This window comes from Streptomyces sp. NPDC059695 (assembly GCF_042733785.1).
Classification (GTDB): Bacteria; Actinomycetota; Actinomycetes; order Streptomycetales; family Streptomycetaceae; genus Streptomyces.
This window is the reverse complement of sequence record NZ_JBHWFF010000040.1, coordinates 1-46310: the sequence shown is the minus strand read 5'-3', so window position 1 is coordinate 46310 and position 46310 is coordinate 1. Positions and strand designations below refer to the sequence as shown.

The window sequence follows — 46310 nt, the reverse complement described above, 5'->3', positions numbered from 1 at the left end:
CGCCCCCCGCGCGTCGCCCCCCACAACATACTCATGGCCGGCCCCCGGGGGGGGGGGGCGGGCCCCCCCCCCGCCGGGGGGGGGGGGGGGGGGCCCCCCCCCCCCCCCCCCCCCCCCACGACCGCGTCGTCAGAACCGCATCGCCTGCGGCGTCTCGCGCCGGTCCGCGTCCGGGCCCGGGTACTCGCGGATGATCTCGTACCGCGTGTTCCGCTCCACCGGCCGGAAGCCCGCGTCACGGATCAGTTCGAGCAGGTCCTCGCGGCCCAGCTTGTTCGGCGTGCCGTAGTTGTCGGCGTCGTGCGTGATCTTGTACTCGACGACCGAGCCGTCCATGTCGTCGGCGCCGTGCTGGAGCGCCAGCTGCGCCGTCTGGACGCCGTGCATGACCCAGAAGACCTTGACGTGCGGCACGTTGTCGAAGAGGAGCCGGGAGACCGCGAAGGTCTTCAGGGCCTCGGCGCCGGTCGCCATCGTGGTGCGCGCCTGGAGCCTGTTGCGGATCTTGCCGTCCTGCATGTCCACGAAGTCGTGCTGGTAGCGCAGCGGGATGAAGACCTGGAAGCCGCCGGTCTCGTCCTGGAGCTCACGCAGCCGCAGCACGTGGTCCACGCGGTGGCGCGGCTCCTCGATGTGGCCGTAGAGCATGGTCGAGGGGGTCTTGAGCCCCTTCTCGTGGGCGAGCCGGTGGATCCGGGACCAGTCCTCCCAGTGGGTGCGGTGGTCCACGATGTGCTGCCGGACCTCCCAGTCGAAGATCTCGGCGCCGCCGCCGGTCAGCGACTCCAGGCCGGCCTCGATCAGCTCGTCGAGGATCTCGGAGGCGGAGAGACCGGAGATCGTCTCGAAGTGGTGGATCTCGGTGGCCGTGAACGCCTTGAGGGAGACGTTCGGCAGGGCCTTCTTGAGCTCGGAGAGGGAGCGCGGGTAGTAGCGCCAGGGCAGGTTGGGGTGCAGCCCGTTGACGATGTGGAGCTCGGTGAGGTTCTCGTTCTCCATCGCCTTCGCGAGGCGCACGGCCTCCTCGATGCGCATGGTGTACGCGTCCTTCTCGCCCGGCTTGCGCTGGAACGAGCAGTAGGCGCAGGAGGCGGTGCAGACGTTGGTCATGTTCAGATGCCGGTTGACATTGAAGTGGACCACGTCGCCGTTCTTGCGGGTCCGGACCTCGTGGGCCAGACCGCCGAGCCAGGCGAGGTCGTCGGACTCGTACAGGGCGATGCCGTCCTCACGGCTCAGCCGCTCACCGTCCCGGACCTTCTGCTCAAGTTCGCGCTTGAGTCCCGCGTCCATGTACGGCCGCCTCCCTTATCTCCGATTTCACGCTCCGCCCACCGTACTCTCAGCCCTCTTCCGGCAGCTCCCCGACCCGGTTCTCCCACTTGGTGGAGAGCACGATCGTCGTACGGGTGCGGGAGACGCCCTTGGTGCCGGAGAGCCGGCGGATCGTCTTCTCCAGGCCGTCGACGTCGCTGGCGCGCACCTTGAGCATGAAGGAGTCGTCGCCGGCGATGAACCAGCAGTCCTCGATCTCGGCGAGGTCCTTGAGCCGGCGGGCCACGTCCTCGTGGTCGGCGGCGTCGGAGAGCGAGATGCCGATGAGGGCGGTGACGCCGAGGCCGAGCGAGGCGGCGTCGACCGTGGCGCGGTAGCCGGTGATGACCCCGGCGGCCTCAAGACGGTTGATGCGGTCGGTGACGGAGGGGCCGGAGAGCCCGACGAGCCGGCCGAGCTCGGCGTACGAGGCACGGCCGTTCTCGCGCAGAGCCTGGATGAGCTGCCTGTCCACGGCGTCCATAGGTATGAAGCCTTCCATTGTCCAGCGATACCGCGAGTTTAGGTATAGAATCTAAGGTACACAGGGAAGACGCCCTGTGAATCTTTCAGCAGATCAAAGACGATCTTTCAGGAGTGGTGTTCACCGTGTACACGATCGAGATGGCCTACGCACGCATGCGCGAGCTGCAGGACCTGGCCAACCGCTCGCGTGCCCACCAGCCGACCGCCGCCTCGAAGCGCGCCGCGAAGAAGCACGCCAAGAAGCGCTAATCAGCCCGGAGAGCCGCACCCAGCTCTCCTTCCCACCGGCGGTACAGCTGGTGCGGCACTCCCGCCGCGTCCAGCACCCGCCCGGCGACGAAGTCCACCAGATCCTGGATGTGCGTCGCCCCCGCGTAGAACGCCGGAGAGGCGGGCAGCACCACGGCGCCCGCCTCGTCCAGCGCCACCATGTGCTTGAGGGTCTGTCCGTTCAGCGGGGTCTCCCGCACCGCGACCACCAGCGGACGCCGCTCCTTCAGCGTCACGCTCGCGACCCGCTGCAGCAGGTCCTTCGAGAGCCCGAGTGCCACTCCCGCCACCGCCGCGGTCGAGGCCGGCACCACCAGCATCCCCTTCGCCGGGTACGAGCCGGAGGACGGTCCCGCCCCCAGGTCCCCGGCGGCCCAGTACCGCACGTCCCCCAGGTCCGCGGTGAACGTGTCCGGCTTCCCGTCCGCCCCCCGCGCCAGCCAGGCCGCCAGGTCCTCGCGCCAGTGCGCGTCCCGGAACGAGATGCCCGTCTCGTCGAGGAGCGTCAGCCGCGAGGCCCGCGAGACGACGAGGTCGACACTCTCCCCCGCGTCGAGCAGCCCCCTGAGGACGGCGGCGGCGTACGGCGTACCCGACGCCCCGGAAACCCCCACGATCCAGGGGGTGCGCTTGCCGTCGTTCATGCCGTCGAGCCTATCCGTCCTCGCACCGGGGCTACGGGGTGAGCCCGCGGACCAGCAGGTCGAGCAGCGCGCACACGAACAGGCTGATCCCGATGAACCCGTTCGTCGTGAAGAACGCCCTGTTCAGACGGGACAGGTCGTGCGGCTTCACGATCGTGTGCTCGTAGCAGAAGGCCACGACCACGACCACCAGGCCGGCCCAGAAGAACAGGCCCGCGTCCGTCAGCAGCGCGTACCAGACGAGAAGCCCCGTCGTCACGACCGCCGAGGCGCGGGCGCCCCACAGCGCGGCCGGCACGCCGAAGCGGGCCGGGACCGACATGACGCCGTGCGCCCGGTCCGCCTGCACGTCCTGGCAGGCGAAGATCAGGTCGAAGCCACCGATCCAGACGCCCACCGCGAGGCCCAGGACGACCGCGTCCCAGGACCACTCCCCGGTCACCGCGAGCCAGGCGCCGATCGGTCCGATCGACTGGGCGAGGCCCAGGATGGCGTGCGGGAAGTTGGTGAACCGCTTGCCGTACGGATAGACGACCATCGGGATGACGGCGAGCGGCGCGAGCGCCAGGCACAGCGGGTTCAGCAGGGCGGCCGCGCCGAGGAAGACGACCACGGCGATCCCGGCCCCGGTCCACGCCGAGCGCACGGACACCGCGCCGGTCACCAGCTCCCGCCCGGCCGTCCGCGGATTGCGCGCGTCGATCTCGCGGTCGATGATCCGGTTGCAGGCCATGGCGAAGGTCCGCAGACCCACCATGCAGACGGTGACCAGGAACAGCGTCCACCAGTGGATGTTCCGGTCGAGCTGGAACATCGCGGTGAGCGAGGCGATGTAGGCGAAGGGCAGCGCGAAGACCGAGTGCTCGATCATCACGAGCCGCAGGAAGGCCTTGGTGCGCCCCGGCTCGGCGCCGGGCACGGCCGCGGTGGTCACAGCCCGTACTCCTTCCAGCGGCGGTCCACCAGGGCCGCCGTCGCCGGGTCCGACTCCACCATGTCCGGCCAGCCGCCGTCCCGGGTGTAGCCCTCCTCGGGCAGCTTCTTCGTGGCGTCGATACCCGCCTTGCCTCCCCAGAACTGCTGGTAGGAGGCGTGGTCGAGGTGGTCGACCGGTCCTTCGACGACCGTCAGGTCACGGGCGTAGTCCGTGTTCCCGAGCGCCCGCCAGGACACCTCGTGCAGGTCGTGCACGTCGCAGTCCTTGTCGACCACGATGATCAGCTTGGTCAGCGACATCATGTGCGCGCCCCAGATGGCGTGCATGACCTTCTGCGCGTGCTTCGGGTACTTCTTGTCGATCGAGACGATCGCGCAGTTGTGGAAGCCGCCCGACTCCGGCAGGTGGTAGTCGACGATGTCCGGCACGATGATCTTGAGGAGCGGCAGGAAGAAGCGCTCCGTCGCCCGCCCGAGCGGCCCGTCCTCCGTCGGCGGCCGGCCGACGACGATCGACTGCAGCAGCGGACGCTTCCGCATGGTGATGCAGTCGATCTTCAGGGCGGGGAAGGGCTCCTGCGGCGTGTAGAAGCCGGTGTGGTCGCCGAAGGGACCCTCCGGCAGCATCTCGCCCGGCTCCAGCCAGCCCTCGACGACGACCTCGGCGTTGGCCGGGACCTGGAGCGGGACGGTCTTGCAGTCGACCATCTCGATCCGCTTGCCCTGCACGAAGCCGGCGAAGAGGTACTCGTCGATGTCGCCGGGCAGCGGCGCCGTCGAGGCGTACGTGACGGCCGGCGGGCAGCCGAAGGCGATCGCGACCGGCAGCCGCTCGCCCTTCGCCGCCGCGACGGCGTAGTGGTTCCGGCTGTCCTTGTGGATCTGCCAGTGCATGCCGATGGTGCGCTTGTCGTGCCGCTGGAGCCGGTAGAGCCCCAGGTTCCGCACCCCGGTCTCGGGGTGCTTGGTGTGGGTCAGGCCCAGGTTGAAGAAGGAGCCGCCGTCCTTCGGCCAGGTGAACAGCGCCGGGAGGAGGTCGAGGTCGACGTCGTCGCCGGTGAGCACGACCTCCTGCACGGGGGCGTCCCCGGCCTTCACCTTCTTCGGCGGCACGTGGATCATCGAGCCCAGCTTCCCGAAGGCCTCGCGGACCCCGACGAAACCGTGCGGCAGCTCCGGCTTGAGGAGCCCGCCGATCTTCTCGCTGATCTCGCCGTACGACTTCAGGCCGAGGGCCTTGAGCAGGCGGCGGTCCGTGCCGAAGACGTTCATCGCGAGGGGCATCGAGGAGCCCTTGACGTTCTCGAAGAGAAGCGCCGGCCCTCCCGCCTTGTTCACCCGGTCGACGATCTCCCCGACCTCCAGGTACGGGTCGACTTCGGCCTTGATGCGCTTGAGGTCGCCTTCACGCTCCAGGGCCCTGAGCAGCGAGCGGAGATCGTCGTAAGCCATAGGGGCCAGTATCGGTCACGGGCTAGGCTTGGCTCGTCACCGGGGCCGCCCCAAGGAGCCCCGCCGCTGCTTCCAGGGGGCCGTCCCACATGCTCAGGGCACTGATGTTCATCCTGCCGCTGGCGCTGACGATCTATGCCTTCATCGACTGCCTGAACACCCCCGAGGACGAGGCCAAGCACCTCCCGAAGGTGGTCTGGGTCATCATCATCCTGCTGTTCTGGATCGTGGGCCCGATCGTCTGGTTCGCCGCGGGCAAGATGCGGCACGCGCCCGCCGGAGGCCGTACGCCTTCCGAGTGGCACCGCAACCACCGCAACCAGTGGGTCGCCCCCGACGACAACCCCGAGTTCCTGAAGTCCCTGCGGGACGAGAACAACAGGGACGAGTCGCTCCTCAAGGACTGGGAGGCGGACCTGCGCCGCCGCGAGGAGGAGCTGAAGCGGCGCGAGCAGGGCGAGGACAAGGACCAGGCCTGATGGAGCTGCGGCTCCTCACCACCTTCGAGAAGGTCGCCGACGTCCTCTCCTTCACCCGGGCCGCGGCCGAGCTGGGCTACGCCCAGTCGAGCGTGACCAGCCAGATCCGCGCCCTGGAGTCCTCCCTCGGCGTCGACCTCTTCGAGCGCCTCGGCTCCCGCATCCGTCTGACGGAGGCCGGTGAGCGGCTCCTCCCGTACGCCCGCCGGATGGCGGAGCTGGCGGAGGAGGCCCGTACCGCCGTCGCGGCCACCGCGGAACCCTCGGGCCCGATCGCCATCGGCACCATGGAGTCCCTCACCTCCTACCGGCTGCCGCCGCTCCTGGAGTACTTCCACCACCGCTACCCGAAGGTGCGGCTGACGCTGCGGCCCACGCTCGGCGACGAGACCCGGCAGGCGCTGCGGCAGGGCACGTACGACGTCGGTTTCCTGATGGAGGCGGAGACCGAGCACGAGGGCCTGGAGTCGGAGGTCCTCGCGCCCGAGCCGCTGGTCCTGGTGGCCGCCCCGGGCCACCCGCTCGCGGGCGGTACGGAACTGAGCACGGCCGATCTGGCGGGCACCCCGCTGGTGGGCACCGAACCGGGGTGCGCCTACCGCGACCTGTTCGAGGCCGCGCTGCGGGCACCGCGGTTCCTGGAGTTCGGCACCATCGAGGCCAGCAAGCGGGCGGTGGCCTCCGGGCTCGGGATCGCGCTGCTCCCCCGCGTCGCGGTCGCGGAGGAGCTGGCGGGCGGGACCCTGGTCCCGCTGCCCTGGGAGGCCCCCTTCACCCTCTTCACGCAGCTCGCGTGGCGGCGGGGGAAGCGGCTTCCGGAGCACGTGCGGCTGTTCGTGGAGCAGGCGCGGCGGCTGGTGTCCGAGCAGCGAGCGTGACCTTCAGGCTGGCGAGCACGATCAGCGGGACGCCGAGCGCCTGGACCAGGCCGATGTGGTGCCCGTACACGGCCCAGTCCACGCCCATGGCGACGGCCGGGTAGGTGAAGGCGAGGACGGCGATCTTCGCGGTGGGCAGCTTGGCGTACGCGGCGTACATGAGGACGTACATGAGCCCGGTGTGGATCAGCCCGAGGCCCACGAGCCACGCCCATCCGGTGCCGGGGCCGCCCGCCGTCCCGAAGTCGACGAAGGGCAGCAGCAGCGGAAGTCCGACGAGGACCTGGACGAGCGCGATCAGATGGGGCCGCACGCCGGTGATCCGCTTGGTGACGAAGGTCGCGAGGGCGTAGAGGACGGCGGCGGCGAGCGCGAAGCCGAGCCCGGCGAGGGAGGCGGTGTCGCCGGGCCGGACGCCGGACACGAGGACGAGCCCGGCGAACGCGAGGGCGAGCCATCCCAGCTTGGCTCCGGAGATCCGCTCCCGCAGGAACACCGCCCCGAGCAGGACGAGGAAGAACGGCTGCGTGTGGTAGACGACGGTGGCCAGGGAGATCGAGGTCGCCGCGTACGCCTCGAAGAGAAACACCCAGTTGAAGACGATGAAGGCCCCGCCGAGCGCGGCGAGTCCCAGCTTCCGGGCCGTGAACCCGTGCCCGGTGAGGAACCCGCGCAGCAGGCTGTAGGAGCCGAGCGCGACGGCGCCGAAGAGGCACCGGAAGAACACGACCTCGAAGGGTGACGCTCCGGACTCGACGACGAAGACGCCGAGCGTGCCGGAGAGCACCATGGCGAGGGTGAGTTCGACGGTTCCCCTGGTCTCGTTTCTCATGCCGACGACGCTACGGAGCGGGCGGCGGGCCGGTCCACGGGCCAGTGGGGCGTCCTGCCGATGGGGGCGATCGGTGGGGCCGATGGGGGTGGAATACCGTCGGGGGGAGGGTGAGTTGGCACCGGATACCCGACCAGACCGGAGCAGCAGCATGACCCTCGACGCCGCGCACGGCACGGACCGTGCGGACCGTTCGTTCCTCTTCGTCCTCGGCAGTTCGCGCGCCGGCGGCAACTCCGAGATCCTGGCGCGCGAGGCCGCCGCGCACCTGCCCGCGGGCTTCTCGCAGCGCTGGGTGGACCTGAACGGGCTGGATCTGCCGGACTTCCGGGACGGGCGGCACGAGGAGGCCGGCCGGACGGCGGACGGGGCCGAGGAGCTGCTGCTGCGGGCCACGGTGGAGGCCACCGACGTCGTGATCGTCTCGCCGCTGTACTGGTACAGCCTCTCCGCGCAGGCCAAGCGCTACCTGGACTACTGGTCGGGCTGGCTGAACGTGCCCGGTTCGGACTTCAAGGAGCGCATGGCGGGCGGCACGCTGTGGGGCGTGACGGCCATGGGGCACGACGAGCACGAGGTCGCGGACGGCCTGGTGACGGGCCTGAGCCATTCGGCGGCGTACCTGAGGATGCGGTTCGGCGGGGTCCTGACGGGCACGGCCTCGCGCCCGGGCCGGGTCCGCGCCGACGAGGCCGCGATGGCCCGGGCCAGGAGCTTCTTCCAGGGCGCCGCCCCCCTCGCACGCTTCCCGTACGAGGAGGGGGCCGACGCCGTCGCGTAGGACGGGCCCGGGGGGACGTCAGTTGTCGGAGCCGACGGTGTTGTCGTGGCCGGCGTTGAAGACGTCGTCCTTCGCGAACTGGAGCCAGTCGCCGAAGACGATCGTGTGCGAGGCCTCCGGCTCGATCTCGACGGTGACGTCGGCGCTCGCGACTCCGGCGGAGCCGAGGACGACGGCACCGACGGCGAGGGCGGTCAGCAGGGAACGCATGGCGGGAACCTCTCGGTAGAACGGCAGGTCACTGGGCAAGTTAGGACCTGGCGGCGCCCGCCTCCCGCTCACCCGGCCGGTGCGGTTCCGCGCCTCAGCCGATCGGCGGCAGTCCCGGGTGTGAGGCCGGCGCCCCGCCGGGGAAGGCTCCCCCCATGGATCTGGAACTGGCGGGCCGGTGGCTCCGGACCGCCCTGGCCGAGGCCCGGGCCGGGCTCGCCGAGGGCGGGATCCCGGTCGGCGCCGCGTTGTACGGGGCCGACGGGGTGCTGCTGGGGCGCGGGCACAACCGGCGCGTGCAGGACGGGGACCCGTCCACGCATGCCGAGACCGCCGCCTTCCGGGCCGCCGGCCGGCAGCGCTCGTACCGGGGGACGACGATGGTCACGACCCTGTCGCCCTGCTGGTACTGCTCGGGTCTCGTGCGGCAGTTCGGGATCTCTCGGGTGGTCGTCGGGGAGGCGGAGACCTTCCGCGGCGGGCACGACTGGCTCGCGGAGCACGGGGTCGAGGTCGTCGTGCTCGACGACCCCGAGTGCGTCGCCCTGATGCGGGGGTTCGTCGCGGACCGTCCGGACCTGTGGAACGAGGACATCGGCGATGAGTGAGGCGGACCTTCCGACGATCGACCTCGCCCGCGATCCCGGCCCGCAGCTGCCGGCCGTCGACCGGGCCCTGCGCGAGGCCGGGTTCCTGCTGGTCACGGGGCACGGCGTCGACCCGGGGCTGCGGGCGGGGATCCGGGCCGCGGCGCGGCGGTTCTTCCACCTGCCCGCCGCCGTCAAGGAGCCTTACGCGGTGCGGGTCGGCGGGCGGGGGTGGCTGGGGCCGGGCGCGGAGGCGAACGGGTACGCGGAGGGCACGGCGACCCCGCCCGACCTGAAGGAGTCGCTCTCCTTCGCGGCCCAGGACCCGACCGGGGACCCGGCGGTGGACGCCGAGTGGTTCCTGCCGAACACCTGGCCGGCCGAGGTGCCGGAGCTCAGGGCGCCGGTGGAGGCGTACCTGGCCGGGATGAAGGAGCTCGCGGACCGGGTCCTGGACCTGCTGGGCACGGCGCTCGGCGAGGAGCGGGACTTCTTCACCCGGCACACCGGGCACCCCACGTTCGGCTTCAACGTCAACTGGTACCCGGGGCGGGAGCGGACGGGCGATCCGGAGCCGGGGCAGTTCCGCATCGGCCCGCACACGGACTTCGGCACGGTCACCGTCCTGGACCGCGAGCCCGGCAGGGGCGGGCTCCAGGTCTTCACCGACGCCGGCGGGTGGCAGGACGCCCCGTACGATCCGGCCGCGTTCACCGTCAACATCGGCGACCTGATGGCGGGCTGGACCGGCGGGCGCTGGCGCTCGGGCCGGCACCGGGTGCTCCCGCCGCCCGCCGACGCGCCCGCGGAGGAGCTGATGTCGCTGGTGTACTTCTACGAGTGCACCCCCGGGACCACGATCCACGGCATCGAGTCGCACGCCTACCTGCGGGCACAGCTCGACGCGATCGCGACGGACTGAATCCGTTCGGAAAGAGAGTCGAAAAGGCCACCGCTTTCCCAACACACCGTCGATATCCTTGAGTTGACTGTGACGGGGGTGGCAGGGGCGTGGACAGAGAGCTGTACGGCCGCGAAGCGGTCCTGGACGACGGGGGGCTCGTCGCCCGGCTCGCCGGGCTCACCGGGCAGGGGGCCGCGCGCGTCGCCTACGAGCACGGCGACGACCCGCCGGTGACGGTCTTCACCGGCGGGCGCGGCATGGGCAAGACCGCGCTGCTCAAGGAGGTCCGCAACCGCTACCGGGGCTACACCCCGCTCGCCCTCCTCGACTGCGCCCACGTCGAGCCGCCCGCCGACCACGGCCCCGGCTGGACCCCGGTCACCGGCGCGCTCTCCGAGCTGGCCGTGCAGCTGTCGCCGAAGGTGCTCGGGGCCCGGCCCGTGCGGTTCCCCCGGCTCTCGCTGGGCCTGGTCGCGGTCGCCTCGCTCGCCTGGTCCCAGGAGGACGACGAGCGGGCCCGGCGCGACCTCCAGCGGCTCGGGCCGCTGCTCGCGACCGTCGACGCAACCCGCGGCGCCGCCGGCAACTGGGTCGGCAAGGTCCTCACCAAGCTCGCCGCCACCTTCGCCGACGCCGCCGCCCCGCTCGCCGGGCTGCTCGCCGAGGCGACCGTGGAGACCGTCCTCGAAGAGGTCTTCGGCCGCCTCCAGCGCTCCTCCGAGAGCTGGTACGGCAGCTACCGCAACGCCGGCGGGCGCGGCAAGGCCGGGCTCCAGCAGCTCGCCGTCGACTTCGAGCACGACGGCCGCCGCCGCCGCGAGGCCGAGGACTTCCTCGTCGGCGCCCTCACCGAGGACCTGCTGACCGCCTACACCGGGCTGCGCCGCGGCAGCCGCGTCGGCCGCCCCCTGCTCCTCCTCGACAACGCCCACGAACCGCTCGGCCGGCAGCTCGTCGAACCGATCCTGCGCGCCCGCGCCGCCGAGGGCCGCCGCGACCGGGTCGTGGTCCTCGCCACCTCCCGGGTCCGCGACCACGAGGGCCTGCGCCACGCCACCCGCACCCGGCTCCCGGAGACCGGACACCGGGCTCCGTGCCCGCGCGGGGCGAGCGTCGGCTCCGGGATCCTCGCGGTCGAGCTGACGCCGCTCTCCCCCGCCCAGACCCGGTCCGCCTTCGACCGTCACGACCCGGCGGGCCGCACCCCCGCCGAACTCTCCCGCGCCGTCCACCGGCTGACCGGCGGCCGGCCCCTCGGCGTGGCCCTCCTCGGCCGGGCCGCCGGCGAGGCCCCCGCCGCGCTGCGCGCCGACCTCACGCCGGGCGGGCTCCTCGACCTCACCGTGGAACTGCGCGAGGACGCCCCGCCGGTGCCCGTCGCCCCCACGCTCCTCGCCGAACTCCTGCCGGTGCGCAGGCCGGGGCCGTACGCCGTGCTGGCCGCGACCCACGACGAGGAGTCCGCGCGGATGCTCGCCCACGCCCGGCTCCAGGCGGAGTCCCTGGACGGGGACGTGGCGCTGCGGGTCCGCGACCAGCTCCGCGCCGAGGACTGGGGCGAGGGCCCCGCGCACTTCGTCGCCGACCCGCTGCTGCGCGCCCTGCTCCTGCACCGGCTCCGCTTCGAGGACGGCGACCATCCTCGGTACGCCGCCTGGCACGCGGTCCACGAGACGCTCTACCGGTACTACGGGCCGCGCCCCGGCCCGTACCGCCTCCACCACGCCCTGGCCCTCGGCCGCGCCGAGGAGGCCGTCACCCACCTGCGGGAGACCTTCCCCGAGCAGGACGTCCTCGACTGGCTCGGCCGGCTCCGGTTCATCGCCGCCGCCCCGTACCCCCGGGAGCGGAACCGGACGGGCCCCGACCCCCGGCGGGCGGTCGCCCTCGGCCAGGAACCGTCCGGCGCCCTCCCCGTCGGCCTCGACCCCGACACGACCGAACTCCACCTGTCCGTACGGCGGCTGCTGCACTCCGTGTGGCTGCTCACCGATCCGCTCGCACTGCCCGACGACGAGGTCGCCGACCGGCTCGCGCACGAGCTGCGCCGGCTCTCCGGCCGCCATCTGTCGGGCAGCGGTTCACTCTGGGACGCGGCGGGCCAGTGGCCGCGCGACATCCGTGCCTGGCGGGAGCCGTCGCTGCCGCCGGGCCGTGAGAACGGAGTCTGACGCCATGCCCGACCGCCTCACCGCCCGGCTGCGCCGGCGCGTCCGCACGCCCCGCCAGAAGCTCGTCGCCTCGGTCGTCACGGCCGCCGTCGTCCTCGGCCTGGGCGGTTACGGCTTCGCCCGGCTCACCACTCCGGAAGACCGCTCCTGCGCCGAGGGCGTGGCCCGCCCCGCCGGCAGCGACGAATGCGTCGGCGTCAACGGCTCCGGCCACGACTTCGGCGCCGCCGACCTCAAGGACGTCGCCGAGGCCATCCGCGCCGAGAACGCCGGACTCAAGGCCGGCGAGTACGTCACCGTCGCCGTCCTCCTGCCCCTGACCGCCACCGACGCCGGCATGCGCACCAAGGTCCTGCACGAGGTGCAGGGCGCGTACGCCTCCCAGCGCCGGGCCAACCAGGAGTCCAACGGGCAGCGGCCCACCATCCGTCTCGTCCTCGCCAACACCGGCCAGGGCAACGCCCACTGGCGCACCACCGTCGACCAGCTCATCTCCCTCGCCGACGGCCCCGAGCGGCTGCGGGCCGTCTCCGGCATCGCCACCTCCTCCACCGAGATGCGCGAGGCCGTGACCGCCCTCACCGGCGCCAGGGTCGCGGTCGTCGGCACCACCATCACCGCCGACGACATCGCCAACGGCCCCGGCGGCAAGCCCTACCCCGGCCTCGCCCGCGTCTCCCCCACCAACAGCGACGAGGCCAGGGCGCTCGCGCACTTCGGCCGCGTCGACGCGGCCAGGGCGCTCCTCGTCCAGGACACCCGCAGCGGCGACCACTACGTCGACACCCTGAAGGCCGCGTTCGCCGCGTCGCTCAAGAACGCGCCCCTGGAGCCGCAGGAGTTCACCTCCGCCCCCGACTCCACCCAGGAGGGCACCACCGCCAACACCTTCCGCAACATCACGCACCTCATCTGCGACACCAGCGCCGAGACCGTCTTCTTCGCGGGCCGTCACACCCAGCTGCGCCAGTTCATCAACGCGCTCGGCGACCGGGGCTGCATCAGCCGCTCCTTCACCATCCTGACCGGCGACGAGGGCTCCTACCTGGGCGCGGACAAGAAGCTCGACCGGAAGGCCCTCAAGGCCCGGCTGACCGTGCGGTACGCGGCGCTCGCCCACCCCGACGCCTGGAAGCCGGCGCCCGGGCGGGCCGTCCCCCGGACCGGCGGCTCCCCGCAGGCGTACGCGAACTTCGTGGCGGACATCGCCAAGGCGGCCCCCAAGGACCGGCCGGTGGCACTCGCGGACGGCCAGGCGATCATCGCGTACGACGCGATGGCCACGGCCGTCCACGCCATCCGCCAGGCCACCCCGGAGGGCGCCGCCTACCCGTCGAAGGAGGACGTCGGGACACAGTGGCCGCAGGTGAAGGGCTCCCTTCGGGTCGAGGGGGCGAGCGGCTGGATCTGCCTGGACAACTACGGCAACCCGTACAACAAGGCCGTGCCGATCGTGGAGCTCGCCCAGGACGGCACCCAGCGGTTCGTCCAGATGGCCTGGCCGGAGGGACGGCCCCCGACGGACACCTGCCTCCCGCCGAAGAAGGGATGAGCCCTACGGCTCCCACCGGGGCCAGGGCGCCTCGTCGCGCGCGTACAGCTCCCGCAGGTGCCGCCACCGCTCGGGCGACCAGTCGCGCCAGTCCGTGGGGTGACCGTCCAGCGCCGCGGCGAGCCGCTCGAAGTGGTCGTGCCACCCGGCGAGGCAGTCCAGCCGGTACTCCGCCGAACCCCGCACCTCGTTCGTGAAACGCAGCACGGTCGACCCGTCGCCGCCGGGCCCCGGTTCCAGATGGAACCGGATCCGGCCGTGCGTCGGGCCGACCGTGTACTCGGCCACGCAGTCGGGGTCCCAGGCGGTCACCCGCCCCGAGACCTCGGTGTCGCCGTTCAGCCAGCGGAGGGTGACCGCGCCGTCGAGCCGCGGCTCCAGCGGGTCCGCCTCGCAGAGCCAGCCCGGCAGGCCCTCGGGCGAGGCGACCGCCGCCCAGACCACCGGCACCGGATGCGGAAGGTCCACCACGAACCGCAGCAGGTGCGCGTCACCGTCGTGGGTCTCGCTCCTGCCCCGGGGGATCTCGCTCATACCTCCAGCGTCACCCCGGGACAGGCTCCGTGCCAGCTCAGACGCCGGCGTAGGAGTGCTTGCTGCTCACGAAGATGTTGACGCCGTAGTAGTTGAACAGGAAGCAGCCGAAGGCGATGAGCGCGATGTACGCGGCCTTGCGCCCCTTCCAGCCGGCCGTCGCGCGCGCGTGCAGGTACGCGGCGTAACCGACCCACGTGATGAAGGACCAGACCTCCTTGGCGTCCCAGCCCCAGTAGCGGCCCCACGCGTCACCGGCCCAGATCGCGCCGGCGATGATCGTGAAGGTCCACAGCGGGAAGACGGCCGCGTTGACCCGGTAGGCGAACTTGTCGAGCGTGGCCGCGGCGGGCAGCCGCTCCAGGACGGAGCGGGCGAAGGAGCCGGGGTTCCCGCCGGTCGCGAGCTTGTTCTCGTACGAGTCGCGGAAGAGGTAGAGCAGGGTCGCGACCGCGCCGATGTAGAAGACCGCGCCGCAGAAGATCGCGGTGGAGACGTGGATCCACAGCCAGTACGAGTCGAGCGCCGGGACCAGCTGGTCGCTGGGGGTCTTCAGCCAGGTCGTGGCCATGCCCAGGTCGAGCAGGACGGTGGTGACCAGGGGGAGGCCGATCCAGCGGACGTTCTTCTTCGCGACGAGGAAGCCGAGGTACGCGCCGACCGCCACCGTCGAGAAGGTGGTGGAGAACTCGTACATGTTGCCCCAGGGAGCCCGCTGCACGGAGAGCGCGCGGGCGACCACGCCCGAGGCCTCGACCAGGAAGGCGAGGACGGTCAGCGAGACGGCGATGCGGCCGTACAGGTCGCCCTTGACCGTGCCGCCGGCCGCGCCGGGGCCGTCCGGCACGTCCCGGGTGCCGGCCGCCGAGCGCGTGACGACCTTCGGCTTGTCGAGGACCGCGGTCCCGCCGGCCTGCTTGACCTGGACGGTCACGGGGGCGGACGCGGCGGGGGCCGGCTGTGTCAGGGCGGCGGCGGTGCGGCCGACCTTGCTGCGGCTGCCGAACACCCACTCGGCGATGTGGGCGAAGAAGGCCAGGGTGTAGACGGCCATCGAGGAGTAGATGAGCAGGTCGCTCATCCGCGCCAGGCTCTCGTTGGTCGTGGCGGCGAGGATCACTTGTCGGCCTCTCCAGAAGGGGCAGGGTCTTCTGCGGGTTCTTCCGCGGGTTCCGGTACGGCTTCCGCCGCGGGGGGCGCCTGGACGGTGAGCGCGACCGCGAGGTCGCCCAGCTCCTCCGGCAGCTTGGCGGACTCGCTCCGGCCGAGCCCCGCCATCTCGACGACGGTCACGCCGTCCTCACCGCGCACGGCCCGGACCCAGACCCGGCGCCGCTGGATGAACAGCGACCCGGTGAGTCCGGCGATGGCGGCGATCGCACCCGTGAGGGCGAGCCCGTTGCCGGGCTGCTGCGAGATCTGGAAGCTCGCCCACTCCTTGACGTCCTTCTCGAAGGTGATCGAGCCGGCGCCGTCGGGCAGGTCCATGGTCTCGCCGGGCAGCAGGCGCTGCGCCAGCTTGTTGCCGGACGCGTCCGTGTACTGCTTCATCTTGGACTTGTCGAGCTGGTACACGTTCTGCGGCAGACCGGAGTTCACGCGCAGGTCGCCGTGGAAGCCGGTGAGCGCCATGACCGGGAAGTCGAGCGCCGGGAACTGCGAGAACATGGTGCCCTTGCCGGCGCCCGCGAAGGTCGGCACGAAGAAGGCCTGGAAGCCCAGCTGCTCCTTCTCGCCTTTCTTGTTCCGGTAGCCGTCCATGACCTTGATCGCGCCGGTCGACGTGATGTTGTTGTCGATCGGGAGCAGCGGCACGGCGCCGTGGAAGACGGTCTTGCCGCGGGGGTCCTTGACGGTGACGACGGGCGCGTAGCCGTGGGCGATCAGATAGACCTTGGAGTCGCCCACGATCAGCGGCTCGTTGACCCGGATGACCGCCTTCTTGCCGTCGCCGCCCTGCGAGTAGGTGACGGCCGCCTCGAAGGTGCGCGGGGTGCCGCGCTGGGGGCCGTTCTTCTCGTACGTGCCGGTGAAGGAGTCCAGCGTGAAGCCGAACGGCTCCAGCTCGTCGGTGCCGAACTGGGAGCCGGACTTGAAGTCGTCGTACTGGGTGAGCGTGTTGGAGAAGCCGTCGCCCTCGACGATCAGCTTGCCGCCCTCGGACTTGAAGAGCTGGCCCCAGGCGAAGGCGACGAGCATCACGATCAGGGCGACGTGGAAGGCCAGGTTCCCGGCCTCGCGGAGGTAGCCCTTCTCGGCCGCGACCGCGTTCCCCGCGGTGTGGGCGCGGAAGCGGCGGCCCTTGAGCACGGTGAGCGCGGCCTCGCGGACCTGCTCGGGCTCGGCCTCGGTGCGCCAGGTGGTGTACGCGGGGAGCCGGTCCAGGCGCCGGGGCGCGCCCGGCGGGCGGCTGCGCAGCTGGCCGACGAACTGCCAGCTGCGGGGCACGATGCAGCCGATGAGGGAGACGAACAGCAGGATGTAGATCGCGGAGAACCACACCGAGCTGTAGACGTCGAAGAACTGGAGCTTCTCGTACAGCGGGGTGAGCGTCCTGTGGGCGTCCTTGAAGGTCTGCACCTTCAGCTCGTCCGCGCTGTTCTGCGGGATGAGGGAGCCGGGGACGGCGCCCAGGGAGAGCATGAAGAGCAGGATCAGCGCGACCCTCATGGAGGTCAGCTGCCGCCAGAACCAGCGGACCCAGCCGATGACCCCGAGCGTGGGGCCGCCGATGGCGGTGTCCTCCTGGGGAGCGGTCGACAGCTGGGCCCCGGCACTGCCGAGGTTGTCCTGCTGCTCCGTCGTTTCGGTCTTGCTCATGGAACTCAGATCCCCACCGTGAAACCGCTGGACCAGCCCTGCATCGTGGCCACCATGCTGTCCCACGCGCCCGTGAGGAGCAGGACACCGGTGACGATCATCATGCCGCCGCCGATGCGCATGACCCACACATAGTGCTTCTTCACCCAGCCGAACGCGCCGAGCGCCTTGCGGAAGGCGATGGCGGCGAGCACGAACGGGACCCCGAGGCCGAGGCAGTACGCGAAGGCGAGGACCGCCCCGCGTCCGGCGCTGGCCTGCTCCAGGGCGAGGGCGTTGACGGAGGCGAGCGTCGGGCCGATGCACGGCGTCCAGCCGATGCCGAAGAGCGCCCCGAGGAGGGGGGCGCCGATGAGTCCGGCGACGGGCTTCCGGTGGAAGCGGAACTCGCGCTGGGTGAACCAGGGCATCAGGCCGAGGAAGAACACGCCCATGAGGATCATGAGCACGCCGAGGACCGTGGTGAGCGTCTCCCGGTACTCCTGGAGCGTGGACCCGAAGTAGCCGAAGAGGGCGCCGCCGGAGACGAACACGGCGGTGAAGCCGAGGACGAAGAGGACGGCGCCGGCGGTCATCCGGCCGCGACGGCTCTCGGCGAGGTCGGTGCCGGTGACGCCGGTCACGTACGAGAGGTAGCCGGGCACGAGCGGGAGCACGCACGGCGAGAAGAAGGAGACCAGGCCGCCGAGGACCGCGAGGGGCAGGGCGAGCAGCAGTGCTCCGCTGGTGACCGTCTCGTTCACGGGCTCACTTCTCCTTGAGGAGGGGCTCGATCATCGACCGGAGCTTCTTCTCGTCGAGCGCCATGAGGGAGCGGGCGGCGATCTTGCCCTCCTTGTCGAGGACGACGGTGGAGGGGATCGCCTGCGGGTTGAGCGTGCCCTTGGGGAAACCGAAGAGGATGAGCTTGCCCTGCGGGTCGTAGAGGCTGGGGTAGGGCACCCCGTAGTCCTCCTCGAAGGCGATCGCGGGCTGCTTGTTGGGGTCGCGGGTGTTGAGGCCGACGAACTCGACGCCCTGGTCCTTCAGGTCCGCGGCGACCTTCGCGAAGTGCGGGGCCTCGGCGCGGCAGGGGCCGCACCAGGAGCCCCAGGCGTTCAGGACGACGATCTTGCCCTTGAGGTCGGCGACGTCCAGCCGCTTGCCGTCGAGGGTCTCGCCCGCGATGTCGTTCGGGGCCGCGCGCTCGCCCTTGGCGACGGTGGAGACACCGCCCGTGTTGGTCACGAAGTTGGTGTTGCCACCGCCGCCGGACTTGCCGTTGTTGTCGCCGCCGCAGGCCGAGAGCGTGACGGCGGCGGTCAGCACTCCGACGGCGAGCAGGGTGCGTCGAGGGGCACGGCTAAGGCTCATGTGAAAAGTTTCGCATGGGCGTTTGGGGGATCTTGGGCACCCCCCTACGTGCCCGTAAAGCCCCTTGTCAAGATCTTCTAAGCGGCCGGGGGTGTGGCGGGCGTCGGCTTGAGGAAAGCATTCCAGCCACCCGCGGGCTTCTGCCCGACCTCCAGGGTGCGCAGCTTGTCCAGGATCTTCGGGTCCTGCACGTCGAGCCAGTCCACGAACTGCTTGAAGGAGACGAGCCGTACGTCCTTCTTTCCGGCCATTCCCTTGAGCGCCTCCTCGACGGCGTCCATGTAGATGCCGCCGTTCCACTGCTCGAAGTGGTTGCCGATGAAGAAGGGCGCGCGGTTCGACTCGTACGCGCGCGTGAAGCCGGAGAGGTACGCCTCGGCCGCCTGCCTGCGCCAGCCGGGATAGCGCGAGGGCATGCCCTTCGTCGTGTTCTTCGACTGGTTGGCGAGCATGTTGTAGTCCATGGAGAGGACTTCGAAGGAGTGCCCGGGGAAGGGCACGGCCTGGAGCGGCAGGTCCCAGATGCCCTGGCGCTTGACGGGCCAGGTCTGCCGGCCGCCGGGGGAGCTGGCGTCGTAGCGCCAGTTCAGGCGCTTGGCGGTGGGGAGCAGGTTGTCCTGGCCGAGGAGGCAGGGGGTGCGGCCGCCGACGAGTTCCTTGGAGTAGTCGAAGGGCAGCGGGTCGAGGTCGGTCCAGCCGCTGTTGGTCTTCCACTCGGTGACGAACTTCGTCGCCTGGTCGATCTCGCTCTGCCACTGGGCGGGGGTCCAGTTGCCGACGGAGCCGGATCCGCCGCAGAAGTGGCCGTTGAAGTGCGTGCCGATCTCGTGGCCGTCGAGCCAGGCCTGCCGGACGTGCTTCAGGGTCTCCTTGATGTGCTCGTCGGTGAGGTAGCCGATGTCGGAGGCGCCGACGCTGTTGTTCGGCGGGCGGTAGAGGTTCTTCTTCGACTCGGGGAGGAGGTAGATCCCGGAGAGGAAGAAGGTCATCGCCGCGTCGTTGTTCTTGGCGAGTTCGAGGAAGCGCGGGAAGAGTCCGTTGCCGACCTCGCCGGCGCCGTCCCAGGAGAAGACGACGAACTGGGGCGGGGTCTGGCCGGGTTCGAGCGGGACGGGGGTGTCGGGCTGGTGCGGCTGCTTGCCGGTGTCGGCGGTGGAACCGTCGCCGATGAGACGGGCGTCGTCCTTGGTCGGGGTGGGCGTGCCCGGGTCCGCCGAGACGTCACCCCCCTTACCGGGTCCGGATCGTCCCGGCTTGTCCTGATTGCCGGTGCTGCACGCGGCGAGCCCCATCGCCGCCGCGGCCCCGACGCCCGCCCCCAGCAGCCCCCTTCGACTGATTCCGCTGATCCCGCGCATGACATCCCCATTCGCGCTGAAGTATGACCTGAAAGTCATCCAAACCGACAATGAGTGAGATGCCGGGAGGAACACGGAGGTTCCGGAAATTCGCACAAAAATTTCAGGGCGACCGGATGACATGAACATCATCATCCGATCGCCCTGAACTGTGTCGCCCGGGGTGTGCAGCTGTCAGGCGGGCCGCGTGTTCGCGGTGTGAGGATTACGCGCCGAAGGCCTTCGACTTCCCCTTCACCGGCTTCGCACCCGCCAGGAGGTGCGCCGGGACCAGATCCCGGGCCGGCTCGCTGTACCCGACCGACACGATCTTGTCGCCGCGGTACGTGAACGAGGTCAGCGAGGCCAGCGTGCACTGCCGGCGCCGCGGGTCGTGCCAGAGCCGCCGCTTCTCCACGAAGCTGCGGACGATCCAGATCGGCAGCTGGTGGCTGACGCAGACCGCCTCGTGCCCCCGGGCCGCGTCCTTCGCCGCGTCCAGCGCGCCCATCATCCGGACGACCTGCTCGACGTACGGCTCGCCCCAGGACGGCTGGAACGGGTTCGTCAGGTGCTTCCAGTTCGCCGGCTTCCGCAGCGCCCCGTCACCGACACCGAACGTCTTGCCCTCGAAGACGTTCGCCGCCTCGATGAGCCGTTCGTCACTGGCCAGGTCCAGACCGTGCGTCTTCGCGATCGGCGCCGCCGTCTCCTGCGCCCGCTCCAGCGGGGAGGCCACGACGTGCGTGATGTCCCGGCCGGCCAGGCTCTCCGCGACCCGGTCCGCCATCTGCCGGCCCAGCTCGGACAGGTGGTAGCCCGGACGCCGCCCGTACAGCACGCCGTCGGGGTTGTGCACCTCGCCGTGACGCATCAGGTGGACGACGGTGATGTCCTGGTCGCCCGTGGTCGACTCGCTCATGCCGTTGCCTCCGCCGCCGCGCGGGCCGCGGCCGGCAGGGCGGCGGCGATGCGCTCGATCGCCCGCTCGTCGTGCGCGGTCGACACGAACCAGGACTCGAAGGCGGACGGCGGCAGGTACACGCCGTCGGCCAGCATCGAGTGGAAGAAGGCGTTGAAGCGGAACGCCTCCTGCTTCTTCGCGTCGTCGTAGTTCCGCACCTCGTCCGCGGTGAAGAACACCGAGAACATGTTGGAGGCGGTCTGCAGCCGGTGCGCCACCCCCTCCTTCGCCAGCGCGGCCGTGACCAGGCCCTGGATCTCCTTCGACACCGCGTCCACCGTGGCGTACGCGGCCTCGTCGAGCAGCCTCAGCTGCGCGAGCCCGGCGGCGGTCGCGACCGGGTTCCCGGAGAGGGTGCCCGCCTGGTAGACCGGCCCGGCCGGCGCCAGGTGCCCCATGACGTCCGCGCGGCCACCGAACGCGGCCGCCGGGAAGCCGCCGCCCATGACCTTGCCGAAGGTCATCAGGTCGGGCTTCACGCCGTCCACGCCGTACCAGCCGGCCCGGCTCGTACGGAAACCGGTCATCACCTCGTCGGAGATGTACAGCGCGCCGTTCTCCCGGCACAGGTCCGCGAGGCCCTGGTTGAAACCGGCCACCGGCGGGACCACGCCCATGTTGCCCGGCGAGGCCTCGGTGATCACACACGCGATCTCGCCCGGGTGCGCGGCGAACGCCGCCCGCACGGCCTCCAGGTCGTTGTACGGAAGCACGATCGTGTCCCCGGCCTGGGCGCCGGTCACACCCGGCGTGTCCGGGAGGCCGAAGGTGGCCAGACCCGAACCGGCCGCGGCGAGCAGCGCGTCCACGTGGCCGTGGTAGCAGCCCGCGAACTTGACGACCTTCGCGCGCCCGGTGAACCCGCGGGCGAGCCGGATCGCGGACATCGTGGCCTCGGTCCCGGAGGAGACGAGCCGCACCTGCTCCACCGGCTCGATCCGCGCGACGATCTCCTCGCCGAGCGCGACCTCGCCCTCGCCGGGCGTGCCGAACGAGGTGCCGCGGGCCACGGCGGCCTGCACCGCGGCGGTGACCTCGGGGTGCGCGTGGCCGAGGATCATCGGTCCCCACGAGCAGACGAGGTCGACGTACTCACGACCGTCCGCGTCGGTGAGGTACGGACCGGAACCGGACACCATGAACCGGGGCGTTCCACCCACGGCCCGGAAGGCACGCACCGGTGAGTTCACGCCGCCGGGCGTCACGAGGGAAGCGCGGTCGAAAAGCGTCTGTGAGACTGGGGCTTCGTATGAATACGGCACTGTGATCCTGACCTGCGAGAACGACTTCGGGCACGACATCGGGAACGGAGGGACGGTGGTGGACATCCTCTGTACTACGCCGGGGCGCTCCCCCTCCGCGTCTGCGAAACTGGGGCGTCATAGGGATGACTCACGGAATCCATGGTGTCAGAGGCCACGGCGTTCTTGCGGACAGGTGTTTCACCGTACGAACGCGGGGGAGGTCACTGACACGATGATCGGGTTGCGCGGCGGGGTCGTGTTGCCGAGAAAAAGCAGTCGGGTGGAGATATGCATCGCGGTGGCGGACCGGGCGAGGGGACGGACGACCTGGGTCCGGAGTCTGCCCGGCGGGGGAGGCACCGGCGCCGGCGGACCGAGGAACCCAGCTCTGCGGAGGGCCGGCCGAAGCCCGAGCCCTCGGCCGAACCGCCCCCTGCGACCGGGGGCCGGAGCTTGGGGGTGACGTACAAGTACTTCGGCGCGCCCAACAGCGCCACGGCGGCCCAGGTCCCGATCTCGATGCGCCCCGAGGAGCTCGGCGGGGACGAGCTCGGCATGGGCGGGATGTTCACCAAGATCAAGCCCGAGACGATAGCGGCCATGGTCCTGACCGGGATCCAGGGCATGCCCCTGCACAAGGTGCCCCCGCTCGAGCTGGTCGTGCTGCACCCGGACTACGCCGTGGTGAAGCTGCCGATGACCGTGGTCGACCCGCTGCGCGGGATCGGCGAGGAGTCGGTCGGCGCCGCCGCCTTCATCTGGTCGACGGTGCCGGACCGCGGCGGACCGCGGGACGCCTTCGACGTCTACCAGCTCCTCCACGAGTGGCAGGACTTCTCGGTCCGCCTCCACGAGGCGGGCCACCAGCCGTACTGCCTGGTGTGGCCGTGAGCCTCTGACCCGAGGTGCTACCGCCGCCCGGCGGCCCTCGCGCGCTCGGCTGCCAGCTCGCGGGCGGAGGCCAGCCGGTAGGGGACGTCGACGACCACGACGTTCTTCATGAACAGCAGACGGGTCTTGAGGCGCAGCGCGCTCTGGTTGTGCAGCGGCTGCTCCCACCAGTGCCCCACCACGTACTCGGGGATGACCACCGAGATCACCGAGTCCGCCGCCCGTCCGGGCGCGTCGCGGACGTGCCGCAGGATCGGCTGGACGATCGAGCGGTAGGGGGAGCTCAGCACCGTCAGCGGTACGTCGATGCCGTGGGCCTCCCAGGTCGCGCGGAGCACCTCCGCCTCCGCCGGGTCCTCGGCGACGGTGACGGCGGCGAGGGAGTCGGCGTGCAGGGTCTTCGCGTACGAGAGGGCGCGGAGGCTCGGCGCGTTCACGGAGGCCACGAGGACCAGGACGTGGTTCTCGGCGAGGGGGCGGGGCCGCTCCCCCACGCCGACGGCGACCTCGGCGGCGACCGTGTCGTAGTGCCGGCGGACCCCCTTCATCCCGGCGTAGAGCACGGGCATGGCGATGACGACCAGCCAGGCGCCGTGGGTGAACTTGGTGATGAGGACGATCACGAGGACGACCGCCGTCAGGCAGGCGCCGAAGGCGTTGATCGCGAGGCGGCGGTGGAGGGTGTGGCGGTCGGCGGCCCCGGCGGGGGTGGCGAGTTCCCGCCTCCAGTGCTTGACCATGCCGGCCTGGGAAAGGGTGAAGGAGACGAAGACGCCGATGATGTACAGCTGGATGAGGCGGGTCAGCTGCGCGTCGAAGGCCACGATCAGGGCGATGGCGGCGAGCGCGAGGAGGACGATGCCGTTGGAGTAGACGAGCCGGTCGCCCCGGTGGACGAGCTGGCGGGGCGCGTAGCGGTCCCGGCCGAGGACGGACGCGAGCATCGGGAAGCCGTTGAAGGCGGTGTTGGCCGCGAGGACCAGGACGCCCGCGGTGACGGCCTGGAGCGCGTAGAAGAGGACGTGCACGTCGCCGAAGGTGGCCCGGCCGATCTGGGCGAGCGCGGTGGACATCGGGGTGCCGGGAGGGAGCCCGAGTTCCGTGGGGTCCTCCGCGACGTGGACCTCGTAGACCATGGCGAGCACGGTGATCCCGAAGAACATGGTCGCGGAGAAGACGCCCATGATCGCGAGCGTCATGGCCGCGTTCCGGCTCTTCGGCTTCGCGAACGCCGGTACGCCGTTGCTGACGGCCTCGACACCGGTCAGCGCGGTGCAGCCGGAGGCGAAGGCCCGCAGGGCGAGCAGCACGAGCGCGATCCCCGCGTAGGTGGAAACCTTGTCCACGGGCAGGTCCGCGGACTCGGCGCGGATCGTCGCGCCGGTCGCCATCCGGACGGCGGCCACGGCGAACATCAGGTAGATGACGCCGATGAACGCGTACGTGGGGACGGCGAACCAGCGCCCCGACTCGCGGACCCCCCGCAGGTTCATCCAGGCGAGGAGCGCGACGAAGAAGACCGACATGGCCACGGCGTGCCCGTCGAGCGAGGGGGCCGCGGAGGTGATGGCGGCGACCCCCGAGACGACCGAGACGGCGACGGTCATCACGTAGTCGATCAGCAGCGCGGAGGCGGCGGTGAGCGCCGCGCGCTGCCCGAGGTTCTCTGCGGAGACGACGTACGCCCCGCCGCCGCCCGGATAGGCGTAGCAGGTCTGCCGGTAGGAGGCGACGACGACCAGCAGCAGCACGACGATGCCGACCGCCGCGTACCAGGCCAGATGGAGCACGGCGAGGCCGCCGAGCGCGAGGACGAGGAGGATCTCCTCGGTGGCGTACGCGACCGAGGAGAGCGGGTCGCTGCAGAAGACCGGCAGGGCCACCCGCTTGGGCAACAGGGTCTCCCCGAGACGCCCGCTGTCCAACGGACGACCTACCAGCAGGCGTTTCGCCGCACTTCCAGCTCTCATAAGTGCTGAAGTTAGGACGAATGGTATGTAATGCGCGGAAGCCGCGCCCTGTGGGGGCCCGTACGCCCCGTGGGAGTCCCCGACGAGGAAGGACCTGACGCGTGAGCGCAGTACGCATGGCCGGCCGGCCGATGCAGATCGGCGAGGTCGCCGCACGGACCGAACTGCCGCTGCGGACCATCCGGCAGTACGAGGACAGCGGTCTGGTGGTCCCGTCCGCCGCCTCGCCGGGCGGCTTCCCGCTCTACACGGACGCGGACGTGTCCCGGCTGATGGTGGTGCGGCGGATGAAGCCGCTCGGCTTCACCCTCGACGAGACCCGCGAACTCCTCACGGCCGTGGACCGGCTGGCCGCCGACCGCCCGGGCACGGACACCGAACTCGAACCGGACGAGCGGGCGGTCCTGGTCGCCCGCGTCCGCCGCTACGAGGCCGCCGCGGCGGAACGGGTCGCCGCGCTGCGGGCCCAGCTCGCCCGCGCCGAGGAGTTCGCCGACTCGCTCCGCACCCGGCTCGGCGCCGCCTAGGGCTTCCCTCCGGGTCAGCTCCGCTCCACCCGCGCTTCCGCCAGCGCTTCCGCGAGGACGCGGAAGAAGCGGGCGTACGCGGCGGGACTGGGCGGGGTCTCGGGGTTCCACGGGGTCAGGCTCACCCCGGAGGGGAGCTCGTACGGCGGGGTCGCGTGCTCCCGCTCGTCGAAGAGGACCAGGCCGGGCCGGAGTCCGGCGGCTCCGGCCCAGTCCCCGGTGAGCCAGTTGGCGCCGGGCCCGGGACCGGGGTCGAGCAGCCGCACACCGAGGCCGGCGAGGTGCGCCAGCTCGGGCCAGGCGGCCGGGCGGGCCAGGTGCACCTGCTCGGGACCCGCCCCGGAGAGCGCCAGGACGGCGGGCCCGGACCGGGCGGCGGCGACGTCCCGGAGCGCCGCCTCCGCGGCGGTCAGCTCCGGGTCCGAGGCCGCCCGCACCGGCTCCGCGCCGAGGCTCGCGGCCAGCGCGGCGAAGCGGTCGAGGATCGCCGGAAGGGTGAGCTCGTTGCCGACGGAGAGCGCGGCGAGCGGGACCCCCAGCCGCTCGGCGACGGCCTCGTCGAGCGCGTACGGGCTCTTGCCGTCGTAGGTCACGTCGACGATCAGATCCGGGCGCACCTCCCGCAGCGCCCCCTCGTCCAGGGCCCGGCCCGGTCCGAGGTACGGCACCCCGGCCGCCGCGAGAGCGCCCGCCTTCGCCGGGTCGAGGGCGCCGCCGTCGTGCCCGGAGCCGTACACGGCGACCGGTGTCACCCCCAGGTCGAGCAGCGCCGCCCCCGCCCGCACGTACGCGGCCACCCGCGGCGGCACGCGGTCCGCCCCCAGCTCCGTGCCCCTGTCGTCCGTGAATCCCCACGCCTGCGATCCGGACATGCGGCTGCTCCTCCCCGGCCGGAATCTCCCTCGCCCGTCACCTTGGAACGGTTCCCCGGCCCGCACAAGAGGGCCTCCCGGGGTGACCGCGGCGGGGGGACCTCGGTCCCGGCCCCCCTGCCGAAAGTCCCCCGGGGTGGTGTTAACTGAACAGGTCGGGAGGAAACAGCAGAAACCGTCGGTGCCGTCGTGCCCGCGCGCCACCTGCCGGGGCGCGGGGGACCCGGGCGGCCCTCACGCTCTGGAGTGAGCCATGTCCGTGCCCGGCCCGTTCTCCGATCCCCGTGTGATCACCCTCTTCGGCCTGCTCGCCGTCTCCACGGTGGCCTGGCTGACGCTGAGCCTGCGCGCCCGCGGCCGGACCCGCCGCGATCCGGCCGGCACCCCGCTGGAGCGCGTCTGGCACCCGCAGGAGTCGGTGCCGCTGACCCCCGCGGAGGAGCACGCCTTCGGCCAGGTCGTCTCCCGGCTCACCCCGGGCCCGGCGGGCCGGCTGCGCTGACGGCACCGCCTAGGGGGTGTCTTGCCGCCAGACGCCGCGAGCCCGGCCTGATCGGCAAGACACCCCCTAGCATCCTGGCCATGCCCACTTCAGCTCCCCAGCCCCGCCGGGACACCCGGGGCATCGTCGACCCCGCCGAGCTGCTCTCCCGGGTCCGCTTCCGCCGGCACGTCCCGGCGCCCGAGCTGCGGCCGTACCTGGAGCACTACTGGCTGATCGACTGGGAGCTGCCGCAGCCGTACGCGAGCCACCTCGTCCCGCACCCCTCGGTGAACGTCGTCTTCCAGCGGTACGGGGCACTGGGCGCCCCCGCGGCGGAGGCGAGCGCGTCGGCCGAGGTGTCGGGGGTCGGGCTCGGCCTGTTCACGCAGAAGCTGTCGGACGCGGGCCGGGTCTGCGGCGTGCAGTTCCGCCCCGGCGGTTTCCGGCCCTTCGCGCCCGCGTGGCCGGTGTCGGAGTGGACGGGCCGCCGGGTGCCGCTGGCGGAGGTCTTCCCGGAGGCGCTCCACGGAGCCCCCGACACGGACTCCCTGACCGCCGTGCTCTCCCCCGACGAGGACCACGCGCGCGTGGCGGCGCTCGACGCCTTCCTCCTGGCCCGGGGCCCGGCACCCGACCCGGCCGCCGCGCAGACCATGGAGCTGGTGGACCTGATCCGCTCGGACCGCTCGGTCCGCAAGGTGTCCCGGCTGGCCGCCGCGAGCGGCCTGTCGGCGCGCTCGCTGCAGCGCCTGTTCGCGGGGCACGTGGGCGTGGGGCCGAAGTGGGTGATCCTGCGCTACCGGATCCACGAGGCCCTGGAGCGCGCCGAGGCCGCGGGCGCCCCGGACTGGGCCGCGCTCGCCGGGGACCTCGGCTACAGCGACCAGGCCCATCTCGTACGGGACTTCACGGCGACGATCGGGGTGTCGCCGACCGCGTACGCCCGCGCGGTGTCAGTGCCCTGACCTACCGTACGGACATGACCGACGACACGGCACGGGTACGCCTCGAACCCTGGTCCGAGACGGACGCGGCCCTGCTGCGCGCCCTGAACGCCCCGGAGTTGATGGACCATCTCGGCGGCCCCGAGACCGAGGAGCAGCTCGACCGGAGGCACCGGCGGTACGTGGACCTGAGCGCCGACGAGACGGGTGCGGGCCGCATGTTCCGGATCGTGCTGCTGCCGGAGGAGGCCGTGGTGGGCAGCATCGGCTTCTGGGCGCAGACCTGGGACGGCGAGCCGGTGTACGAGACGGGGTGGGCGGTGCTGCCCGGTTTCCAGGGCCGGGGCCTGGCGACGTCCGCCACGCGCGCGGTGGTCGCCGAGGCCCGGGCCGCGGGGCGGCGGCGCCACCTGCACGCGTTCCCGTCCGCGGGGAACGCCGCGTCGAACGCGGTGTGCCGCAAGGCCGGGTTCGAGCTGCGCGGCGAGCGGGACTTCGAGTACCCGCCGGGGCACCCGATGCGCTGCAACGACTGGCGGATCGACCTCGGCTAGCCGGCGTCCGGCGCGGTGAGCGGCCGGGTGAAGTGGAAGGCCACGATGTCGAAGCGCTCACGCAGGTAGAAGCGGTGGGCGCCGGTGCGGTGGGTGCCGGAGTCCAGGTTGAGCTCGTGGCAGCCGGCCGCGCGGGCGTGCTCCTCCAGGTGGGCGACGAGCGCGTGTCCGACGCCGGTGGAGCGCTCGGCGGCGGCGGTCACCAGGTCGTCGACGTAGAGATTGCGCAGGGAGCTGGTGTTGACGACGATCCGCCAGCCGGCCGCGCCGACGCAGCGCCCGTCGTCCGTGTAGGCGGCGCTGAACCGCAGCCCCTGCGGATGGCCCGCCTCGTGGACCTCGCGGAAGAGCTCCGGGGTGAGGTGGGGGCGGAGCTCGGAGAGGACCGGCAGCAGGTCGTCCTCCAGCCGGGGGTCGCCGGGGGCGAGGTCGATGATCTTCATGCCGGGACGGTACCCCAGGTTTTTTCAGGGTTGACGGGCGTGGCACGGTCACGGATATTTATCTGCACAGCGCAGATGATGCACAGCGCAGGAACTATGAAGGGATTCCCCATGACCGTTCTCGTCACCGGAAGCCGTGGCCGCGTCGCCACCACCCTGCTCGGCCTGCTCGACGCCGCGGGCGTCGAGACCAGGGCCGGATCCAAGAACCCCGACGACCTCTCCCCACCCCCGGACGTGGCCGCGGTCCGCTGCGACCTCGCCGATCCGGACACCTTCGACACCGCCCTGGAAGGCGTCGACTCCGTCTTCCTCTACGCCGAGGCCGCGCACGCCGGCACCTTCTCCGAGCGGGCCCGCGCCGCGGGCGTCGCGCACATCGCCCTGCTCTCCTCCAGCTCCGTCCTCGCCCCGGACGCCGCCGGGAACGCGATCGCGGCCTCGCACCTCGCGGCCGAGCGCGCCCTGTCGGCCGCCGCGGAGTCGGGCGCCTTCGAGGCCACCGTCCTCCAGCCCGGCGCCTTCGCCACGAACGCCCTGCAGTGGGCGTGGCCGCTCGGGGAGGGGCACGGACCGGCCCTGCCGTACCCGCACGCGCACGGCGACCCGATCCACGAGCTCGACGTCGCCGAGGCCGCCTTCGCGGTCCTCACCGAACCCCGGCTGCGCGGCTCCTCGTACCTGCTGACCGGCCCCGAGTCGCTGGACTTCACCGAGCAGCTGGCGATCGTGGCCGAGGTGACGGGCCGGCCGGCGCCGTACACGGCCGTCACGCCCGAGGAGTGGAAGGCGTCGGTCACCCCGTTCATGCCGGAACCCTTCGCGGACTCCCTGCTCGCCTACTGGTCCTCGCGGAACGGCCGCCCGGCCCCGCTGACGCACACGGTCGAGACCCTGACGGGCCACCCGGCCCGCACCTTCAGGACGTGGGTCGAAGACCACGCGGAGGCCTTCGCCCCGCGACCCGTCGCGGGCAGCCGCTAGGAGGCAATTCCCTGGCCGACACCGGACCGCGGTGCCATGCTGACCCCGTGAACGGACCGGAGATCCAGATCAGCTTCGCCCCCGGCCTGCACCTCTTCGTCTCGGCGGAGCGGCGCAAGGGCCCCACCCCCCTGACCACCGACGGCACCTCGTCCCTGGGACACGTCGTGGAGTCACTGGGCGTGCCCCTCACCGAGGCCGGCCGGCTGCTGGTGGACGGCCGCCCCGCCGACGCCTCGCACGTGCCGGGCGCCGGTGAGAGCGTCGAGGTGGAGGGAGTCGTCCGGCCGCAGCAGGTGCCGGGCGGCGCCCCGCTCCGGTTCCTGCTCGACGTGCACCTCGGCACACTGGCCCGGCGGCTGCGCCTGCTCGGCGTGGACGCGGCGTACGAGAGCGAGGACATCGGCGACCCCGCCCTGGCCGCGCTCTCCGCGCGGGAACAGCGCGTGATGCTCTCCCGGGACCGCGGCCTGCTGCGCCGCCGCGAGCTGTGGGCGGGCGCCTACGTCTACAGCGACCGCCCGGACGACCAGCTCCGCGACGTACTGGAGCGGTTCGCGCCGACGCTGGCGCCCTGGACCCGCTGCACGGCGTGCAACGGAGAGCTGAGCGACGCCGCCAAGGACGCCGTGCGCGAGCGGCTGGAGCAGGGCACCGAGAAGACGTACGACGTGTTCGCGCAGTGCGTGGAGTGCGGCAGGGTCTACTGGCGCGGCGCCCACCACGCGCGCCTGGAGGCGATCGTCTCCGACGCGGTGCGGGAGTTCGGAGGGGCCGCGGCCCGCTGAGGAGCGGCCACGGCCCGGCCGGGATCAGCCGAGATCGCCCCCGCGCAGGCGCTCGATCTGCGCGGCGCTGACCTCGACGGTGCGCCGCATGTGGGCGATGAGCAGGGCGACCTCGGCGTCGCTGTACACGTCGAACATCGTGCCCCAGGTGCTGTTGAGCTTCCGCCAGAGGTCGCCGAGCTCGGCGGTCCGCCGGGGGACGAGCGCGACGAGGACCCGGCGCCGGTCCTCCGAGTCGCGCTCGCGGGTCACGTAGCCGGAGCGTTCGAGCCGGTCGACGAGCCGGGTCGCGGAGCCGGTGGTGAGCCCGGTCAGTTCGGCGACCCGCCCGGTGGTCACGGGGCCCTCCTCCAGGCTGAGGAGGTTCAGGCACTGCACGTCGGTCGGGTGGAGACCGAGGTGGTCGGCGACGGCCTGGTTGAACAGGGCGTAGGCGGCCATGTAGCGGCGGGCCTCCCCGTACAACTCGGTCATGAGCGCCTCGCGCCGGCCGGAACTCTTCTGCGTCATGCAGAGATCGTACGGTCCGGGCACCGCCGGGTCACGACGCCGCAGGGGCCCGCGCTCACGGCGCCTCGGCGGTCAGGTACCGCTGCACGGTCGGCCCCAGCCAGGCCACGACCTCCTCGGTGGACATCTCGACGACCGGCGGCAGTCGCAGCACATAGCGGGTGAGCGCCATGCCGAGGATCTGCGAGGCGACGAGCCCGGCCCGGCGCGGTGCGTCCTCCGGGTCGGGGCAGACGCCCCGGGTGACCGGGCCGAGCTGGCGGGTGAAGATCTCCCGCATGCGCGCGGCCCCGGCCTCGTTGGTGACGCCCACGCGGAGCATCGCGGTGAGGACCTCGTCGCTCTCCCAGCGCTCCAGGAAGTGGGTGACGAGGACCGCCCCGACGTGCCGCGCGGGCAGGCCACCCAGCTCGGGCAGGCCGATCTCGACCTCGGAGGCGGCGGCGAAGAGCCCCTCCTTGTTGCCGTAGTAGCGCATCACCATCGACGGGTCGATCCCCGCGTCGCGGGCGATGGCCCGGATGGTGGCGCGCTCGTACCCGTCGGAGGCGAAGCGCTCGCGGGCGGCCTCCAGGATGGCGGCCCGGGTGGCGTCGGAGCGGCGGACGGTCGTCATGTCAACAACTGTAGGCCAACGGGTGTTGACACGCCATCGGGGCCCGCCCTAACGTTGCCAACAAGCGTTGACCAACAACCGTTGGCAAACGGTCGTGGGCACCCTGGAGGCAGCCATGAGCACCACGGACACGGACGTACTCGTCATCGGCGCGGGCCCCACCGGCCTCCTGCTCGCCGGAGACCTCGCCACCGCCGGCATCGACGTCACCCTCGTCGAACGCCGCCCGGCCACCCTCGGCAACATGACCCGCGCCTTCGGAGTCCACGCCCGCACCCTGGAGCAGCTCGACGCCCGCGGCCTCGCGGACGAACTCCTCACCACCGGCACCACCCTGACCACGGCCCGGCTCTTCGGCCACCTGGACCTGGACCTGACCCGGCTGCCCACCCGCTTCAACCACCTGCTCGTCACCCCGCAGTACGAGGTCGAGCGCCTCCTGGAGCGCCGGGCAGCCGCCGCGGGCGTCACCTTCCGCCACGAGACCGAGCTGACCGGACTGCACCAGGACACCGACGGCGTCACCGCGCGGCTCACCGGCCCCGACGGCACCCCCCTCACCCTCCGCGCCCGCTACCTGGTCGGCACGGACGGCGTCCGCAGCTCCGTCCGCACCGCCCTCGGCCTGCCCTTCCCCGGCCGCTCCGTCATCCGCTCGATCGTCCTCGCCGACGTACGCCTGGCCGAGGAACCCACCGACGCGTTCAGCGTCAGCGGCTCCGGAGACACCTTCGCCTTCCTCGCCCCCTTCGGCGACGGCTGGTACCGGGTCATGGGCTGGACCCGCACCCGCCAGGTCGCCGACACCGAGCCCGTCGACCTCGACGAGGTCCGCGAGATCGCCCGCCGCGCCCTCGGCACCGACTACGGCATGCACGACCCCCGCTGGATCTCCCGCTTCCACAGCGACGAGCGCCAGGCCCCCGCCTACCGCGTCGGCCGGGCCTTCCTCGCCGGAGACGCCGCCCACGTCCACTCCCCCGCCGGCGGCCAGGGCATGAACACCGGCCTCCAGGACGCCGCCAACCTCTCCTGGAAGCTCACCGCCGTACTCCGCGGCGAGGCGCCCGACCCCGAAGGCCTCCTCGACAGCTACCAGTCCGAGCGCCACCCCGTCGGCGCCATGGTGCTCCGCAGCAGCGGCACGATCGTCCGCCTCGCGATGGCCCACACGCCGCTCACCCGCGCGGCCCGCTCCCTCGCCGTCCGCGTCCTGAACGCCACCCGGCCCGCCTCCGCCCGCGCCCTCGGCATGATCAGCGGCATCGGCATCTCCTACCCGCCCGCACCGGACACCGGCCGCCCCTCGGGCCGCCGCGCACCCGACCTCCCCCTGCGCGAAGGCCGCCTCTACGAGCAGCTCCGCCGGGGCGAGTTCGTCCTGATCGCCCCGGAGGGAGCGGCCCCGGCCCTGCCGACGGCCGCCCCCGTCAGCCCCCGGCACCTCGTCCGGGCCACCTGGACCGACCCCGCGAAGAAGGCGGTGGTCCTGGTCCGCCCGGACGGATACGTCCAGTGGGCGAAGAACTGACCGACGGCCCGGAGGACGGGCTCAGAAGACGTACGGATCCCCCGTGGCGAGCACCAGCACACGATGCCGGTCGTTCCCCCGGTTCAGGTCGGCCACCCCGTCCCGCCAGGCCGTGGTGACCTCGACCGTCATCTCCTCCGGAAAGGCCGCGGTCCGCAGGTCGAGCACCAGCTCACCGGCACCCCCCACCGCCCGGAGCGCACCCGTCCGGCAGGACACCACCCGGTCACTGCTCCACAGACAGGCGGGCGGCAGCTCCGGGCCACCCGCCATCGGCACGGAGAAGGCCAGCCGGACCGTGGCCTGGGAGACGTCCGACGGCCCGTGGTTCTCGCTGACCAGCCAGACGCCCACCCTCCCGTCCCACAGGGAGACATGCCCGTGATGGGAAAGATCCGCCTCGGCCCCGGCCGCCGGCCCCACGGCACCGGCACTCCCACCCGCACCCGTCACGACCACGGCCGCGAGAGCGACCCCGAGCACACCCTTCCGCAATCCACGCATAGGCACAAAGTAACCACAATCGGTCACATATTCTGACAAGCCCTCGGCCCGCGTGTCCCATGGCAGGCTGCCCCCATGTCGAACGCCCGCTCCATCGCCCTCTTCGCCCTCGCCGCCCTCTTCGAGATCGGCGGCGCCTGGCTCGTCTGGCAGGGCGTCCGCGAGCACCGCGGCTGGATCTGGATCGGCGCCGGAGTCGTCGCCCTCGGCGTCTACGGCTTCGTCGCCACCCTCCAGCCCGACGCCGAGTTCGGCCGCGTCCTCGCCGCCTACGGCGGCGTCTTCGTCGCCGGCTCCCTCGCCTGGGGCATGGCGGCCGACGGCTACCGCCCCGACCGCTGGGACGTCATCGGCGCCCTCGTCTGCCTCGCCGGCATGGCCGTGATCATGTACGCCCCGCGCGGCCGCTGGCCACCCCCCGCCTATCCTGGCCGGGCGATCGACCCGCAATCGACCACATGCGCGAGGAGCACGTCATGACTGCCGCCGGCACCCCCATCGCCGTCATCACCGGAGCGAGCAGCGGAATCGGCGCCGCCACCGCCCGGCAACTGGCCGCCGCCGGCTACCGCGTGGTCCTCACCGCCCGCCGCAAGGACCGCATCGAGGCCCTCGCCGCCGAGATCAACGAAGCCGGCCACCAGGCCACCGCCTACGCCCTCGACGTCACCGACCGGGCCGCCGTCGACGAGTTCGCCACCGCTTTCCGCACCCTCGCCGTCCTCGTCAACAACGCCGGCGGCGCCCTCGGAGCCGACCCCGTCGCCACCGGCGACCCCGAGGACTGGCGCCGGATGTACGAGGTGAACGTCCTCGGCACGCTCCACGTCACCCAGGCCCTGCTCCCCGCCCTCACGGCGAGCGGCGACGGCACGGTGGTCGTCCTCTCCTCCACCGCGGGCCACTCCACCTACGAGGGCGGCGGCGGCTACGTCGCCGCCAAGAACGGCGCCCGCGTCCTCGCCGAGACCCTCCGCCTGGAGATCGTCGGCACCCCGGTCCGGGTCATCGAGATCGCCCCCGGCATGGTGAAGACGGACGAGTTCGCCACGACCCGCTTCGGCGGCGACACGGAGAAGGCGGCCAAGGTCTACGCGGGCGTGGCCGAACCCCTCACGGCCGACGACGTCGCCGACACGATCACCTGGGCCTGCACCCGCCCCCCGCACGTGAACATCGACCTCCTGGTCGTCCGCCCCCGAGCCCAGGCCTCCAACACCAAGGTCCACCGCGAGCTCTGACACGTCCGGGTGAAGCGTCTGGATCACCCGTACAGAACCCGAAAACCCGACCTAACGTCGAAGACAACTCCATACAGAACGGCCCTCGGCAGGGATTGCAGTCCCGGCCGAGGGCCTCACCAGAAGGAAGAGCACCTTCCCATGGCTGAACAAGACCCTAACGCGCCCGCGCTGTTCGACGTCGGCACCCTGGCGCCCACGTTCATGAACCTGGAGATCCCCGAGTACGCCTACATGTTCGGCTTCATCCAGGCCGACGGGCACCTCAACGAACGGACACGCAACCGGGGCAGTCTGACCGTCGAGCTCAACGCGCGGGACATCCACATCCTCCACGACTTCCAGCGCCTGACCCCGTACAACAGCAGCATCACCGAACGCACGAGGTCCACGAACTTCTCGGCGAGCCACCACTCAGCCGTCTGGTCCCTGAGCACGCTGGAAGCACGCACGATTCTGAACCGGCTCGGTCTGCCGTACGGGAAGAAGTCGAAGAAGATCACACCCCCTCGGGTGGACTTCTCCCGCCGTGACTACGTCCGCGGCGTGATCGACGCGGACGGATCCGTCGGCTTCACCGGCCAAGGACTCCCCTTCGTCTCCCTCACCACGGCGAGTACGGCCATCGGCGCGTACCTGTGCCACTACGCGAAGAAGGTCACCGGCGCCGAGCGCCAGATCAAGCGGAACGCTCGGGACGGGATCTACAACGTCCTCTACACGAAGGAAGCGGCCCTCCAGCCGGCCGCGCACCTCTACTACCCCGGCTGCCTCGCCCTGGAGCGCAAGAAGGTCAAGGCGGCCGCGATCCAGGCCTGGGTACGGCCGGCGGACATGAAGATCGCACCACCTCGCCGACGGTGGTCCCCGGCAGACGACCGCGAGCTGCTACGACTCGGCGACCCGGCCGCCGCCGCCATCGCGCTCGACCGAACCGAGCAGAGCTGCTTCATGCGCCTCTGGCGGCTCCGCACCGGCCGGACGCCCATGCCCAGCAGGTAGCCCTGGGCAGGACACGGCGATGGGGTGCCGCTTCACCGGCGCGCCATCGCCGTCCTCAGCCCTTCACGCAGATGAACTGCTTCAGCTTGGCGACCACCTCAACGAGGTCTCGCTGCTGCTCCATGACCTGCTCGATCGGCTTGTACGCCCCCGGGATCTCGTCCACGACGCCCGAGTCCTTACGGCACTCGACGCCCCGCGTCTGCTCTTCCAGATCCCGCACCGTGAAGCGCCGCTTCGCCGCGCTCCTGCTCATGCGCCGCCCCGCGCCGTGCGACGCGGAGTTGAACGCCTTCTCGTTGCCGAGCCCCTTCACGATGTACGAGCTGGTGCCCATCGAACCGGGGATGATCCCGAAGTCACCACTGCCGGCGCGGATCGCGCCCTTCCGCGTGACCAGCAGGTCCATGCCCTCGTACCGCTCCTCCGCCACGTAGTTGTGATGGCAAGAGATCTCGGTCCCGAAGGCCACCTTCGCCTTCCGGAACTCCCGGCGAACGACTTCCTTCAGGAGGGCCATCATGATCGCGCGGTTGTACTTCGCGTACTCCTGCGCCCAGTACAGATCGTTCCTGTAGTCCGCCATCTGCGGGGTGTCCGAGACGAACACGGCCAGGTCGCGGTCGACCAGCCCCTGGTTGTGGGGCAGCTGCTGAGCCACTCCGATGTGGTGCTCGGCCAGCTCCTTGCCGATGTTGCGGGATCCGGAGTGCAGCATCAGCCAGACCGAGCCCGACTCATCGAGACAGACTTCGACCATGTGGTTGCCACTTCCGAGCGTTCCCATCTGCTGACCCGCTCGTTCGCGACGGAACTTGACTGATTCCGCCACCCCGTCGAACCGCGACCAGAAGTCCTCCCAGCCCGCCGTCGGGAACTGGTACAGCCGCTTCGGGTCCACCGCCTCGCGGTGCAGGCCCCGGCCCACCGGGATCGCCTGCTCGATCTTCGAGCGCAGCCGGGACAGGTCGCCCGGCAGGTCGTTCGCCGTCAGGGACGTCTTCACCGCCGACATGCCGCAGCCGATGTCCACGCCGACCGCCGCCGGACACACGGCCCCCTGCATCGCGATCACCGAACCGACCGTCGCGCCCTTGCCGTAGTGCACGTCCGGCATCACGGCCAGGCCCTTGATCCACGGCAGCGTCGCCACGTTCTGCAGCTGCTGCATGGCACCGCCCTCCACCGAGGCGGGGTCGGCCCACATCCTGATCGGCACTTTCGCGCCGGGTACCTCTACGTACGACATACTTCCTCGATTCCCCCGAAAAGTCTGATAACGCAAAAACCGGAGCCAAAGCCCGTACAGGTGACAGCGGACCGGCATCAACGGCTGCGTGTGCGATAGACATTGTGTCCACCGGCCGAGTTCTCGCGGCAAACAGTTTTCGGGAAAGACTTCGGGTGAAGGGAGCCTGGGACCGTGCAGCGAAAGAGGTACGCACCCGGTCGCACCGGGTCCACGGCTCGTACCGCCGTAGCCCTCGCGCTCGGCCTCGGCCTGGGGGCCGGGCTCACCGCCTGCTCCTCCGGCGCCCCCGCCGACGACGTCGCGGTCGACGCCAAGGCCGGCCCGGCCGTCACCGTCGCGCCCCCCGGCCGCTACCGCACCCTCTTCGAGCCCTGCGGCGCCGTGCCGCAGGCCACCCTCAGGGACCTGCTCCCGGGCGCCTCCGAGCTGCCCGACCCGGAGCGCGACAAGGCGTACCGGGGCGTCGCGGCCGTCACGTACGACACCGACCGGCGCGTCGGCTGCACGTGGAAGGCCGACACCCCCGACGCCTCGCACTGGGTCTCGCTCGACGTCGAGCGGGTCGTGTCGTACGACGCGGCCGTCAGCGACGCCGACCGGGCGCAGGAGGTGTACGTCCGCAAGCAGCTGGCCGTGGGCATCCCGGTGCCGCCCACGGCCCCGCCCACCCCCTCGGACACCCCTCCGGGCACCCCGACGGGCGCCCCCTCGGGGACACCGTCCGGGGCGGCGACGGGGGCCGCTTCGGGGGCGCCCTCCGCCACCGGTTCGCCGGCCGCGACGGCCCCCCTCGCGGGCAAGGCCCCGGCGACGGGGTCCCCCTCCGCCACGGCCACCCCGACCCCTGCCACGACGGGCCTGGAGCCGCGCGTCCTCGAAGGCCTCGGGGACATCGCGTACATCGACGACGTGCTCAGCACGGTCGGTGCGAGCGGTCATCAGCGCGCCGTGAGCGTGGTGTTCCGCACATCGAACGTCATCGTGACGGTGTCCTACCGGGAGCAGACGTCGGGCTCCGTCGATGCCCCGGACAGCGCGGAACTGCAGGAAAAGGCCCGGAATCTGGCCCGTCGGCTCGCTGACCGGCTGGAGGAGTAGCGGTGCGCATCCGCTCCGTGAGCGGACGGCGACCACGTAACGTGTCGGCGTACTCGTGGCCGACCAGCGACTGAAGGAACCATGCAGCGATCAGCTCCGCGAACGCGACTCACCCGCATACTCGCCTGCGCCGCCGTCCCGGTGATGCTCGTCGCCGCGGGCTGCTCCTCGGACTCCGGCGACTCCGGGAAGAAGGAGGGGCAGGGTCAGGACAAGACGTCCGCGTCGGCGTCCGTGACTCCTTCGCCGTCGCAGTCGACGAAGACGGTCGATCCGCCGAGGTTCGCGAAGCTGCCCGAGGTGTGCAAGTCGATCTCGGCGAAGACGACGGCGTCCCTGGTGCCCAAGGCGAAGACGAAGAACGGCACGCCCGCCGCGTCGAGCGACCTGACCAGCCGGGGCGGCTGCTCGTGGAACGGTCTCGAGGACAAGGGCGTGAAGGGCTCGCAGTACCGCTGGCTGGACGTGTCCTTCTACCGGTACGACTCCGACGCGGCGCTCGGCAGCGGCCAGGACCGCGCGCACGAGAACCTGGCGAAGGAGCTCGCCAAGATCGAGGAGACGCCGGGCGCGAAGAAGCTGAAGACGGTGTCGTCCACGGGTGTCGGCGACGAGGCGAAGACGGTCACGTACCAGCTGCGCAAGACGGACGAGGACTTCGTGTACACGTCGATCGTGGCGCGTACGGGCAACGTGCTGGTGCTGCTGTCGTACAACGGCGCCGGTTACGCGGGTGCCGAGACGCCGTCGGAGAAGACGGTGACGGACGGCGCGGTGAAGGCGGCCAAGGAGGCCGTCGCGGCGGTCGCGGCGGCCAACAAGTAGTCACAAACCAGCACGAAGTGGCACGTTCGCACGGAGCCCGTCCCTCCCCCGAGGGCCGGGCTCCGCACGCGTGTGCCACTCTGTGCGCGCCGGATGTCCAATGACGGGAGGGGATCGCGGGTGGCCGCGATGCAGCTGACACGCACACACCGAATACTCATAGGCCTCGTCATCGGCGGTGCGCTGATCATCGCGGGGATCGGTTTCGCGGGTTCGTACGCCGCCGTGCGCGAGCTCGCCCTGCAGAAGGGCTTCGGCACCTTCTCGTACTTCTTCCCGATCGGCATCGACGCGGGCATCTGTGTACTGCTCGCCCTGGACCTGCTGCTGACGTGGCTGCGGATCCCGTTCCCGCTGCTGCGCCAGACGGCGTGGGTGCTGACGGCCGCGACGATCGCGTTCAACGGTGCGGCGGCGTGGCCGGATCCGCTGGGTGTGGGGATGCACGCGGTGATCCCGGTGCTGTTCGTGGTGGCCGTGGAGGCCGCGCGGCATGCGGTGGGCCGGATCGCGGACATCACGGCGGACAAGCACATGGAGGGCGTCCGGATCACCCGTTGGCTGCTCTCGCCGGTGCCGACGTTCCGGCTGTGGCGGCGGATGAAGCTGTGGGAGCTGCGGTCGTACGAGCAGGTCATCAAGCTGGAGCAGGAGCGGCTGATCTATCAGGCCCGGCTGCAGGCGCGCTTCGGGCGTGGCTGGCGGCGGAAGGCGCCGGTGGAGGCGCTGATGCCGCTGCGGCTGGCGCGGTACGGGGTGCCGCTGGCGGAGACGGCGGCGGCGGGTCTGGCGGCGGCGGGGATCGAGCCGGCGGTGCTTCCTCCGGAGCCGGAGGCGGGTGCGCAGCCGGTCGCGTTGGCGCAGGCCCAGCCGGCGGCGTTGCCGGCGCAGGTCCCGGCGCAGCCGCAGCCGCAGGCGCAGGTGCCGCAGCAGGCGCAGGCTCAGGGGGTTCCCGGAGGTCCCGTGGCGCCCGGGGCCCCGGCGGGGCCGGTGAACCACGAGAGTCACTGGTTCGACGCCTCGCAGGTGTCTCCGGAGTCGTACGAGGGCAGCTACAACCCGCAGATCGTGGAGGGCCTGGAGCCCATGCCGGTCCCGGTGCCGCAGGGTCCGGAGGATGTTCCGCCGGCGGGTCCGGAGGAGTTCGTGGAGTACCCGGAGTACGTGGAGCGGCCGGAGCCTCGGGCGGACGAGTTCGAGGACGTCGTGTACAAGGTCATGGGTTCGTACGTGATGGAGCACGAGCGGTTCCCGGCCGAGGCCGAGCTGGCACGTCTGGTGGCCGAGCAGTACGGCCTTCCGGAGTTCCCGGAGTCCGAGATCGAGCTGCTGCGGCAGACGGTGCCCGCGGCGCAGGAGCGGGTGCAGCAGGCGAGGGCCGACGTGGACACCCCGTAGGTGCGTGAAGCAGGTGCGAGAAAGGGCCGCCACCCGGATCCGGGTGGCGGCCCTTTCGTCGTGGCCGGTCAGGCCGGTCAGGCGCCGAGGAGCTTCCTGACCCGCTCCGCGCCGACGGCGAGGAGGAGGGTGGGCAGGCGCGGGCCGGTCTCGCGGCTGACGAGGAGCTTGTAAAGCAGGGCGAAGAACGCGCGCTGCGCGAGCTTCAGCTCCGGTGTCGGCTTGGCTTCGGCGTCGAGGCCGGCCATGAGCTTCGGGACGCCGTAGACGAGGGTGGTGAGCCCGTCGAGCGACCAGTGGGTGTCGAGGCCCTCCAGGAGCAGGCGGAGGGACTCGCGGCCCTCGTCGTCCAGGGAGCCGAGGAGCTCGGTGTCGGGCTCCTCGCGGACGATGGTGCGCTGGTCGGCCGGGACCTGGTTGGTGATCCAGTTCTCGGCGCGGTCCAGGCGCGGGCGGACCTCGTCGAGGGAGGCCACCGGGTTCTCGGGGTCGAGCTCGGTGAGGATCCGGAGGGTCTGCTCGTCGTGTCCGGCCGTGATGTCCATGACCGAGGCCAGGGTGCGGTACGGCAGGGGGCGCGGGGTGCGGGGCAGCTCGCCGGCGGCCGTGCGGGCGGCGCGGGAGTGGGCGGCGGCGTCGGCGGGCAGGACGGTGCCGTCGGCGACCTTGGCCTCCAGCTTGTCCCACTCGTCGTAGAGCCGCTGGATCTCCTGGTCGAAGGCGATCTTGAAGGACTGGTTCGGCTTGCGGCGGGCGTACAGCCAGCGCAGCAGCGGGGCCTCCATGATCTTCAGCGCGTCGGCGGCCGTGGGCACGCCGCCGCGCGAGGAGGACATCTTGGCCATGCCGCTGATGCCGACGAAGGCGTACATGGGGCCGATGGGCTGGACGCCGTCGAAGATCTCGCGGACGATCTGGCCGCCGACGACGAAGGAGGAGCCGGGCGAGGAGTGGTCGACGCCGGAGGGCTCGAAGATGACGCCCTCGTAGGCCCAGCGCATGGGCCAGTCGACCTTCCACACCAGCTTGCCGCGGTTGAACTCGCTGAGCTTGACGGTCTCGGCGAAGCCGCAGTTCGCGCAGGTGTAGGCGAGCTCGGTGGTGTCGTCGTCGTACGAGGTGACGGTGGTCAGGTCCTTCTCGCACTGCCCGCAGTAGGGCTTGTACGGGAAGTAGCCCGAGGTGCCGCCGGAGCCGTCGTCCTCGGCGGCCGCGCCGGAGCCCTCCTCGGCCTCCAGCTCGGCCTCGTCGACGGGCTTCTGGGACTGCTTCTTCGGCGCCTTCTTCGTCCGGTACTGGTCGAGGATGGCGTCGATGTCGCCGCGGTGCCGCATCGCGTGCAGGATCTGCTCGCGGTAGGTGCCGGCGGTGTACTGCTCGGTCTGGCTGATCGGGTCGTACTCGACGCCGAGCTCGGCGAGCGACTCGACCATGGCGGCCTTGAAGTGCTCGGCCCAGTTCGGGTGGGGCGAGCCGGCCGGGGCCGGGACGGAGGTCAACGGCTTGCCGATGTGCTCGGCCCAGGACGCGTCGATGCCCTCGATGCCGTTCGGCACCTTGCGGTAGCGGTCGTAGTCGTCCCAGGAGATGAGGTGCCTGACCTCGTGTCCGCGGCGGCGGATCTCGTCGGCGACCAGGTGCGGGGTCATGACCTCGCGGAGGTTGCCGAGGTGGATCGGGCCGGACGGGGAGAGGCCTGAGGCGACGACGACCGGTTTGCCAGGCGCACGTCGCTCCGACTCGGCGATGACCTCGTCCGCGAAACGGGAGACCCAGTCGGTCTCGGTGCTGCTCTGAGCCACGGTCGGTACGTCCTTCTTCCTGAGAGGTTCTGCCTGACAGCCCTGCGACAACCATTCTCCCAGACGGAACAACACTCTCCGAGGTTGTCCACAGGCGGGGAAATCACGTTGCGCTCCCATGGGACACTTGACAAGCGAATTAGACCTGACGGACTCAACAGGAACGGAAGCTCATGGCCTCGGTCCCTTCCCTCGCTTCTACCGTGCAGCAGCGCCTCGCGGACGGCCTCTCGGCGGCTCTGCCGGACGCCGCGTCCGCCGACCCGCTGCTGCGACGAAGCGACCGGGCCGACTTCCAGGCCAACGGCATCCTGGCTCTGGCCAAGCAGCTCAAGGGCAATCCGCGTGAGCTGGCGACGAAGGTCGTCGAGGCGATCCCGGCCAACGACGTCCTGAAGGAGATCGAGGTCTCGGGCCCCGGCTTCCTGAACATCACGGTGACGGACGCGGCGATCATCGACACCCTCGCGGCCCGTGCCGCGGACGCGCGTCTCGGCGTGCCGTTCAACGCGTCGGCGGGCACGACGGTCATCGACTACGCGCAGCCGAACGTGGCGAAGGAGATGCACGTCGGTCACCTGCGGTCCGCGGTGATCGGCGCGGCGATGGTGGAGATCCTGGAGTTCACCGGTGAGACGGTGGTCCGGCGGCACCACATCGGCGACTGGGGCACCCAGTTCGGCATGCTGATCCAGTTCCTGATCGAGCACCCGCACGAGCTGGACCACTCCTCGGGGGCCGAGGTCTCCGGTGAGGAGGCCATGTCGAACCTCAACCGGCTGTACAAGGCCTCGCGTGCGCTGTTCGACTCCGACGAGGAGTTCAAGACACGGGCGCGTGCCCGGGTCGTGGACCTCCAGGCGGGTGACGAGGAGACCCTGGCGCTGTGGCAGCGGTTCGTCGACGAGTCGAAGATCTACTTCTACTCGGTCTTCGACAAGCTGGACATGGACATCCGGGACGGCGACGTGGTCGGCGAGTCCGGGTACAACGACATGCTGGTGGAGACCTGCCGGATCCTGGAGGAGTCGGGCGTCGCGGTCCGTTCCGAGGGCGCGCTGTGCGTGTTCTTCGACGACGTGAAGGGCCCGGACGGCAACCCGACGCCGCTGATCGTGCAGAAGTCCGACGGCGGCTTCGGCTACGCGGCGACGGACCTCTCGGCGATCCGTGACCGGGTGCGGAACCTGAAGGCGACGTCCCTGCTGTACGTGGTGGACGCCCGTCAGTCGCTGCACTTCAAGATGGTCTTCGAGACGGCCCGCCGGGCGGGCTGGCTGAACGACGAGGTGAAGGCCGTCCAGCTGGCCTTCGGCACGGTCCTGGGCAAGGACGGCAAGCCGTTCAAGACCCGCGAGGGCGAGACGGTGCGGCTGGTGGATCTGCTGGACGAGGCGATCGACCGCGCCTCGACCGTGGTCCGCGAGAAGGCGCAGGACCTCGACGAGGCGGAGATCGCCGAGCGTGGTGCGCAGGTGGGCATCGGCGCGGTGAAGTACGCGGACCTGTCGACCTCGGCGGCCCGTGACTACAAGTTCGACCTGGACCAGATGGTGTCGCTGAACGGCGACACCTCCGTGTACCTGCAGTACGCGTACGCGCGGATCCAGTCGATCCTCCGCAAGGCGGGCGACGCGAAGCCGGCCGCGCACCGGGAGCTGGACCTCGCGCCGTCGGAGCGGGCGCTCGGTCTGCACCTGGACGGTTTCGGCGAGCTGATCGCCGAGACGGCCGCGGAGTACGCGCCGCACAAGCTCGCGGCGTACCTGTACCAGCTGGCCTCGCACTACACGACGTTCTACTCGGAGTGCCCGGTTCTGAAGGCGGACAGCCCGCAGCAGGTCGAGAACCGTCTCTTCCTCTGCGACCTGACCGCCCGCACGCTCCACCAGGGCATGGCCCTGCTGGGCATCCGGACGCCCGAGCGCCTCTGAGGCCTCGAAGACGAAGCCCCCGGTACGGATCGTGCCGGGGGCTTCGTCGTGTCAGCGGATGGCGTGCGAGGTCCGGCCGGACACCTCGTCGATCTCCTTGTGGGCCTTCTGCAGCAGCTGCGAGGCGAGGTCCATCAGGGCACGCGCTCCGGCGATCTCCTCGCCCACGCGGAGCTGGTCCGGGTCGGAGGGGTGCCGGTTCGCGGTGCCGTGGGCCCGGAACTCGGTGCCGTCGGTGAGCCGGACCATGGCCGCGGCCCGCGTCCGGTCACCCTCCTCCTGGAACTCCATCTCCACATGCCATCCGACAAGCGTGTTCATCATGAGGACCACCTCCACCGAGGTACCTGTCGGCTACTTCTCCAGGGTGCGCCGTACGGTGCGCCCCCACCACTCGCCCCGGGCCGTTGTCAGTGGTGCCCCGTAGGTTCCCGTCATGGCGATGATCCCGAACCAGCTGCCCAGGCTCGTGTCCGATCCGACCGGCCGTGCCTTCGGCCTCGACCTGCCTCCCGGGGCGCTCACGGGGCCGGCGGACGACCCGTACCTCTGGTCGGGGCACGGTCCGGCGGGTCCGGCGGCCTGGAGTGCGCTGCGCCCGGCGGCGCGGACGGCGGGGCTGCTGCCGGTCCTGCTGGGCGGTGACTGGGGCCTGGACCGGTGGGAGCTGGAGCCGGAGCGGATGAGCGACCCGGCAGATCATGACGCCGAGGAGGTGCTGGCCGGGTTCTGGGGGTACGGCACGGCCGGGGGCGCGTGGCCGGGTCTGGCTCCGTCGCAGCCGTGGGACACGGATCCCGACCGGGCGGCGGAGACGGTCGCGGAGATGCTGACGGAGCCGGGCTTCTGGCTTGCGGACGCGCGTCCGGCCCTCGTCCCGGCGCGGCGCAGCGCCGACATACCGGCGGTGATCGGCTGGAGCGGGCCGCTGAACCACGAGAACGACGTGGCGCGGCTGTGCGCGGTGCTGCGCTCGTGGGAGGACCGTTTCGGCGCCCGGGTCGTGGCGCTCACCTTCGACCAGCTGGTGGTGTCGGTGGCGGCACCGCCCCGGACTCCGGAGGAGGCCGAGGCGGTGGCGGCGGAGCACTTCGCGTTCTGCCCGGACGCCCTCACGCAGGGGAGCCGCGACGCCGCCACCCTGGGCGACTACGCCCGGAAGGCCGTACGGGACACCCCGGTGTGGACCTTCTGGTGGGACTAGCGCCGGCCGGCGGACAGGTTGCGCGCGGCCTCGGTGGCCCAGTAGGTGAGGATCATCCCGGCGCCGGCGCGACGGATGCCGGTGAGGGTCTCCAGGATCGCCTTGTCGCGGTCGATCCAGCCCTTCTCGGCGGCGGCCTCGACCATCGAGTACTCGCCGCTGATCTGGTAGGCGGCGACGGGCACGTCGACCGATTCGGCGACCTTGGCGAGCACGTCGAGGTACGGCCCTGCGGGCTTCACCATCACCATGTCGGCGCCCTCCTCCAGGTCGAGGGCGAGCTCGCGGAGGGACTCGCGGAGGTTGGCGGGGTCCTGCTGGTAGGTCTTGCGGTCGCCCTTGAGGGAGGAGCCGACGGCCTCGCGGAAGGGGCCGTAGAAGGCGGAGGAGTACTTCGCGGTGTACGCGAGGATCGACACGTCCTCCTTGCCGATGGTGTCCAGGGCGTCCCGGACGACCCCGACCTGCCCGTCCATCATCCCGGAGGGGCCGACGACGTGGACGCCGGCGTCGGCCTGGACCTGGGCCATCTCGGCGTAACGTTCCAGCGTGGCGTCGTTGTCGACGCGGCCTTCGGAGTCCAGGACGCCGCAGTGGCCGTGGTCGGTGAACTCGTCGAGGCACAGGTCCGACATGATGACGAGGTCGTCGCCGACCTCGGCCTTCACGTCCCGGATGGCGACCTGGAGGATCCCGTCGGGGTCGGTCCCGGCCGTCCCGGCGCCGTCCTTCTTGTCGTCCTCGGGGACGCCGAAGAGCATGATCCCGGAGACCCCGGCCTCCAGCGCCTCCACGGCGGCCTTCCGCAGCGTGTCGCGCGTGTGCTGGACGACGCCGGGCATGGCCCGGATCGGCACGGGCTCGGTGATCCCCTCGCGCACGAACGCGGGCAGGATCAGGTCGGCGGGATGCAGCCGGGTCTCGGCCACCATCCGGCGCATGGCAGGTGTCGTCCGCAGCCGCCGCGGGCGGGCCCCGGGAAAGGATCCGTACGAGTTCATAAACCGAGGCTACGCCCGCACGTGCGATGCCCTTACAGACACGTTGTGGGCATACGCCCCACCCCCACGGGCCCACCCCTCACGGGCCCGCACCCCGCCCGTTGTGGGCAATCGTTCCGCTGGGGCGATGGGGGTCCCCCCTGCTCGAGCGAAGCCGAGAGCTTGGGGGAGGGTGGGCACAACGGAA

At 71.5% G+C, this 46310-nt stretch carries 48 protein-coding genes and 1 pseudogene; 24 read left to right on the top strand and 25 right to left on the bottom strand.

What is annotated here, in order from left to right:
- Positions 1-129: 129 nt before the first annotated feature.
- Complete coding sequence (mqnE, locus tag ACFV2S_RS33085; RefSeq protein ID WP_385567830.1) at positions 130-1293, bottom strand: aminofutalosine synthase MqnE; 1164 nt, start codon at positions 1291-1293, stop codon at positions 130-132.
- A gap of 49 nt (positions 1294-1342) precedes the next feature.
- Entirely contained in the window at positions 1343-1798 is a 456-nt protein-coding gene (locus ACFV2S_RS33080) for an Lrp/AsnC family transcriptional regulator (RefSeq protein WP_015034327.1), read from the bottom strand.
- A 113-nt stretch (positions 1799-1911) separates the two neighbouring features.
- Here ACFV2S_RS33080 and ACFV2S_RS33075 point away from each other — a divergent pair, with 113 nt between their 5' ends.
- Positions 1912-2049, top strand: a complete 138-nt coding sequence (locus ACFV2S_RS33075; RefSeq protein ID WP_329853089.1) for a hypothetical protein — start codon at positions 1912-1914, stop codon at positions 2047-2049.
- Here the strand turns inward: ACFV2S_RS33075 and ACFV2S_RS33070 are convergent.
- Genes ACFV2S_RS33070 through ACFV2S_RS33060 form a run of 3 tightly spaced genes read right to left on the bottom strand, consistent with a single transcriptional unit; the run spans position 2046 to position 5102 of the window.
- Positions 2046-2714, bottom strand: a complete 669-nt coding sequence (locus ACFV2S_RS33070; RefSeq protein ID WP_376511794.1) for a UbiX family flavin prenyltransferase — start codon at positions 2712-2714, stop codon at positions 2046-2048. The two genes, ACFV2S_RS33075 and ACFV2S_RS33070, sit on opposite strands and share 4 nt — an antisense overlap.
- A gap of 31 nt (positions 2715-2745) precedes the next feature.
- Positions 2746-3648: a menaquinone biosynthesis prenyltransferase MqnP gene (mqnP, locus tag ACFV2S_RS33065; RefSeq protein ID WP_385567821.1), complete on the bottom strand. Its 903-nt coding sequence runs from the start codon at positions 3646-3648 to the stop codon at positions 2746-2748.
- Positions 3645-5102 (bottom strand): menaquinone biosynthesis decarboxylase, encoded by a 1458-nt coding sequence (locus tag ACFV2S_RS33060; protein WP_385567816.1) that lies wholly within the window; start codon positions 5100-5102, stop codon positions 3645-3647. Before ACFV2S_RS33060 ends, mqnP begins: the two co-directional genes overlap by 4 nt.
- Before the next feature lie 89 nt (positions 5103-5191).
- Here ACFV2S_RS33060 and ACFV2S_RS33055 point away from each other — a divergent pair, with 89 nt between their 5' ends.
- Positions 5192-5581, top strand: a complete 390-nt coding sequence (locus tag ACFV2S_RS33055) for a PLD nuclease N-terminal domain-containing protein (protein ID WP_385567812.1) — start codon at positions 5192-5194, stop codon at positions 5579-5581.
- Positions 5581-6459 (top strand): LysR family transcriptional regulator, encoded by an 879-nt coding sequence (locus ACFV2S_RS33050; RefSeq protein WP_385567808.1) that lies wholly within the window; start codon positions 5581-5583, stop codon positions 6457-6459. The genes ACFV2S_RS33055 and ACFV2S_RS33050 overlap by 1 nt, the downstream gene beginning before the upstream one ends.
- Here ACFV2S_RS33050 and ACFV2S_RS33045 read toward each other — a convergent pair.
- Positions 6362-7291: a DMT family transporter gene (locus ACFV2S_RS33045; protein WP_385567804.1), complete on the bottom strand. Its 930-nt coding sequence runs from the start codon at positions 7289-7291 to the stop codon at positions 6362-6364. The two genes, ACFV2S_RS33050 and ACFV2S_RS33045, sit on opposite strands and share 98 nt — an antisense overlap.
- 151 nt (positions 7292-7442) lie before the next feature.
- On the opposite strand from ACFV2S_RS33045, the gene ACFV2S_RS33040 reads away from it, so the two are divergent.
- Entirely contained in the window at positions 7443-8072 is a 630-nt protein-coding gene (locus ACFV2S_RS33040; RefSeq protein WP_385567801.1) for a flavodoxin family protein, read from the top strand.
- Positions 8073-8090: 18 nt separating this feature from the next.
- Here the strand turns inward: ACFV2S_RS33040 and ACFV2S_RS33035 are convergent, their stop codons facing one another.
- Positions 8091-8282, bottom strand: coding sequence for a hypothetical protein (locus ACFV2S_RS33035; protein ID WP_385567798.1), 192 nt, complete (start codon positions 8280-8282; stop codon positions 8091-8093).
- A gap of 155 nt (positions 8283-8437) precedes the next feature.
- Here ACFV2S_RS33035 and ACFV2S_RS33030 point away from each other — a divergent pair, with 155 nt between their 5' ends.
- The 4 genes from ACFV2S_RS33030 (at position 8438) to ACFV2S_RS33015 (ending at position 13496) form a co-directional block, all read left to right on the top strand.
- Positions 8438-8890, top strand: coding sequence for a nucleoside deaminase (locus ACFV2S_RS33030; protein ID WP_385567795.1), 453 nt, complete (start codon positions 8438-8440; stop codon positions 8888-8890).
- The gene (locus ACFV2S_RS33025; protein ID WP_385567791.1) at positions 8883-9791 is read left to right on the top strand and encodes an isopenicillin N synthase family dioxygenase; all 909 of its coding nucleotides are present in this window, start codon (positions 8883-8885) and stop codon (positions 9789-9791) included. The genes ACFV2S_RS33030 and ACFV2S_RS33025 overlap by 8 nt, the downstream gene beginning before the upstream one ends.
- Before the next feature lie 89 nt (positions 9792-9880).
- Positions 9881-11944, top strand: a complete 2064-nt coding sequence (locus ACFV2S_RS33020) for a hypothetical protein (RefSeq protein WP_385567788.1) — start codon at positions 9881-9883, stop codon at positions 11942-11944.
- Positions 11945-11948: 4 nt separating this feature from the next.
- On the top strand, positions 11949-13496 hold the full coding sequence (locus ACFV2S_RS33015; RefSeq protein WP_385567784.1) for an ABC transporter substrate-binding protein: 1548 nt from the start codon (positions 11949-11951) through the stop codon (positions 13494-13496).
- Positions 13497-13499: 3 nt separating this feature from the next.
- Here ACFV2S_RS33015 and ACFV2S_RS33010 read toward each other — a convergent pair whose 3' ends face one another.
- The 8 genes from ACFV2S_RS33010 to hemL all read right to left on the bottom strand — a co-directional run bounded on the left by ACFV2S_RS33010 (position 13500) and on the right by hemL (position 21805).
- Positions 13500-14030, bottom strand: a complete 531-nt coding sequence (locus ACFV2S_RS33010) for an SRPBCC domain-containing protein (RefSeq protein WP_385567780.1) — start codon at positions 14028-14030, stop codon at positions 13500-13502.
- Between the two features lie 37 nt (positions 14031-14067).
- Complete coding sequence (ccsB, locus tag ACFV2S_RS33005) at positions 14068-15150, bottom strand: c-type cytochrome biogenesis protein CcsB (RefSeq protein ID WP_385567776.1); 1083 nt, start codon at positions 15148-15150, stop codon at positions 14068-14070.
- Positions 15147-16850, bottom strand: coding sequence for a cytochrome c biogenesis protein ResB (locus ACFV2S_RS33000; RefSeq protein WP_385567771.1), 1704 nt, complete (start codon positions 16848-16850; stop codon positions 15147-15149). Before ACFV2S_RS33000 ends, ccsB begins: the two co-directional genes overlap by 4 nt.
- A 5-nt stretch (positions 16851-16855) precedes the next feature.
- Complete coding sequence (locus ACFV2S_RS32995) at positions 16856-17593, bottom strand: cytochrome c biogenesis CcdA family protein (RefSeq protein WP_383786850.1); 738 nt, start codon at positions 17591-17593, stop codon at positions 16856-16858.
- Between the two features lie 4 nt (positions 17594-17597).
- Positions 17598-18203, bottom strand: a complete 606-nt coding sequence (locus ACFV2S_RS32990; protein ID WP_385567766.1) for a TlpA family protein disulfide reductase — start codon at positions 18201-18203, stop codon at positions 17598-17600.
- 77 nt (positions 18204-18280) lie between these two features.
- Positions 18281-19552, bottom strand: coding sequence for a hypothetical protein (locus tag ACFV2S_RS32985; protein WP_385567872.1), 1272 nt, complete (start codon positions 19550-19552; stop codon positions 18281-18283).
- 214 nt (positions 19553-19766) lie between these two features.
- Entirely contained in the window at positions 19767-20462 is a 696-nt protein-coding gene (locus tag ACFV2S_RS32980) for a histidine phosphatase family protein (protein ID WP_383786844.1), read from the bottom strand.
- Complete coding sequence (gene hemL, locus ACFV2S_RS32975) at positions 20459-21805, bottom strand: glutamate-1-semialdehyde 2,1-aminomutase (RefSeq protein WP_383786940.1); 1347 nt, start codon at positions 21803-21805, stop codon at positions 20459-20461. The genes ACFV2S_RS32980 and hemL overlap by 4 nt, the downstream gene beginning before the upstream one ends.
- 231 nt (positions 21806-22036) lie before the next feature.
- Here hemL and ACFV2S_RS32970 point away from each other — a divergent pair, with 231 nt between their 5' ends.
- Positions 22037-22639 carry a hypothetical protein gene (locus tag ACFV2S_RS32970; RefSeq protein WP_385567760.1) on the top strand — a complete coding sequence of 201 codons (603 nt, stop codon included), beginning with the start codon at positions 22037-22039 and terminating at the stop codon, positions 22637-22639.
- A 17-nt stretch (positions 22640-22656) separates the two neighbouring features.
- Here the strand turns inward: ACFV2S_RS32970 and ACFV2S_RS32965 are convergent, their stop codons facing one another.
- On the bottom strand, positions 22657-24534 hold the full coding sequence (locus ACFV2S_RS32965) for an APC family permease (RefSeq protein WP_385567756.1): 1878 nt from the start codon (positions 24532-24534) through the stop codon (positions 22657-22659).
- Between the two features lie 191 nt (positions 24535-24725).
- Between ACFV2S_RS32965 and ACFV2S_RS32960 the strand changes: the two genes are divergently transcribed.
- A complete protein-coding gene (locus tag ACFV2S_RS32960; protein WP_383786937.1) occupies positions 24726-25136 on the top strand; it encodes a MerR family transcriptional regulator in 411 nt (136 codons plus the stop codon).
- A 14-nt stretch (positions 25137-25150) separates the two neighbouring features.
- Here the strand turns inward: ACFV2S_RS32960 and ACFV2S_RS32955 are convergent, their stop codons facing one another.
- Positions 25151-26008 (bottom strand): ABC transporter substrate-binding protein, encoded by an 858-nt coding sequence (locus ACFV2S_RS32955; RefSeq protein WP_385567751.1) that lies wholly within the window; start codon positions 26006-26008, stop codon positions 25151-25153.
- Between the two features lie 253 nt (positions 26009-26261).
- On the opposite strand from ACFV2S_RS32955, the gene ACFV2S_RS32950 reads away from it, so the two are divergent.
- From ACFV2S_RS32950 to ACFV2S_RS32940, 3 genes are all read left to right on the top strand, one after another.
- Positions 26262-26510 carry a hypothetical protein gene (locus tag ACFV2S_RS32950; RefSeq protein WP_385567746.1) on the top strand — a complete coding sequence of 83 codons (249 nt, stop codon included), beginning with the start codon at positions 26262-26264 and terminating at the stop codon, positions 26508-26510.
- 80 nt (positions 26511-26590) lie between these two features.
- Positions 26591-27457 carry a DUF6597 domain-containing transcriptional factor gene (locus ACFV2S_RS32945; RefSeq protein WP_385567741.1) on the top strand — a complete coding sequence of 289 codons (867 nt, stop codon included), beginning with the start codon at positions 26591-26593 and terminating at the stop codon, positions 27455-27457.
- Between the two features lie 14 nt (positions 27458-27471).
- Positions 27472-27990, top strand: coding sequence for a GNAT family N-acetyltransferase (locus tag ACFV2S_RS32940; RefSeq protein ID WP_385567737.1), 519 nt, complete (start codon positions 27472-27474; stop codon positions 27988-27990).
- Here ACFV2S_RS32940 and ACFV2S_RS32935 read toward each other — a convergent pair.
- Entirely contained in the window at positions 27987-28433 is a 447-nt protein-coding gene (locus ACFV2S_RS32935; protein ID WP_385567734.1) for a GNAT family N-acetyltransferase, read from the bottom strand. The two genes, ACFV2S_RS32940 and ACFV2S_RS32935, sit on opposite strands and share 4 nt — an antisense overlap.
- A gap of 111 nt (positions 28434-28544) precedes the next feature.
- Between ACFV2S_RS32935 and ACFV2S_RS32930 the strand changes: the two genes are divergently transcribed.
- Positions 28545-29417 carry an NAD(P)H-binding protein gene (locus tag ACFV2S_RS32930; RefSeq protein WP_385567731.1) on the top strand — a complete coding sequence of 291 codons (873 nt, stop codon included), beginning with the start codon at positions 28545-28547 and terminating at the stop codon, positions 29415-29417.
- A 47-nt stretch (positions 29418-29464) separates the two neighbouring features.
- A complete protein-coding gene (locus tag ACFV2S_RS32925) occupies positions 29465-30205 on the top strand; it encodes a Mut7-C RNAse domain-containing protein (protein ID WP_385567728.1) in 741 nt (246 codons plus the stop codon).
- Between the two features lie 24 nt (positions 30206-30229).
- Here the strand turns inward: ACFV2S_RS32925 and ACFV2S_RS32920 are convergent, their stop codons facing one another.
- The gene (locus ACFV2S_RS32920; RefSeq protein WP_385567723.1) at positions 30230-30715 is read right to left on the bottom strand and encodes a MarR family winged helix-turn-helix transcriptional regulator; all 486 of its coding nucleotides are present in this window, start codon (positions 30713-30715) and stop codon (positions 30230-30232) included.
- Positions 30716-30770: 55 nt separating this feature from the next.
- Complete coding sequence (locus ACFV2S_RS32915; protein ID WP_383786811.1) at positions 30771-31331, bottom strand: TetR family transcriptional regulator; 561 nt, start codon at positions 31329-31331, stop codon at positions 30771-30773.
- A 115-nt stretch (positions 31332-31446) separates the two neighbouring features.
- Here ACFV2S_RS32915 and ACFV2S_RS32910 point away from each other — a divergent pair, with 115 nt between their 5' ends.
- The gene (locus ACFV2S_RS32910; protein WP_385567717.1) at positions 31447-32862 is read left to right on the top strand and encodes an FAD-dependent oxidoreductase; all 1416 of its coding nucleotides are present in this window, start codon (positions 31447-31449) and stop codon (positions 32860-32862) included.
- A 21-nt stretch (positions 32863-32883) separates the two neighbouring features.
- Here ACFV2S_RS32910 and ACFV2S_RS32905 read toward each other — a convergent pair whose 3' ends face one another.
- Positions 32884-33216 carry a hypothetical protein gene (locus tag ACFV2S_RS32905; RefSeq protein WP_385567713.1) on the bottom strand — a complete coding sequence of 111 codons (333 nt, stop codon included), beginning with the start codon at positions 33214-33216 and terminating at the stop codon, positions 32884-32886.
- Between the two features lie 225 nt (positions 33217-33441).
- Between ACFV2S_RS32905 and ACFV2S_RS32900 the strand changes: the two are divergent.
- The 3 genes and pseudogenes from ACFV2S_RS32900 to ACFV2S_RS32890 all read left to right on the top strand — a co-directional run.
- Positions 33442-33771: pseudogene (locus ACFV2S_RS32900) on the top strand (YnfA family protein); the annotation flags it as partial.
- A gap of 71 nt (positions 33772-33842) precedes the next feature.
- Positions 33843-34607, top strand: a complete 765-nt coding sequence (locus tag ACFV2S_RS32895) for an SDR family NAD(P)-dependent oxidoreductase (RefSeq protein WP_385567709.1) — start codon at positions 33843-33845, stop codon at positions 34605-34607.
- A 141-nt stretch (positions 34608-34748) separates the two neighbouring features.
- The gene (locus tag ACFV2S_RS32890) at positions 34749-35609 is read left to right on the top strand and encodes a hypothetical protein (protein WP_385567705.1); all 861 of its coding nucleotides are present in this window, start codon (positions 34749-34751) and stop codon (positions 35607-35609) included.
- A 55-nt stretch (positions 35610-35664) separates the two neighbouring features.
- Here the strand turns inward: ACFV2S_RS32890 and ACFV2S_RS32885 are convergent, their stop codons facing one another.
- Positions 35665-36858, bottom strand: coding sequence for an RtcB family protein (locus ACFV2S_RS32885; protein ID WP_385567701.1), 1194 nt, complete (start codon positions 36856-36858; stop codon positions 35665-35667).
- A gap of 174 nt (positions 36859-37032) precedes the next feature.
- On the opposite strand from ACFV2S_RS32885, the gene ACFV2S_RS32880 reads away from it, so the two are divergent.
- From ACFV2S_RS32880 to ACFV2S_RS32870, 3 genes are all read left to right on the top strand, one after another.
- Entirely contained in the window at positions 37033-37959 is a 927-nt protein-coding gene (locus ACFV2S_RS32880) for a DUF3558 domain-containing protein (protein ID WP_385567697.1), read from the top strand.
- 81 nt (positions 37960-38040) lie between these two features.
- Entirely contained in the window at positions 38041-38784 is a 744-nt protein-coding gene (locus tag ACFV2S_RS32875) for a DUF3558 domain-containing protein (protein WP_385567693.1), read from the top strand.
- Positions 38785-38904: 120 nt separating this feature from the next.
- Positions 38905-40182, top strand: coding sequence for a DUF2637 domain-containing protein (locus ACFV2S_RS32870; protein ID WP_385567688.1), 1278 nt, complete (start codon positions 38905-38907; stop codon positions 40180-40182).
- Positions 40183-40259: 77 nt separating this feature from the next.
- Here ACFV2S_RS32870 and lysS read toward each other — a convergent pair whose 3' ends face one another.
- Positions 40260-41984, bottom strand: a complete 1725-nt coding sequence (lysS, locus tag ACFV2S_RS32865) for a lysine--tRNA ligase (protein WP_385567684.1) — start codon at positions 41982-41984, stop codon at positions 40260-40262.
- A 173-nt stretch (positions 41985-42157) separates the two neighbouring features.
- Between lysS and argS the strand changes: the two genes are divergently transcribed.
- Entirely contained in the window at positions 42158-43918 is a 1761-nt protein-coding gene (gene argS / locus ACFV2S_RS32860) for an arginine--tRNA ligase (protein WP_385567680.1), read from the top strand.
- A 51-nt stretch (positions 43919-43969) separates the two neighbouring features.
- Here the strand turns inward: argS and ACFV2S_RS32855 are convergent, their stop codons facing one another.
- On the bottom strand, positions 43970-44239 hold the full coding sequence (locus tag ACFV2S_RS32855; protein WP_382864132.1) for a DUF1876 domain-containing protein: 270 nt from the start codon (positions 44237-44239) through the stop codon (positions 43970-43972).
- Between the two features lie 115 nt (positions 44240-44354).
- Here ACFV2S_RS32855 and ACFV2S_RS32850 point away from each other — a divergent pair, with 115 nt between their 5' ends.
- Positions 44355-45122 (top strand): DUF4253 domain-containing protein, encoded by a 768-nt coding sequence (locus ACFV2S_RS32850; RefSeq protein ID WP_385567677.1) that lies wholly within the window; start codon positions 44355-44357, stop codon positions 45120-45122.
- Here ACFV2S_RS32850 and hemB read toward each other — a convergent pair.
- Positions 45119-46123, bottom strand: coding sequence for a porphobilinogen synthase (gene hemB / locus ACFV2S_RS32845; RefSeq protein WP_385567674.1), 1005 nt, complete (start codon positions 46121-46123; stop codon positions 45119-45121). The two genes, ACFV2S_RS32850 and hemB, sit on opposite strands and share 4 nt — an antisense overlap.
- Positions 46124-46310 lie beyond the last annotated feature (187 nt).

Bases quoted from the DNA above. Each gene is read 5' to 3' on its own strand.
- ACFV2S_RS33080 (WP_015034327.1), bottom strand. From the start codon at position 1,798: ATGGACGCCGTGGACAGGCAGCTCATCCAGGCTCTGCGCGAGAACGGC.
- ACFV2S_RS33015 (WP_385567784.1), top strand. From the start codon at position 11,949: ATGCCCGACCGCCTCACCGCCCGGCTGCGCCGGCGCGTCCGCACGCCC.
- mqnE (WP_385567830.1), bottom strand. From the start codon at position 1,293: ATGGACGCGGGACTCAAGCGCGAACTTGAGCAGAAGGTCCGGGACGGT.
- ACFV2S_RS33035 (WP_385567798.1), bottom strand. From the start codon at position 8,282: ATGCGTTCCCTGCTGACCGCCCTCGCCGTCGGTGCCGTCGTCCTCGGC.
- ACFV2S_RS32980 (WP_383786844.1), bottom strand. From the start codon at position 20,462: ATGAGCGAGTCGACCACGGGCGACCAGGACATCACCGTCGTCCACCTG.
- ACFV2S_RS33010 (WP_385567780.1), bottom strand. From the start codon at position 14,030: ATGAGCGAGATCCCCCGGGGCAGGAGCGAGACCCACGACGGTGACGCG.
- ACFV2S_RS32885 (WP_385567701.1), bottom strand. From the start codon at position 36,858: ATGTCGTACGTAGAGGTACCCGGCGCGAAAGTGCCGATCAGGATGTGG.
- ACFV2S_RS32910 (WP_385567717.1), top strand. From the start codon at position 31,447: ATGAGCACCACGGACACGGACGTACTCGTCATCGGCGCGGGCCCCACC.
- argS (WP_385567680.1), top strand. From the start codon at position 42,158: ATGGCCTCGGTCCCTTCCCTCGCTTCTACCGTGCAGCAGCGCCTCGCG.
- hemL (WP_383786940.1), bottom strand. From the start codon at position 21,805: ATGTCGTGCCCGAAGTCGTTCTCGCAGGTCAGGATCACAGTGCCGTAT.
- ACFV2S_RS32990 (WP_385567766.1), bottom strand. From the start codon at position 18,203: ATGAGCCTTAGCCGTGCCCCTCGACGCACCCTGCTCGCCGTCGGAGTG.
- hemB (WP_385567674.1), bottom strand. From the start codon at position 46,123: ATGAACTCGTACGGATCCTTTCCCGGGGCCCGCCCGCGGCGGCTGCGG.
- ACFV2S_RS33070 (WP_376511794.1), bottom strand. From the start codon at position 2,714: ATGAACGACGGCAAGCGCACCCCCTGGATCGTGGGGGTTTCCGGGGCG.
- ACFV2S_RS32970 (WP_385567760.1), top strand. From the start codon at position 22,037: ATGCATCGCGGTGGCGGACCGGGCGAGGGGACGGACGACCTGGGTCCG.
- ACFV2S_RS32875 (WP_385567693.1), top strand. From the start codon at position 38,041: ATGCAGCGATCAGCTCCGCGAACGCGACTCACCCGCATACTCGCCTGC.
- ACFV2S_RS32855 (WP_382864132.1), bottom strand. From the start codon at position 44,239: ATGAACACGCTTGTCGGATGGCATGTGGAGATGGAGTTCCAGGAGGAG.
- ACFV2S_RS32890 (WP_385567705.1), top strand. From the start codon at position 34,749: ATGGCTGAACAAGACCCTAACGCGCCCGCGCTGTTCGACGTCGGCACC.
- ACFV2S_RS32960 (WP_383786937.1), top strand. From the start codon at position 24,726: ATGGCCGGCCGGCCGATGCAGATCGGCGAGGTCGCCGCACGGACCGAA.
- ACFV2S_RS32935 (WP_385567734.1), bottom strand. From the start codon at position 28,433: ATGAAGATCATCGACCTCGCCCCCGGCGACCCCCGGCTGGAGGACGAC.
- ACFV2S_RS32940 (WP_385567737.1), top strand. From the start codon at position 27,472: ATGACCGACGACACGGCACGGGTACGCCTCGAACCCTGGTCCGAGACG.
- ACFV2S_RS33060 (WP_385567816.1), bottom strand. From the start codon at position 5,102: ATGGCTTACGACGATCTCCGCTCGCTGCTCAGGGCCCTGGAGCGTGAA.
- ACFV2S_RS32895 (WP_385567709.1), top strand. From the start codon at position 33,843: ATGACTGCCGCCGGCACCCCCATCGCCGTCATCACCGGAGCGAGCAGC.
- ACFV2S_RS32920 (WP_385567723.1), bottom strand. From the start codon at position 30,715: ATGACGCAGAAGAGTTCCGGCCGGCGCGAGGCGCTCATGACCGAGTTG.
- ACFV2S_RS33050 (WP_385567808.1), top strand. From the start codon at position 5,581: ATGGAGCTGCGGCTCCTCACCACCTTCGAGAAGGTCGCCGACGTCCTC.
- ACFV2S_RS32950 (WP_385567746.1), top strand. From the start codon at position 26,262: ATGTCCGTGCCCGGCCCGTTCTCCGATCCCCGTGTGATCACCCTCTTC.
- ACFV2S_RS33045 (WP_385567804.1), bottom strand. From the start codon at position 7,291: ATGAGAAACGAGACCAGGGGAACCGTCGAACTCACCCTCGCCATGGTG.
- ACFV2S_RS32955 (WP_385567751.1), bottom strand. From the start codon at position 26,008: ATGTCCGGATCGCAGGCGTGGGGATTCACGGACGACAGGGGCACGGAG.
- ACFV2S_RS32930 (WP_385567731.1), top strand. From the start codon at position 28,545: ATGACCGTTCTCGTCACCGGAAGCCGTGGCCGCGTCGCCACCACCCTG.
- ACFV2S_RS33030 (WP_385567795.1), top strand. From the start codon at position 8,438: ATGGATCTGGAACTGGCGGGCCGGTGGCTCCGGACCGCCCTGGCCGAG.
- ACFV2S_RS33055 (WP_385567812.1), top strand. From the start codon at position 5,192: ATGCTCAGGGCACTGATGTTCATCCTGCCGCTGGCGCTGACGATCTAT.
- ACFV2S_RS32850 (WP_385567677.1), top strand. From the start codon at position 44,355: ATGGCGATGATCCCGAACCAGCTGCCCAGGCTCGTGTCCGATCCGACC.
- ACFV2S_RS33025 (WP_385567791.1), top strand. From the start codon at position 8,883: ATGAGTGAGGCGGACCTTCCGACGATCGACCTCGCCCGCGATCCCGGC.
- ACFV2S_RS33040 (WP_385567801.1), top strand. From the start codon at position 7,443: ATGACCCTCGACGCCGCGCACGGCACGGACCGTGCGGACCGTTCGTTC.
- ACFV2S_RS32945 (WP_385567741.1), top strand. From the start codon at position 26,591: ATGCCCACTTCAGCTCCCCAGCCCCGCCGGGACACCCGGGGCATCGTC.
- ACFV2S_RS33000 (WP_385567771.1), bottom strand. From the start codon at position 16,850: ATGAGCAAGACCGAAACGACGGAGCAGCAGGACAACCTCGGCAGTGCC.
- ACFV2S_RS32915 (WP_383786811.1), bottom strand. From the start codon at position 31,331: ATGACGACCGTCCGCCGCTCCGACGCCACCCGGGCCGCCATCCTGGAG.